Consider the following 57,671-nt stretch of genomic DNA (forward strand, 5'->3'; position numbering starts at 1 on the left):
TCACTTGAGTAACAAGTTCTAATATTTTTTGTTCCACCAAATTTTCTTTGTGAAAAGTTGTCATTGCTATCTCTATTAAATGGCACACCTATGGAATCTAACCATAAAATAGAATTTTTTGCTTCTTTACAGATATATTCAATATTATCTTTTATAGAGAGTTTATAAGAGCCTTGATAAGTGTCTTCAATATGTTTTGAAATGCTATCATTATTCTCATATAAGACTGCGTTTATACCACCTTGCGCTTGAACTGTTTGTGAGTATGTTGGATGAGTTTTTGAAATAATTAATACGTTAGAATTTGATTCTTTAGCATTAATAGCTGCCGTTAAACCTGCTCCACCTGCTCCTATAACTAAAACATCTATCATGTTAATCCCAAAATTCTTTTAGAGGTTCTTCTTTTTCTTTTATACTGTCTGAATCAAAATTAAAATCAATTTCTTCTATTTTATCTTTATTTTTAATTCGAATTTTATCTTCTTTTATTTGAGATGAATAGTCTTTTTTTTCAATAGGAAATTCTTGTTTATTTTTTAATTTTAGATAATCAGCAATGATTCTTTCATATTCATTGAAATCAAGTATAATTACACCTGGTTTACCATCTCTAAGTATAATTGCTTTTTCTATCTCTTTTTTATTTAATTTGTCAAAAATATATTTACTTTTTCTTACTAATTCAGTTGAAGAATACATTTCATTTGATGTATATTGTAGTAGTGACATTAAATTCCTTTACATATTATAATATGTATTATAACACATTATTAAATTCTTTTTATTTAAAAAAATAAAAGATGATTAACAAATCATTATAAATTGTATTATGCAAATTTTATACCATATAATGGCTGTTTATAAGAAATTTTCTAAATATTTAATAATAAGTATTTTTTTATGATTAACATTAATATTTGTAATATAATTAAAATTAGTAATAAAATATAATTTATGATTTAAAATTTAAATTAAATTCTATAAAATAAAAAATCATATTTAAGTATAAAGAATAATAAGTTTTTATATGAGATGTTTAATTATCTAAGAAAATTGATTTCTTTAGATAATTATTTAGAAAAGATTTGTTCAGCCCACTCTGTTATAGGACCTCTAAGAACTTTTTGTAATTTTATTGCAAAAATATTTACAAGATTATCTTCGTTTTTTGTTGATTTTAAAAGAGTTGTTAAAGCATTTGTATATTTATTTACATAAAAGTTGTCAATTTGCTTATTTGAACCAAGAATTACAACTTTACAACTACTATCTATTCTTGATAAAACCATTTGCATAGTTTTATTTGACATATTTTGAGCTTCATCAATGATAATAAATGAGTTAGAAAGAGTTCTTCCTCTCATTTCCCCTACCCACATTGTTTCTATGCCATAATTACTTATCATTTGTTCAATTCTAGCAGTTACTTCACTATCATCTAATTCAGAAATTGTAATATCTGGATTCTTTTTATTTCTTTTTCTTTTGTGTTCAGTTCTAATTATATAATCTAAACTATCCATTAATGGATGATTGTATATTTTAAACTTTTCTTCTAAACCTGGAAGATAACCTACATCTTCACCTTTATCTAGAGATTCAATAGAGTTTCTTATATAAATAATCTTTTGAAAGAATTTTTGACGCACAAGTTTTAATGCCCCACTTAGAGCTAAAAGAGTTTTCCCTGAACCTGCTTTTGCTTCAACAACTAAAACGTTAAAATAATGATTTAATATCGCATCACTAAAGAATAATTGCTCTTTATTTAATGGAGTAATAACTTGATCTCTAATCTCTACTTCATCAAGTAATTTAATTTTTCTATTTTGTATATTTGCTAATAAAACTTGATCAGATGATTTAACTTTAAAACAGTAAGAAAAATTATATGGCTTGTAATCTATATCAAATTTATTTATTTCTTGATTATCAATATATGCTAAATCTTCAAAGTTTATTTCTATTTCTTTGATAAAATTAAAATCAAATACATCTTTATCTTTACCAACTAATGCATCAGTTTTTATATCAAGAGATATAGCTCTTGTTCTTGCCATTATATCAAGAGATAAAAATTCTACTTGATTCTTATAATAGTTATTTGCAAAAGTTGCAATTTCTAATATTTTTCTATCATTTATGATATTCAGTGATACATTTTTTATATTAACTTCATACTCTTCTTTAGAAATTATATCAATAATTGTATTTTTATCATTTTCTATTTTTATTCTAATAATTTTATATGTATCTTTTTTTATAGAATTAACAATAGTGGAATTTTCAAGTATTCTTGCAAATTCTCTAGCCTGAAAGTTTATCTCATCAAATCCACTTTTTTTTGTATCAATTTCATCTAAAACAGTTTCTGCAAGGATTATTAAATTTTTACCATCTTGAGACAATTTATAAATATTTGTTGCATCTTCAAGTAAAATATTTGTGTCAAGAATATAGTATTTATCAAAACTCATTATATTTCCTTTTTAGGTTTCATTATTACATAAGAGATATATGCAAATAAAAGTATGATAATTGATGTAAATAAAAGTGAAAAAGATTTAGTGATTACATATCCAACAATTAAAATTGCCAACATTGTTGGCATTTCATTATACATCCTAAAAAATTTACCAGTTTTTTTACATATATCTTTTTCTAACTCTTTTCTATATTTTTCTAATGAAAAAGAGTAGATAATTAATAGAATTAATGAAATTAATTTTGCATACATCCAAGGATTAATATTTATATCTAATAAAATTGGATTAAGAATAATCATTGTGATTCCACTTGCAATTGTAGCCCACATTGCTGGAGCACCTATATACTTATAAATTTTATATTCTTGTATTTTTACAACTTCAATAAACTCTTTTTTATCTATATTCTCAACATGATAAACAAAAAGTCTAGGAAGATAAAATAGCATTGCCATCCATGACATAACTGCAACAACATGAAAAGTTAAAATCCAAGTATAATATTCCATTTTAATCCTTATTCTTTATTTTTATAAGCCAATCATTTAATGTTTTTTCAAAACCTATATTTGAATTATCATAAAGTGATAAATTTTCTTTTAAATATTCTTGTTCAACATATCCACCAAAATCATGGGGGTATAAATAGCCTATATGCTGTGAATCTAAATGTTTAGGTATATCAAGTATCTTACCATCTTTTATCAATTGTAGGGCTTTATTTACAGCTTTATAAGCACTATTTGATTTTGGACTTGATGCAAGATATATTGCACATTGAGAAAGAATAATTCTTGATTCCGGATATCCAATTTTATTACAAGCTATCATAGTATTAACTGCAAGATTTAAAGCATTTGGATTTGCATTTCCAATATCTTCACTTGCAAAAATTACTAATCTTCTTGTTATAAAATCTACACTTTCTCCACCATTTATTAATCTACTCATATAATAAAGTGCTGCATCAATATTTGAACCTCTTAAAGATTTTATCATAGCACTTGCTAAATCATAGTGAGTATCTGATGAAGATACTCCATCTCCTATTACATTTTCTCTTAATTCTTTTAATAAATTTATATCTATATTTTTTGATATTTTATATGAAAAATTCAATAACGTAAGCATTGCTCTTGCATCACCAGAACTAGAGATAATTAGATATTCTTTAGCTTCATTTGTTAGAGTTATATCAACATCTTTTAATGCAATTTGAAGAATTTTTATCATTTCTTCTTTTGTGAAAGCTTTAAATTCATATAAGAAAGATCGAGAACGAATAGCAGAAGTTAAAGTAAAAAAAGGATTTTCTGTACTTGCTCCAATAATTAATGCATCATAATTTTCCATAATAGGAAGAAGAACTTCTTGCTGGTTTTTTGAAAGACGATGAACTTCATCAATGAATATTAACGGCTTGATTAAACTATTTTTATATTTATCAAATACTTTTCTTAAATCTTCTATTTTTATGCTTGTTGCATTAAAATAAAAGTAGTCAGTATTAATTTCTCTTGCAATAATTTTTGCTAAAGTTGTTTTACCAGTTCCAGGTTTACCATAAAAAAATAGATGAGGAATATCTTTTTGTTTGATTAATTTATAAAGTGCTTTTTCTTTACCAATTATATGAGATTGACCAACAAAAGTATCTAAACTTGTTGGTCTTAATTTATTAGATAGATCTATCATCTTCGTTCATAAAGATTCTAAGATTTTTGTATTCTTCTTTTGATAAAAATCTAGTTTTTCCTGTAGGTAGATTATTTAAAGAAATTCCACCATATTCTAATCTTTTTAAATCTAAAACATCAAGTCCAAAGTGAGCAAAAAATCTTCTTAATTCTCTATTTTTACCTTCATTTATTACAACTTTTATTTTTGAAAATTTCTCGCCATTTGTTTGTATATCATATGCTAAAAAAGGTGCAAAAGTCATAGCTGTAATCTTACTATTTTTATGTGCACCTATTCTTGCATCTTCAATTGTAATACCATTTTGCATTGCTTCTTCAACAGATTTAGTAATTACACCATTTACTTTGATTTTATATACTCTTTCTAAGTCAGAATGCATTAATGAATTAACTACATCAACATTATCTGATAGTAATAGCAATCCTTCACTTGAATAATCAAGTCTTCCAACACATAAAAAATGTTTGTATTTTTTTTCAAGTGAATCATAAATTGTACGTCTTCCTTGAGGATCGTTTTTTGATACAATTTCACCTTTTGGTTTATTATAAACTATTACTGTATAAATTTTATTTTTATCTTCTTTAATATTCTTTTTACCAATTTGTACATCGTCTTTTGATGATACTTTTGTTGCAAGATTAGTTACAACTTTTCCATTGATTTTTACTCTTCCCTCTTCTATTAATTTATCTGCTTCTCTTCTTGAGTAGTTACTATTATGAGATAAGAATTTGTTTAATCTTATTAGTTCTTCTTTTATTTCTTCTTTTTTATTTTTAGAAGATGTATTATTTGGTTTCATTTATTTTATTCCAGCTTCAATTAAATCGTGAATATGTAATACTCCAACCAACTTATCATTTGCATCTGTTACTATTAATAGTTGAATTTTATAGTTTTCAATAATTTGTAAAGCATCACTTGCTAATAATTCTTTATTTTTTAAAGTTTTAGGATGAATTGTAGCTATATCTTCTACTTTACAGTCCATAGAAAAATTATCATTCATTAATGCTCTTCTTAAATCTCCATCACTCAAAAGTGCAAATACTTTATTATCTTTATCTGTTATTATTACGCTTCCAAGTCTTCCTTCACTCATTACTAAAATGGCATCTTTAAGTTTAGTTTCACGTGAAACTACGGGTAAATCGTGCTTTCTTAATAAATCATCAACTTTTACAAAAAGTTTTTTTCCTAAACTTCCACCTGGATGAAATGAAGCAAAATCTTCTTTTTTGAAATCTCTTTTTTTCATTAGACAAACAGCAAGTGCATCACCCATTGCCATAGTTAAAGTTGTAGATGATGTAGGAGCAGTATCAAGAGGGCAAGCCTCTTTATCAACTGCTATATTTATAAAAACATCAGCATATTTAGCTAAAGTTGAGTTTTCACTTTTTGCCATTGCTATCAATGGTATATTTAATCTTTTTAAGTGAGGTAAAATTTGAACAAGCTCTTCACTTTCACCACTATATGAAATTCCAAGAACAATATCTTCTTTACCAATCATCCCTAAATCTCCATGCATAGCTTCTGTAGGATGTAAGAAGAAAGAACTTGTACCTGTACTTGCTAATGTTGCTGCAATTTTTGCACCTACAAGTCCTGATTTTCCAACACCTGAAACGATAAGCTTTCCTTTAGAATTAATGATTAAATCAATTGCTTTTTCAATATCAAAAGAGATTTTTTGCGCAGCTTTTTCTAATTCATTTGCTTCTGTTAATAAAACATCTTTAACAATTTGTTTAAAATCCATAATTAATAGTTCCTTATTGTACAAATATAGTTGGGATTATCATAGGATATTTTTTGTATTTTCTAGTACAGTGCTTTCTTACAACTTTTCTTAGTTCATCTTCTAAAATTTTATTATTTTTAAGAATACCAGGTTTTACATTTTCTAAGAAGATATTTAATAAATCTTCAATTTCTTTTGAAAAGAATTTATCTTGTTTATCTGAAACTAATCCAAATGAAGAAACTTTTGGTTTTTGTGCCAGTGTTCGATCACTTTCGTTAATTTGTGCAACAATCATAACGACACCCTCTTTTGCCATTGTTTGTCTATCTAAAATTACATCATCAGAAATTTTGTGATTTAGTTGATTATCAATATAAACTTTTCCAGATTTTACTGTTCTTACTTTTTTAAGATATTTAGGTGTAACTTCAATTTGTTCACCATCACTCATAATATAAACATTTCTTTCTAAAACACCACAATCAATTCCAGTTTGACCATGTTTTAAAGCATGATTATATTCACCATGAACTGGCAAGAAGAATTTAGGTTTTACAAGTCTAAGCATTAATTTTTGCTCTTCTTGTGCTGCATGTCCTGACACATGAATATCTGGATAATCTTGATATGCAACTTTTGCACCTGCTTTTAAAAGATGATTAATTATTCCAGAAACACTTCCTTCATTACCTGGAATTGCTTTTGCAGAAAGGATTATTTGATCATCAGGTTTAATTTTAATATGTCTATGTTCATGAATTGCCATTCTGTATAATGCTGACATTGATTCACCTTGACTTCCTGTTGTTACAATTAAAACTTCTTTATCATTATACTTGTTTACTTCATGTGCTTCAATAAATTGATCTTTTGGGAATTTAATATACCCTAAATTCATTGCAATTTCTAAATTCTTTTCCATAGATCTTCCAATAACACAGATTTTTCTATTATAAAAAAGAGCTTTTTCTATAGCTTGTGAAACTCTATGAATATTTGATGAAAAAGTAGACATAATTACTCTACCTTTTGCATTTTGGAATATTCTATCAAATGTAGGACCAACAGTTTTTTCAGTTCGTGTAAAACCTGGAGAATGAGAATTTGTTGAATCAGATGTTAAAAGTAAAACACCCTCTTCCCCATAATGCGCAATTCTATGTAAATCTGTTGGAAAACCATCTATTGGAGTATGGTCAATTTTAAAATCACCAGTATGAATCATTGTTCCAGCTGCTGTTTTAACAGCAATACATGATGAATCAATAATAGAGTGAGTTACATGCATCCATTCAACTTCAAAATCATTTCCAATTTTTATAGGTGTTCTTTTTTGAATAGCTCTAAATAAAGATCGATACTCTCTCATTTTATGTTCATCAAATTTAGAACCTATCATTTCTAAAGGTAATGATGTACCATAAATTGGGAATTGCATCTCTTTGAATAAATATGGCATTGCACCAATATGATCTTCATGTCCATGAGTGATAATTACAGCAACAATTTTATCTTTGATTTCTCTAATATAAGTAAAATCAGGAATTAAAATATCAACACCATGCATATCTCCATCAGGGAAACTCATACCAACATCAACGATTATCGCTTCATTCTCAGTTTCAATAACCATCATGTTACCACCAATTTCACCTAATCCTCCAAGAGGAGTAACTCTAAGTTTAGCAGCTGTGTTTAAGTTAAGTTTATAGTGTGGATTAAGTCTATCTCTATGAATTTTTTCATTTATGATATGTGCTTTTTTAAGATCACTTACCCATCCTTCACCTCTAGTTTGTTGTGTAGTTTGTGTATCTCTTGCAACTTTTGGTTTAGGTTTTCTTTTCTTGTAAGGAGGTTTTTTGCCTTCTACTTGATCAATAGTTTTTGTAACTTCTTCTTGATTAGTCTCATTTTGAGTACTAACAACAGTTTGTTCTTCTTTGTTAATTTCTTCCATTTTTTACCTTTGTATACATTTGGCTATACAAAGATGAACTTACTTCATGAGGTCTTACATTATCATTAATATTTAGTTCCTTATAAATATCAGAAATCGTCTCTTTAGTAAGAAGTGATGTTAAGTTTTTAGAAAGCTTTTTTCTAGGCTGTATAAAACAGGCTTTTAAAAACTTATTAAACTCTTTATCAAAACTTTTAGACATATCTTTTTTAATATAAAGAATTGAAGACATTACTTTTGGTGGAGGATCAAATGATTCAGGGGGAACATCAAAAAGTATTTTTGCATCAACTGAAAGTAATTCAGTAATAATACCTAATGATGAGTATTCTTTATCATTTGCCTTTGCTGTAAATTTTTCAGCAACCTCTCTTTGAATCATAACTATAATATGTTCACAAGCAACGTCTTCTAACGCTCTTAATATAATGTTTGTTGCAATATAGTATGGTAAGTTTGCTATTAAATCATATTTACCATCATGAAGGCTTTTTTGCTTATCCCAAGCCTCTAAAACATCAGTGTGGATCAGTTTTAGTTTACCTTCTTCTATCTCTATTACAAATTTAGACTTTAAAATACCAATTAAATCAGTATCAACTTCATAAGCAGTTAAATCTTTGTACTTGACTAAATTTTTGGTCAAATCACCTAATCCAGGCCCAATTTCAACCACGTAATTATTATTCATGGGCATCGATTGGATGATTTTATCCAAAATAGTCGTATCTTTTAAAAAGTTTTGTCCGTATTGTTTTTTTGCTTTTACTTTTTCCATAATTGGAAAGAGTATATCTGCTTTTAACTTATAATTAGATAAGATAATTTTTAGTTATTACGAAGGATTTTATTTGAGTAGTTTTGCAAAAAGAATAATACCATGTTTAGATGTTGACAATGGAAGAGTTGTAAAAGGCGTAAATTTTGTGGGTTTAAGAGATGCTGGCGATCCTGTAGAAGTTGCAAAAAGATACAACGCAGAAGGTGCAGATGAAATAACATTTTTAGATATTACTGCAAGTCATCAAAATAGAGGAACTATTGTTGATATAGTAAAACAAGTTGCAAAAGAAGTTTTTATTCCTTTAACTGTTGGTGGAGGAATTAGAAAACTTGAAGATATTTATGCACTTTTAAATGTTGGTTGTGACAAAGTTTCAATTAACTCTTCAGCAGTTTCAAATCCAGATTTAATAAATGAAAGTTCAAAAAGATTTGGAAGTCAATGTATTGTTGTTGCAATTGATGTAAAAAGAGTTGCTGATGGTTCATACCATGTTTTTGTAAAAGGAGGACGTGAAGATACAGGTCTTGATGCACTTGCTTGGGCAAAAGAAGTTTATGATAGAGGTGCTGGTGAAATACTTCTTACTTCTATGGACACTGATGGTGCAAAAACTGGATTTGAGTTAAATATTACAGAACAAATTTCAAAATTAGTTGATATTCCAGTAATTGCAAGTGGTGGAGCTGGAACTATGGAACATATAAAAGAGGCATTTGAACATGGTGCTAGTGCTGCACTTGCTGCTTCGATTTTTCACTTTAAAGAAATAGATATTATGGATTTAAAAAGATATTTAAGAGCAAATAATATACCAGTAAGGATATAAGATGAAGAAAAGGATATTTTTAGCATTGATTTTACCCATTTTGGGATTTTCTTATGAATTAAATTTTAATAAAAGTTTTGCAAAAATTGTTAACCCTGATTTATTAAGTACAAATATAAATATCAATGTAGAAAAAAAAGATGAAACTAAAGTAAATACTGAAATAGATAAGTTTAATGATTTTATTAAAAATAATAAAGATGTTAATATTAAAAATGGAAGTTATACTTTAAGCCCAAAATATAAATATTACGATAATAAACAAGAATTTATTGGATATGTAGGAAGTTTAAGATATACAGCAGAATCAAAAGATGCAAAAGAACTAAATAAATTTATGAATGAATTGATTTTGATTAAAGATAAAATAAAAACTGATGATGTAAAACTTAATATATCAAATGTTTCTTGGCAAATAAGTGATGATTTACAAAATAAAAGTTATGATGATTTACGATTTGAAGCAATTAATTGGATTGAAAATTATGCAAAAACTTTATCTTCAAAATTAAATAAAAAATGTGAAGTAAAGCAGATAAATATAAATGAATTTAATAATGGAAATATTGTATATGCTAGAAGTGAAATAGCATTATCAAGTATGTCAAAATCAGTTGCAGATGTAGCTCCAATTAGTAGTGAACAAAATATTACAGTAAATCCAAATTTTATTTTGGAGTGCAGATGATTGTATGTGCGGGAAGAAATGAAACTTTTCCATTTGCTCATCAAATTGGTGTTGGTCTAATAGAATCATCAATAAATCTTACAAGAATATGTTTATTTGATAAGCCAGAATATCTGCTTTTTGTTGGAAGTGCAGGAAGTTATGGAAATCACAAAATTTTTGATATAGTTGAATCAAAAAGAGCTTCAAACATCGAACTTGGATTTTTAACTGGAAGTGCATATACACCTTTAGATAATGTTTTAGAATCTGAAAATAAATTTGCAAGAAATGATACTATTGTAAATTCATCAAATTATATATCAACAAATGAAAAATTATGTAAAGAGTTTTTGGAATATGGTGTTGGAATTGAAAATATGGAGTTTTTTTCAGTTCTTAGTGTTGCAAAAGAGTTTGAAATTCCAGTTGCTGGAATATTTGTAATAACAAATTATACAAATGAAAATGCCCATGAAGATTTTATAAAAAATCACAAAGAGGCAATGGAAAAATTAACAAATTATTTAATAGAAAAAAATATAATAAAATAGAAAATTGGAATAAATTATAATGGCAAAAGAAGAATTACCATCTATATATGATTACACATTAGATGAATTAAAAGAAAAATTAAAACCATCATTTAGAGCAAAGCAAGTCTATAATTGGCTTTATAAAAAATATGCAAGTTCGTATGATGATATGAAAAACTTACCAAATGAATTAAAAGAAGATTTAAAAGCAAACTATCCAATAGATATTATGCAAATTGTAAAAAAAGAGCAAAGCAGGGATGGAAGTATAAAATATCTTTTTAAATTAAGAGATAACCATACAGTTGAGGCTGTACTTCTTTTAATGAAAGATAAAAAGATAGATGAAGATGGACAAATTGTAAGAAGTGAAAAATATACAGTTTGTATTTCTTCTCAAGTTGGTTGTAAAGTTGGCTGTAGTTTTTGTTTAACTGCAAAAGGTGGATTTGTAAGAAATCTTACAGTTGGAGAGTATATCGCTCAAATTGTAAATATAAAAAGAGATAATCAAATAGCTGAAAATAAAGCTTTAAATATTGTTTACATGGGAATGGGCGAACCTCTTGATAACTTTGACAATTTCACAAAAGCTGTTGAGATTTTCTCTGAACTTGATGGTTTAGCAATAAGTAGAAGAAGACAAACAGTTTCAACTTCAGGAATTGCAAGTAAAATCAAAAAACTTGGCGAAAAAGATTTAGGTATGCAATTAGCTATTTCTCTTCATGCAGTTGATGATGAGTTAAGAAGTGAATTAATACCTATGAATAAAGCTTATAATATTGCATCTATTATCGAAGCTGTTAAAGGCTTTCCTGTTGACACAAGAAAAAAAGTTATGTTTGAATATCTTGTAATAAAAGATAAAAATGATTCAATAGATGCTGCTAGAAAATTGGTTACTTTATTAAATGGAATTCAAGCAAAAGTAAATTTAATTTACTTTAATCCATACCCTGGAACTTCATATCAGCGACCTGTTGAAGAAGATATGTTAAGATTCAAAGATTTTTTAAACCAAAAAGGTGTAATCTGTACAATCAGAGAATCAAAAGGACTTGATATATCTGCTGCTTGTGGGCAATTAAAAGAAAAGGAAGCAAATGGGAATTCTTGAAATTTCTTTATTGATGTTTATAGCAATAGTGGTGATTGTAACGGGTGTAGGATTTTATATACAAAATAAAAAAGAGGAGAAATAATTTAAATGGCAGTAACAAGATTTGCTCCAAGTCCAACTGGATATTTACATATTGGGGGATTAAGAACTTCATTATATAGTTATTTATGGGCTAGAAAAACTGGTGGAGAATTTAGATTAAGAATCGAAGATACAGATTTAGCAAGAAATAGTGAAGATGCAATGAAAGCAATTATAAACGCTTTTGAATGGGTTGGACTTAATTATGATGGTGAAGTTTTTTATCAATCAAAAAGAACAGATATTTATAAACAATATATTGATAAATTATTAGAAAATGGAAATGCTTATAAATGTTATATGAGTAAAGATGAACTGGATAGCTTAAGAGCAGCTCAAGAAGCAGCAAAACAAACACCAAGATATGATGGAACTTGGAGACCTGAAGAGGGAAAAGTTTTACCACAAATTCCAGCAGGTGTTGAACCAGTTATAAGAATAAAAGCTCCAACAACTGGAACAATTGAGTTTGATGATGGTGTAAAAGGACGTATAAAATTTGATGCTAATCAAGTTGATGATTATGTAATTGCAAGATCAAATGGAATGCCAACTTATAACTTTGTCGTTGCTATTGATGATGCGTTAATGGGGATGACAGATGTTATTAGAGGTGATGACCATTTATCAAATACACCAAAACAAATTGTTGTTTATAATGCTTTAGGATTTAAAGTTCCAAAATTCTATCATGTACCAATGATTAATAATCCATCTGGTAAAAAACTATCTAAAAGAGATGGTGCAATGGATGTTATGGATTATAAAAATCAAGGATATTTACCGGAAGCATTATTAAACTTTTTAGTAAGACTTGGTTGGTCAAATGGTGACCAAGAAATATTCTCTATGGAAGAGATGTTAGAATTATTTGACCCATCAAATATCAATAAATCAGCATCATCTTATAATGCTGAAAAACTTTTATGGTTAAATAGTGAGTATATAAAAGCTGTATCAAATGATAGATTAATTGAAGAGTTAAAATTTTTTGATTTAGATTTATCTGAGCATCCAAAAAGAACTGAATTATTAGATTTATCTAAACAAAGAGCACAAACTTTAGTTGATTTAAAAAAATCAATTACTGATATTATTGATATTCCAACTTCATATGAAGAAGCAGGAATTAAAAAATTTGTTAAAGAAGATACAAAAGAATTTTTAGAAAAATATCTTTTATTATTAGAAAAAAATAAAGAAAATCTTTATAGTGCTGAAAAAGTAGAAGAGTTTACAAAACCATTTATAAATGATAATGGATTAAAATTTCCACAATTATTTCAACCAATTAGGATTGCATTAACAGGTGGAACACAAGCACCTTCTGTTTATGACATAATCTCAATACTCGGTTTTGACGAAGTTTTGAGAAGATTAAACGAGGCTTTAAAAAGAAATTTTCAAAACTCTTGATTATTTGAAAATAATCAGGCATAATGTTCAAACTTTTATAAAGGATAGAATAGATGAACATTTACGTAGGTAATTTATCATACAGAATGAATGATAAAGATTTAGAAGAAATCTTCTCAAAATTTGGTGCAGTAAAAAGTGCAAAAGTTATTATGGATAAAGAAACAGGAAAATCAAAAGGATTTGGTTTTGTTGAAATGGTAGAATCAGCAGCTGGTAGCCAAGCTATTGAATCTTTAAATGGTAATGATTGCGAAGGTAGAACTTTAAGAGTTAACGAAGCAAAACCAAGAGAAGAAAGACCAAGAAGACAATTTTAATTAAGTTTTTGTAGTGCTTATCTAGCACTACTAGCTTAAAACTAAAATTACTTTTACAAAAAATTATAATTTATAATAACAATTGTAAAAGTTTTTAATATCCCTATTTCTCAATTTAATAAAAAATTTTATAATACAGTTCAAATAAGGAATTTGTATGAAAATTTTATTGCTAGAAGATGATTTAATTTTAAATGAAATTATAGAAGAATACCTGATTTCACAAAATAACGAAGTTATAAGTACCTTTGATGGAAATGAAGCAGAAGATTATTTGTACTCACAAACTTTTGATTTATTACTCTTAGATGTAAATGTTCCTGAATTAAATGGCTTTGAATTATTACGCAATTTACGAGCCCAAAATATAAAAACTCCTGCAATATTTATTACATCGTTAAATATGGCAGATGATATGCAAAAGGGTTTTGATAGTGGTTGTGATGACTACATCAAAAAACCTTTTGAGCTTAAAGAACTTGATATAAGAATTAATAATATAAAAAGACTTTTTAATATTACTCCTACAAATATAATAATTCTTGAAAAAGATTTATTATTAGATACTCAAAATCTCTACATTTTAAAAGAAGATAAAAAAATTCATATTGCAAAAAAAGAGAGCGAAGTTTTACAATATTTAATAAATAATTCAAGAAAAACAGTAAGTATTGAGGAACTTAGTCTAAATCTTTGGGCATATGAAGAGAATCCAAACGCATCAACAGTTAGAACCTATATAAAAAATTTACGTAAAATTTTAGGAGAAGAACAAATCTTAAATATACGAGGAGTTGGATATAGATTTAACAAAAAGTGAAAAAATCACACTATTTAGATTTCTATTTTTGTATTTAGGCTCGTCGTTAATTTTGATGTTAATAACTATATTTTTTTATTATCAAAATGAAAAGACTTTATTTATTGATTTGATAAAATCAAATATGCAAAATATTACTTCAAAAATTTCAAATGAAGTAATTGTTTCTCATATGATGGGCACAAAGTTTGATAAAGATAAATACTTAAATTCAAAAGAGTACAAAATATCTTTTTATAATAAGAATAAAGAGCTAATTTATGGCAATTTTGATGAAAAAGTAGATTTTAGTCAGAAATATATCTTTGATGAAAAATCATTAATTTTAGTAGATAATTCAACAGTAGGACATTTAGGTATTGAATATATTGTTTTAAAAGATATTAGTTTAGAAGTGAAGATTTATGAGTTGAAAATATCTATAATTTTAATTTTTTTAGCTTTTTATTCTTTAGTTACAATAATTGGTTTTTATCTTGCTAAGTTATTTTTAAAACCAATAAAAGATGAAAGAATAAAGTTAAATAATTTTATAAAAGATACAACCCATGAACTAAATACTCCAATAAGTGCAATTATGATGTCAACAGAAGGGGAGAATTTATCTTTAAAACAAATAGAAAGAATAAAACTAAGTGCTAAAAGAATAAGTGAAATATATAAAGATTTAACTTATATATTTTTAGAGAATAAAGAGATAAAAAAAGATAAAAAAGAGTTAGATTTATCTTTACTTATTAAAGAACAAATTGATAATTTTGAACCTTTATTTTTAAAAAAGAAGATAGAAGTTTTAACACAATTAGAATCGACTTCTTATAAGATTGATAAAGATGATTTTATTAGATTGTTTAACAATCTTTTTTCAAATGCAATAAAATATAATAAAATCAATGGGAAAATAGAAATATCATTAAAAAATAGAGTTTTAAGTATTAAAGATAGTGGAATAGGAATAAAAAAAAATAAATTAAAAGATATTTACAAAAGATATTATAGAGCAACAACACAAAGTGGTGGTTTTGGTTTAGGATTAAATATAGTAAATATGATATGTAAAAGTTATAATATTAATATTGAAGTTGAATCTATAGAAAATGAAGGAACAATTTTTAAGTTATATTTTTAACTCCACACAAACTGCACAAAGTATTTGATAAAATTTTTTCATAAATATTTCAAGGAGAAATTATGAAAAACCTTTTCAAAATAATTCTAACTTTAGTTCTTGCATTAAACTTTTTAAATGCAGAACCAATAAATCAAAATGGTGAAAAAGATGGTTACAATGTTACATTAATGAGTGAAAAATCACTTGTTGTTGGAGATAATGAATTTGTAATCAAGTTAGCTAAAGATGAAAAAAATGTAACAACAGCAAAAGTAAAAATAAAATTCTTTATGCCTGAAATGCCAGGAATGCCATATATGGAACATGAAGAAAAAGCTGAATTAGTTGATGGCGTTTATAAAACAAAAGTTAATTTCTCAATGGCTGGAACATGGCAATATCAACTTAAATTCAAAACAGATGATGATGTTGTTCATACAATTAGAGGAAGCGTAAATATCTAATGTTAAAAATAGTTTTAGCTTCATCATTAACTTTATCACTTTTAAGTGCAATATCAATTGATGAATTAGTTAATTCTACATTTGAAAATAGTTATGATTTAAAAAGTGTAGAAAAATCTATTGAAGTTGCAAATCAACAAATATCAATAGCAAAAAAGTGGCAAAATCCAGTATTATCTATGGGAATAAATGATGTATGGATAAATGATTTTAGTTCACGAAATAAAGAGGCGATGCAAGCCTCTTTTATAGGAATTTCACAAGTAATCCCAACTGGAAATAAACTTGATATAAAAGAAAAAATTGCTTTTAAAGAGAAAAATATAAAGCTTTATGATTTTGAAGATAAGAAGTTAGAACTTACATCAAAAATAAATGAGTTGGTTTATAATATCTTATTATCAGAGGAAAAATATAAACTTTTAGAAGAGTATGAAAAAAACTTGGAAAAATTAGAGAGTTTATATGGTTCTTTATATAAATATCAAAAAGCAACTCAAAATGAGATAATAAATTCTCAAATCTCAACAGTTGAATTAAAAATACAAAAACAAAATCTAAAGAATTTAATAGATAATTCGTACTTAAAATTAGAACAAATAACATATACAAAAATAGACAAAATTGATGAAAAAATAGATATAAAAAAAGTTGATTTATTGATTGAAAATTCTTCTCATCCAAAATTTAAAAGTTTAGAAGAGAGTTCATCAAAACAACAAAGTATAGCTGAATTAGAAAGAGCAAAAAAGATTCCAGATGTTCAAGTAAGTTTGGCATATTTTCAAAGGGATGATAAATTTAATGATTATGTAAATATGGCTGTTTCTATCCCTCTTCCAATTTATGATACAGAAAATGTTACAAGAGTTCAAGCAAAAATGAGTGCAAATGAGACTAATGATAAATTGGAACAACTAAAACATAACTTTGAGATTCAATCAAAAATATTAAAGAATAATCTAAATAATGCTTATGAAAATTATAATTTAATAGGTCAAAAGATAATTCCATTAAAAGAAAAAATACAAAAAAATATTGAAACATATAATAGTTTTGATGATGTTAAACCACAAGAAAGTATTAAAAATCTAAATGATTTAATCACTTATCAAATGAAAGCAATTGATGAGCAACAAAAATATTATGAAGCCTATTCAGGATTAATTTACTATGCAAATAAAGGTATCAAATGATTAAAAAACTACTTATAATCACCCTATTTTTAACAGTTGGATTAAATGCAGAGATTATAGATGCAAAACAACTGTTTAATAAAAAAATAGTAAAAGTAAAAAAAGAAGAAGTTATTGAGAATAAAAGTTTTTATGGAGTAACAAAGATTGATGAATCATCTATTGTTGATATTGTAAGTAGATTTGATGGTTATATAACAAATTTAAATGCAAATAAGATTTATATGAATATCAAAAAAGGTGAAGCTTTATATTCTATTTATTCTGATGATATTTTATCTATTCAAAATGAACTTCAAATTGCAAAAGATATAAATAAAAATATCTATTCTTCAACATTTTTAAAACTTGAAAATTTTGATATATCAAAAGAAAATCAACAAAAAATCAAAGATGGAAAATTAAATAATAGTGGTCTAGTGGTTACTTCAAATTTTAATGGTATTTTACTTCAAAAAAATATCAATAATAAAAGTGCAGTTAAAAAAGGAACTACCCTACTTCAATTAGGAAATCTAGATAAAATGTGGTTTATTGCTTCAATTTATCAAGATGATTTATCTTTTGTTAAAAAAGATAAAGAAGCTATGATTCATATTGATGGATTAAACAAAATGATTAGCTCAAAAGTTGATTTTATCTACCCTATTTTTGATGAAAAAAGTAAAACAGTAAATGTTAGATTTATTATTGATAATGAAAATAGTGAATTAATACCAAGTATGTTTGGTAAGGTCGATATAAATATCAAAAAAGAGACACTTTTAACTCTTCCAAAAACAGCTGTGTTAAAAAAAGCAAATAGTTTTTATGTATTTAAACCAACTTCAAATGATGAGTTTGAAGCTGTAAAAATAAACGCAAAAAGAGTTGCTTCAAATAAATATCAAATAGTAAGTGGGCTTGGAGAAAATGATGAAGTTATTAATAATGCCCTATTCTTATTGGATTCAGATGCAGTTACAAATAATTTATATGAATCAGACAATGAAGATTGGTAAAAAATCATGGTAGAAAATATAATTTCATATAGTGTAAGAAATAAATTTTTAATTTTATTTTTTATTTTTATATTAACACTTGGTTCTTTTTGGGCTGTAAAAAATACAAGTTTAGATGCTTTACCTGATTTATCACCTCCTCAAGTAATAGTTCAAGTTGAATGGAGTGGACAAAGTCCAAAAACAATTGAAGAACAAATTTCATATCCATTAATTTCAAGTTTGATGAGTTTACCAAATATTCAAACTGTTCGTGCAATGAGTTCATTTTCAAATGCAATGATATATATTATTTTTAAAGATGGAACAGATTTATATGATTCAAGAAGTAGAATATTAGAACAACTTTCAACTCTTCAAGGAACATTTCCTGAGGGTTCATCTGTTCAAATAGGTCCAGATGCAACAGGAGTTGGTTGGGCTTATGAATATGCGTTAAAATCTAAAACAAAAAGTTTAGAAGAACTTAGAACATTACAAGATTATTATTATAAATTCGCCCTACTTGGAGTTGATGGAGTTAGTGAAATTGCATCAATTGGTGGTTATATAAAAAACTATGAAATAACTCTAAATCAAGACAAATTAGTTCAATATGATTTGAGTATTGATGAAATTAAAAAAGTATTAGTAGCAAATAATAGCGATACTGGTGGAAGAATAATTTTAGAAAATGGATATGAACATATTATAACTGCTCGTGGTTACTTAAAATCTATTGTGGATATTGAAAATATAACAATCAAAACTTTAAATAATACACCACTAAAAATAAAAGATATAGCAACAGTAAATATCACTTCATCAAATAGAAGAGGAATGGCTGATTTAGATGGTGAAGGTGAAACAGTTGGGGGAATAGTTGTAGTTAGATTTGGTGAAAATCCATATAAAGTAATAAATGCAGTTAAAGAAAAACTAAAAACTCTAAATATTCCAGATGTAGAGGTTGTTGAAGTTTACGATAGAAGTTCATTGATTGATAAAGCAATAGATACATTAAAAAGAACATTAGTAGAAGAATCTATTATTGTTATGATAATAGCTGGATTATTTTTATTTCATTTTAGAAGTGCATTAATTATTATCATAACTCTTCCAATTACTGTATTAATTAGTTTTTTACTAATGAAAGCATTTAATATAGGTTCAAATATTATGAGTTTAGGTGGAATTGCTATTGCAATTGGAGCAATGGTTGATGCAACGATTGTAATGGTTGAAAATGCACATAAGCATCTTCAAGGAAAAGAAAATATTACAAAAGAAGAAAGAGTAAGTATTATAATTGAATCAGCAAAACAAGTTGGTCGTCCAATATTTTTTGCATTAATACTTGTTGTAGCCTCTTTTTTACCAATCTTTGCTTTAAGTGGTCAAGAAGGAAGGCTATTTTCTCCTTTAGCATTTACAAAATCATTTGCAATGATGACAGGTGCAATTTTATCAATAACATTAGTACCTATTTTGATGATATTTTTGATAAAAGGGAAAATATTAAAAGAGGAAGAAAATATATTAAATAGATTTTTTATAAAACTTTATTCACCGCTTTTACATCTTTCTCTAAAATTGAAATATCTAATAGTAGCAATATTTATAGGAACTTTAGTTTTTGCTGTAACAGTTTATGAAAAGCAAAAATGGGAATTTATGCCTATGATGAATGAACAAACTTTTATGTATATGCCTGTAACTCCTTATGGAATTGGGATTGATTTAGCAAAAGAGTTAGCACAAAAAACAAATATGGTAATCAAATCATTTCCTGAAGTTGAAAGTTCATTTGCAAAAGTAGGGCGTGCTCAAACTGCAACAGATCCAGCACCACTTGCGATGATAGAAACTATAATTACTTTTAAACCACAAAATGAGTGGAGAGAAGGTATGACATATAAAAAATTAATGGAGGAGATGGATAAAAATCTTCAAGTTAATGGACTTATAAATTCATGGACATATCCAATTCGTGGACGTATAGATATGCTTTTAACAGGAATTAGAACGCCATTAGGTATAAAACTATATGGAAATAATCACGAATTACTTGAAACTACAGCATCAAAGATAGAACAAGCTTTAAAAAAATATGAAGGGACTTTATCTGTTTCAGCAGATAAAATGAATTCAGGATATTATTTGAATATTGAAATTAATGATGAAATGATTTCAAGATATGGAATAAGCAAAAAAGATGTGTTAGAAGTAGTTTCATTAGGAGTAGGGGGAAGTCAAATCTCTACATATTTAGATAAATTAGAACGATATCCTATAAGTCTAAGATTTGAAACAACTCAAAGAGAAGATATAAAAGCTTTAGAAAATTTACAAATAAAAACAAAATTAGGTTATCAGCCACTAAGACTTTTTGCAGATTTAAAATATGAAGAAGGACCATCAGTTATAAAATCAGAAAAAGCATTAAATGTTAATTTTATTTATATAACACCAAAAGATGGCTTTTCAGCAAAACAATATAAAGATGAAGCAAATAAAATTTTAAAAGAGATGAAGTTACCAGATGGTTACTATTTTGAATGGGCAGGACAAAGTGAATATTTAGAATCAGCGATGAAAAAATTATCATATATCATACCAATTACATTTATGATTATATTTATTTTAATCTATTTAGCTTTGAAAAATTTAACTTATACTTTTGTAATATTTTTCACACTTCCTTTTGCGTTGACTGGTGGAATATTTTATTTAGAATATCTAAATTTTAATATCTCAATTGCAGTTATCGTAGGATTTTTAGCATTATTAGGAGTTGCTGCCGAAACTTCTATTGTGATGTTAGTATATTTAGATGAAGCTATGAAAGAATTTTATAAAAATAAAGAAGAGTTTACAAATAAAAATATTGTTGAAACTATTTATAAAGGGGCAGTTTTAAGACTTCGTCCAAAACTTATGACTCTATTTAGTATTTTAGGAGGTTTAATTCCAATTATGTATATAAATGGCGTAGGAAGTGAAGTTATGCAAAGAATTGCAGCACCAATGATTGGAGGAATGGTAAGTTCAACATTTTTGACACTTATAATAATTCCATCAATTTTTTATATTATAACTTTAAGAAAAAATAATGTTTCTACACATTAACTAAACAATAATTATATAGAATTTATAGACAAAAAAATAAGGAGATTAATATGAATTTCGTAACAAAAATGACAAGTGCATTACTTTTAACAATTGGATTAGTAAATGCAAGTGAGTATGATTTAGATAAAGCTCATACAAATGTTGGTTTTACAGTAAAACATATGATGATTACAAATGTAAACGGTAATTTCAAAACATATGATGCAAATATAGATTTTGATGCAAAATCAAAAACATTTAAAGCATTTAAAGCAACTGTTGACACGACATCAATTGATACAGGAATTGAAAAAAGAGATAATCATTTAAGAAGTGAAGATTTCTTTTCATCAGAAAAATTTCCTAAAATGACTTTTGAAATGACATCTTACAAAGCTGATGGTGATGAAGGTGAAATGAAAGGTAATTTAACAATTAGAGGAATTTCAAAACCAGTTACATTTAAAGTTGAAGATTTAGGAACTATTTCAGATAAAGGTAAAAGTAAAGTTGGATTTTCTATCGAAGGAAAAATTAATAGAATGGATTATGATTTAAAATGGAACAAAGCTTTAGAACTAGGTGGAGTTGCAGTAGCAGAAGATGTTAAAATAAAAGTTGATGTTGAAGCTGTTGAAAAGTAATTTAGTTTATAGTATGCTAATAAAATTTTAATAAAAAGGGAAGAAATGAATTTAAAAAGTAAATTCGCTGGAATATTTTTAGGATTATTCCTTGCATCTACATCTGCATTTGCTGCAAATGGTTCTTGTGGAGCTGGAAAATGTGGTGGAGATATGAAAAAAGAGATGGAAATGAAAAAAAGTTCATCTTGTGGAACAGGAAAATGTGGTGCAAATATGAATGAAGCTAAAACACCTTCTTGCGGAGCTGGAAAATGTGGTGGAGCTATGAAAAATGATATGTCAAAAATGCCAGATGAAATGAAAGACACAAAAGCTTCTTGCGGTTCAGGGAAATGCGGATCAAAATAAGTTTTTAACTATAGGTAGTTTTTACCTATAGTGTTTTGTTACAAACTCTTTTTAGCAAAGAATTTGTGTAAAAATATGCAAAAATAGCAGCGCTATAAATCATAACTAAAACTCCAAACCAAAGATAAATAAAATCTAATTCAAAAACTTTTACAATTAAATAAGCAATTATCAATTTAGCAACGATTTGTCTATATAAAGCAATATATAAAATCATTTTTGGTTTCTTTATAGCTTGAAGAGTTGATACGCAAATAAATAAAACAACATAAGCATAAAATATCCAAATTTCAACTAACAAATAATGTATTCCAAAATCAATAACTGTAGGATTTGAATCAAATAAAGAGATTAAGAATTTCCCAAAAATTGTAAGGGTTATGATTCCGATAGTTGAAAAAATAAAACCGTATTTTATTGCTATTTTTAGAGTTTCTATCACCCTATCATATTTTTTTGCACCAAAGTTATTTGATACAATTGTTAATACAGCTGTGCTAAGCCCAAGAGTTGGTAGAAGCATAAGTTGTTCAACTCTAAAAGCAATACCATATCCTGCTACAGCCATAAGACCATATTGAGCTACAAAGTATGTAAGAATAACAGAACCTATAGACATAATTAGCATATTTAAACTAGCTGGAATCCCTTGAGAGAAAAATAGTTTATAAACTCTTAAATCTGGTAAAAAATATGAAGGCTTTTCAAAGTGAATAACTTTTGTTTGTAAGACTTTATAAAACATATAAAACATATTTATTACTTGAATTAAAACAGTAGCAATTGCAATTCCTGAAAGACCCATCGCTGGAATAAATAAAAAACCAAACATAAATAATGGATTTAAAACTAAATTTGCAAAAAAACCAAATATGAGAGTATTTCTATATGTTTTTGTATCTCCTAAAGCAACCAATATTGAATTTAGTGAGAAATTAAACATAAAAAATATTGTTCCAAATAATATAGGATTTATATAGGTTATTGCATCTTGCAAATACTCATCTTTTGCACCAAGTAATATAAACATATCAGAAGCAAAAATATATCCAAGAATAGTTAGGATTATTCCAATAAAAGGAATAAATAGTAAACCTTTGTGTGCATGAATAGATGCTAATTTATTTCTTCTTTTTCCAAAAGAGTTTCCTAAAATAGCTGTAATTGCTGAACTAAAACCATAACCCAAACCAATGATAAGAAAAAATACCATAAATGATATAGTTAAAGCTGAAACAGCTTGAGTTGAGATAAATCCTGCGTAATATGTATCTACAACATTATATAAAGTATTAAAAAGCATTCCTGTACTTGCTGGAATTGCTAATTGTTTTATTAAAGTTGGAATATCTTTTGAGAGTAATTCTTTATTTTTATTCACTATGATTTTGCTTTTCTTGTAATTTGTTAAATGCTAATTGAAGTTTTTCTATTCTTTCTTCAACTTTTTTTACAGATGATTCTAAAGTATAGCCTTCATCAAGTAATTCTTTTATTAAAAGTATTTTTTTTATATTTATATAATCAAATTTTCTTGTACTTCCATCTTTTTGTCCAGAAGATTGAATTATGCCTTTATCTTCCCAATATCTTAATTTTCTCTGAGGGATTCCAGTAACCTCTGATACATCACCAATGGTTACTAAAAGTTTTGAAACTAATTTTGGATCAAATAACTTTTCAAACATATAACTCCTTTATTTGTTAAGCATTGTACATATTTTGTAATTAATCTACAATTAAGGATGATTATTTGATAATTACGGGCAATAATTGTAACTAATCTACAAAATAAGTAGAGAATATAACAATAATAATATTTTAGTTAGTTGAGGTTAATTTATATATAAAGGGAATGAAAATGAAAGAAATTGATGTAAAAGATTCAGCTTTAGTGCTTATTGAGTATCAAAATGAATGGTTAGATGAAAATTCTAAACTTTATAAATTGATGAAAGATAAAAAACAATTTTTAGATTCGATTAACAATTCAAAAAAAGTCTTAGAATATGCAAGAAAAATAGGAATGAAAGTAATTCATGTACCATTTATAGTAAGTAATGATTATAAAGAGTTTGGAAATAATGCAAAATATGGATTAAGAGCAGTTATTCCAAATGTAAAAACTTGGCAAGGGAAAAATAAAGATTTTCATAGTGATTTTATCCCAAAAGAAGATGAATTTATTGTAAGTGGTAGAATTGGAGCAAGTGCATTTTCCAGCTCAAATTTAGATGTAATTCTAAGAAATAATGATATAAAAACTCTATTCTTTATAGGTTATGCAACAAATGTTTGTGTTGAATCATCTTTTAGAGAAGCTCATGATAAAGGATATAATGCAATAGTTATAGATGATGCAACAAGTAGTTTTACACAAGAAGAAAAAGAGTACTTCTTAAAATATATAGTTCACCATTTTGGTGCAACAATATCTACAAAAGAGTTCTTGACTTTGAAAGAATAGAAAAATAAAAAAGAATTAGAAGCTTATTTATTAAGCTTCTATTCTTATCATAGATGGTTTACTTAAAACTACACCAGAATTTTCTAGTTCTTTTATAGCTTTTAATATATCTCTTTCAATACAAGTATGAGTTGTAAGTAGAAGATTTGCATTTTGCGATTTTAAAGGTTTTTGCATCATAGCTTCAATTGAAATAGAATTATCTCCTAAAATTGTTGCAACTTTTGCTAAAGTTCCTGATTTATCAGATACTTCAAGTCTTAGATAATATTTTGTTCTGATATTCTCTTTTGGCATTAAAGAGATTTGTTCTCCTGGTTGGTTTTCAAAACCAAGCATTGGTGAACCTTTTCCTTTTCTGGCAATATCAATAATATTGGCAACAACAGCTGAAGCAGTTGCATCACCACCGGCTCCTGCTCCATAGAACATAGTTTCACCTACTTTATCTCCAACAACAGAGATACCATTCATAACACCATCAACTTTTGCTATCATTTTATCTTCTGATATTAGTACAGGGTGAACTCTTAGTTCTATTTCATTTCCAACTTTTTTTGCAATACCAAGAAGTTTTATAGAATATTCAAACTCTTTTGCAAATTCAATATCTGCATTTGAAATATTTTCGATACCTTCAATTAAAATATCTTCAGGTTTTACATCTATTCCATATGCTATAGATCCAAGAATTAAAAGTTTATGTGCAGCATCAAATCCTCCAACATCAAAAGTTGGATCAGCTTCTGCATAACCTAATTCTTGAGCTTCTTTTAATATTTCATTATAACTAACACCGTCATTAATCATTCTTGTTAACATATAGTTACAAGTTCCATTCATAATACCTTGGATAGATTTAATATGATTTGCACTTAAACCATCTCTTAAAGCATTAATAATTGGAATTCCTCCTGCAACGGCTGCTTCAAATTCAAATGGAATATCACCAGCTAACTCTTGTAATTCATATCTATGATATGCCAATAAAGCTTTATTAGCAGTAACTACAGCTTTACCTTTTAATAAAGCTTTTTTTACGATTTCATAAGGTTTTTCTATTCCACCCATTAATTCAACAACAATGTCAATTGAATCATCTTCTAATATTTCATCTACATTAGTTGTTAACTTTATACTAACATCTCTTTTTTTTCCTAAGTTTGAAACTACTCCAATGGTTGGTACAATTTCTTTACCAGCACGCGCGGTGATAATATTTTTATTATCTATTAATATATTTGCAACGCTAGTTCCAACTGTACCAACTCCAATAATTCCAACTTTTAACATCTATAATTCCTATTTTTCTAATGATTTTAAATATTTCTTTATATTTTTTGCAGCTTGTCTAATTCTTTTTTCATTTTCAATTAAAGCAATTCTTACATATTGGTCACCATAGTGTCCAAATCCAATTCCTGGACTTACTGCAACTTGAGCCTCTGTTAATAATTGTTTTGAGAACTCCATACTTCCTAAATGAGCAGCACATTCTGGAATTTTTGCCCAGATAAACATTGAAGCATCTGGTTTGTTCATTTTCCACCCAGCATCAGCAAATGTTTCAATCATTAAGTCTCTTCTTTTTCTATATTTCTCAACGTGTTCAGCAACACAATCTTGTGGACCATCAAGTGCTACAGTTGCTGCAATTTGAATTGGTGTAAACATTCCATAATCAAGCCAAGATTTAATTCTTTTTAATGCACCAATTAGTTTTTCATTTCCAACGATACAACCAACTCTCCATCCAGCCATATTATACGATTTACTAAAAGTGAAACACTCAACAGCAACATCTAAAGCACCTTCTGCTTGGAAAATTGAAGGAGTTTTATATCCATCAAAAGTAATATCTGCATATGCAATATCAGAGATAATATAAAATCTTTCTCTTTTTGCCATTGCTACTAATTTTGTATAAAATTCAGGTGTTACTGTAGCACAAGTTGGATTATGTGGAAAATTTACAACTACAAATTTTACTTTTGGAATTGACTCATCAATTGTTTTTTGTAATCTTTCAAAAAATAAATCTTCATCAACTTTAAAAGCATCATCAAATGCTAATTCAAATTTATGCACAGCTGCACCATTTAACATAAATGCATAAGAGTGAATAGGATAAGTTGGATCTGGAACAACAGCCACATCACCAACATTTACAATTGCTTGTACAAGATGAACATATCCTTCTTTCGAACCCATTGTTGCACAAATATGTTTGTTAGGGTCTAAGAAATCAACATCAAATTTTCTTTTGTACCAGTTTGAAATAGCTAATCTTAATTTGAAAATACCAGCACTTACACTATAACCATGGTTTTTAGGTTTTGCAGAAGCTTCTATTAGTTTATCTGTAATATGTTGTGGTGCAGGACCATCAGGATTTCCCATAGAAAAATCTATTACATCTTCACCAGCACGTCTAGCTTCCATTTTAATATTATTAACTTCAGCAAACACATAGTTTGGTAATCTTTTCATTCTTTCAAATTCAATTTCTGGAAACATTTTAATTACTCCTTAGTAATATTTAGCCCACGTTTTAAATTAGTAAGGCTATAAAAATCATCAATTTTGATATATTTTGTGTTATTAGGCACATCAAGTTTTAAACTTTTATGCAAACTATCTTTTTCAACAACTTCAATAATATTAAAGTCATTATCGTAGAAGATTACACTTGGATACCAATTATTACCAACATTTGAATCAATTGTAATGCTTGAAGCATTTTGCACTTGAATTATATACGGTTTAAGTGGTTTTTTTAATGACAATTGGTTTGTATTCGTTAAATCTTCTGCTTTATAAATTGTAGAGTTACTTGAATCAATTGAATAACTCCATTTATAATTTCCCTCTCTTCTAATATCTACAATTTGGCAATTTATGCTCTGTAATTCTTGAGATAATCTGAGAGGGCTTATGGCGGCTGCAGTTTTTAGTTTAATTGTCCATTTAAGTTGATTATTTATTACAACTTCACCCTGTGTAATAAAGTTTTGATAGCCTATTACTTTTAAAATATCATTAATATTTTTCATTGATTTTTTTGGATTAGAATTAAAATTAAATGTAACTTCAATATCTTGAGTTGAGCCTAAATTTAATTTTAATATTCCATTATTTGATAACTCTTGTGTTACCCGAGTATAATCAACTTGACCATTTTTATAAAAATTACTTGTATTTCTAAATATATGATTTATTAAATTTCTATGAGTATTATAATCAGCATTACCAATCATATTTAGTACAGTTTCATTTAAACCAGCATATGAAGCTACATATAAAGTAATAATTAAAATTAATTTTTTCATCAAGGTATTCTTCTTTTTTTTATCTTTTTAGATTATAAATTAAAATCCCAGCAGCAACAGAAACGTTTAAAGAATCAAATTCATGTTCCATAGCAATAGAAACTTTTAAGTCTAGTTTTTTAGCAACTTTTGGAGAAATTCCTTCCCCTTCACTTCCTAAAAAAAGCGCAACTTTATCAGTTTTTTCTATTTTTCCATATTTTTTTAAATCTACTCCATCCATTGTTGCACCAATTAATGTAAAGCCACAATCGATTAACTCACTAGCTAAATCAGCTGATCTTGGATGAACTAAAAATGGTAAATCAAGTAAAGCCCCAGAACTAGTTCGTAAAACTCCTGAATCATTTACAGTTTTTATGTTTGAAGCAATTAACCCTTCAATTCCTAAAGAATATGCAGTTCTTGCAATTGCTCCAATGTTTCCAACATCTGTAACACCATCTAATACTAAAATAAAATTCATTTTTTTGAATTCTTTAATATCTGTATAACCAACTGGTGTAAGTTTTAAAAAGAAACCTTGATGGTTTCCACCTTTTGCTAATGCTTGAGCTTTTTGATTATCCAATTTATGAATTTTTTTATCAAGTTTTGCAAACCTTGTAAAAAGTTTTTTATCAATTTCTTTTGAAAGAAAAACTTCTTCTATTAGATGCGGGTGATTGTCAAGTACATAAAGTACGATTTGTTTTCCATATATTATCATGACGGCATATTATCCAAAATTTGTTGATAAACCTCTTTGATTGATTGCCCAGTTATTTTAGCAATAAGTTTTGCTTTAACTTTTGGAGCTAAATCTAAAGGTAGTATGTCATTTAGTTCAAGATTTAAACCAATTTTTTCTTTTGGTTCAATTACTACAACCCATTCACCTTTTATATTTATATTTTTAAACTCTTTAAAAATATTTGAAGCTGAATCTTTATAAGTGGTTTGGTGAAGTTTTGTTATCTCTTTTGCTAAAAATATTGTCCTATTTGGTTCTTTTTCATTTAATTCTTCAAGAAGTTTTAAAAGCCTATGAGGTGATTCGTAAAGGATTGATAATTTATCATCATTTAAAATTTCATCAAGTTTTGAAGCACGACTAGCTCCTTTATGGTCTAAAAATCCATAAAAAGAAAAAGTTGTATGTGTAAATCCACTCATTGCATAGGCAGTTAAAATTGCATTTGCACCAGGAAGTACATCATAAGGAATTTGATTTTTTATACAAAAATCTACAAGTGTAGCACCAGGGTCACTAACACAAGGCATTCCAGCATCACTTACGTAAACAACATTTTTAGTAAAAGTCTCTTTATCTAAAGTTTTTAAAATTTGATTTTCATTATGAGAGTGAAAAGATTTATATTCTTTATTTGAAAAGTCTAGGTTATATTTTTCACCTAAAAGACTTAGCAGTTTTTTTGTTACTCTTGTATCTTCACAAAAAATTAGTTCAGACTCCTCAAGGACTTTTAAAGACCTGTTTGAGATATCTTCCAAATTTCCTATTGGAGTCGGAACTAAGCACAACATAGTATTGTACTATTTAGCCATGTTATATTTAGCTTTGAATTTCTCAACTCTACCAGCAGCATCAACAAGTTTTTGCTCACCAGTGAAGAATGGGTGACAAGATGAACAAATATCGATTCTTAAAGACTCAACATTTGATTTTGTTTCAAAAGTGTTACCACAAGCACAAGAAATTGTACAAACTTTGTAATCTGGATGAATATCTTTTTTCATTCCATATTCCTTAATTTAATTAATGTAAGATAAAAGGTCAAGTCTTTGCAAGCCCTTTATCAAACTCTTTAGAAGCGGGATTATAACGAAAAATACTTAATAATATCTGAATTTAAGTTTTCTATTATATTTGAAGTCTTATCTAAGAATTGAGATTTATTAAAAGTATTTTGTCTTTTTGCAAGTTTTGCTGTATTTAATGAAATTTTTTCTTCAAGTTCTATTTTTGATAATTTACCATCCAAATATTCTAATGTTTCAATTATACCAATAGATGACATACAATTAGGTGCTCTTGTATATTTTTTTTCTAAATAAATAATTTCATCAATTAGTCCTGATTTCATCATAATATTTGTTCGTAAAGTTATTCTTTTTTTTAACTCTTCCTTATCCCATAATATTTCAAATATTTTTAAATTTTTAGCAAGTGGAACTTTAGGATTTTTTTCAAAATATTTGGTTGGTGTAAATCCTGTTTCTTTATAAATAGCATAAGCTTTTTCAATCCTATATCTATCATTTTTTACAATTTTTTGCATATATTCTTTATCTATTGAATATAAAAGTTCATATGCTTCATATTGAGATATATCAAGTTTAATTTTTGTTTCTACACCTAAAGACAAACCATCTATCAAAGCTTTTAGATAAAAACCTGTTCCTCCAACGATGATTAAATTTTTATCATTTTCTAAAGCATAATTTTTTGCAGTTTTATAAAGTTCCATAAATTTTATAACATCAAAATCAACGTTTGGATAAACTTCATCAATCCCAAAATGAACAATATTTCCTCTTTCTTCAAGTGTTGGTTTTGCTGAAACAATGTCTATTTCTTTATAAACACAAAGTGAATCTAATGATAGAATTATAGAGTTCGTTTTTGAAGCAATTTCTAAAGATAGGGCAGTTTTTCCTGAGGCTGTTGAGCCTATAATTGCAATTTCTTTCATTGTATAGTTTTTGATTGACTACAATCTTCTAATTTTTTATTAAGTTCATTTATCTCTTTTTCTTTTTGAATAAGTGTTCTTAATAATTCTGAAACATCTTTAGTACTTGAATCAGAAACATCATTTTCAGCTTTTGTAGCACAAGCAGTAAAATTAAATAAAAACAATAAACTTAAAATTAATAACAAATATTTTTTCATAAAACTCTTTTGTGTGTAAAATATAGTAGATTATAACTAGAAAAAGTTTAATTTTTATTTTTTTAATCATATCTTCGATAAAATCCCAAACATGAATAAACTAATAAAAAAACTTAATGATTTCAATGAACTTGTAATGTTCAAACACTCAATTTTTTCATTGCCTTTTATTTTTATTGCAATGGTTGTATCAGCAAATGGTTGGTTTGGTTTTAAACTTTTAGTTTTAGGTATTTTAGCAGCCTTAACAGCAAGAAATTTTGCAATGGGATTTAATAGATTTTTAGATAGAGATATAGATGCTTTAAATCCAAGAACTATAAATAGACCAAATGTAGATGGTAGAATTAGCCCTACTTCTATGTTTATATTTGTTTCTTTAAATGCCTTAGGATTCGTAGTGGTTGCTTATTTTGTAAATGATTTAGCTTTATATTTATCAGTACCAATTTTAATAATAATTGGTTCATACTCATACTTTAAAAGATTTTCATATTTTGCTCATATTATTTTAGGAATATCTTTAGGTCTTGCTCCAATTGCTGGTGTTGTTGCAGTTAGTGAAACTATCCCTCTTTGGTCAATTGTTTTAAGTATTGGAGTTATGTTTTGGGTTGCTGGATTTGATTTACTCTATTCCTTACAAGATATAGAAGTTGATAAAAAACTAAAACTTCATTCTATTCCATCAAAGTTTGGTGTTGAAAAAACAATGCTCATTTCAAAAGTTTTTCATATCTTAACAGTTGTTTTTTGGCTTTTATTTGTAATCTTTTCTGATAGCTCTTATTTTGCTTATCTTGCAGTAATCTTAAGTGCAATTATGCTTAGTTATGAACACTATTTAGTAAATAAAGATTTTAGAAAGATTGACAAAGCATTTTTTACTGTAAATGGTTACTTAGGAATAATATTTTTTATACTTATAGTAATGGATAATATTTTCTTTTAAGTAAGATTACAAAAATTTAAGTATTGCTATGATAATATTCCAGTCCAATTTTGCATTGCGTCTATAGTTCAACTGGATAGAATGACCGGTTTCGACCCGGTAGGTTGAGGGTTCGAATCCTTCTAGGCGTACCACTTATTATTAAAGCCTGATATAAAAATTTGAGAATAGAAGTTTTTATATCAGGCTTTTTTTGTCTTAAATTAGTAAATTTAGTTATTTATTAACTAATCTAATTATTTTATTATTTAATTTTTATTAATAACCAAAATATAGGTAAAATAGGCATATATTTAAGTTTATCTTTAGTATATCTTGTGTTAGAATATCTTTCAAGTTAGAAAATCTCTAATTCAAGGATAATTTTTTGCCATATTTTGTCTCTTCTATAATTGCGATAGTTTCTGCAATGATTATTTTATTTACAAGATATGAAGCTGATGATAGTGCAATTACAGGTGAACTTGAAAAAATGAAATCAATGTTTATTACAATTGATGGATTTGTAAATACTTATATCCAATCTGGTGGAGATTTATCTAGTATAAATTTTGAAGAACTGTATAACAACGGTATTTTACTTGGAAATATAGAAAAAGGTACAGGTAAAGAAGTTGAGGGTACAAATTATACTTCTACTTTAACTTTTCCTAAAAGTGGAGTTAAATGGCAGTTAATTCCGGTTAGAGACATTAATTCTAATGATGCTAATGCTGATTTTGGTGATTCAGCAGGTAGTGCATATAAACTTTTGGTTGATATGCATAATAATTCTACTTTAATGAGTAAAGCAATATTTTCAGAGAGTTTTTCAGGTAGAGAATTTTGTGAAAAGATGCTTTTAGGGACTTTACAAAGAAATGCAAAAACTTATGTTCCAATTGAAAATAAAGAGACTTTTTCTTTTGATGGAACAGATAGTGATGGGTATTTTGTTTGTATAGTTTTTAAGTGATTTTTGGTGCAACTAAAATAATAGTTGTTGTATAATATGGGTGGTTGGTAGGTAAACTTAAATTTAAAAAAAGGGGAAGAATATGCCACAGTTGATAGCGATGATTATCGTAGTAGTTGGAGCAATGATTTATATGTTCCAAACATTTGGGGGAACTGGAGATAAAATCGAAGGTATTGCACAAAAAACGAGTGTTATTACAGAGATTAATAATATTAAGAATGGTTTAAAATTAGCTGCAAGAAGTGGAAGTATTGCAACGGCTGATAATGCTACTAATGATGAATATAATAAACTTGCAGGTATAGCTAAGTTAAAATACTTTGCTGAGCAAATTAATGAACAAATATCTAAAGATAAAGATGGTGTTTCAAGAACAACAACTGATTTTAATACTTATGCTGCTATTTCTTTTGGTGGAAATAGTGATAATGCAACTTCTGCAACTGCTGATATGATAATTCGTTTGGTAGCAAACACAAAAGGACAAATTCCTGGAATATTTGTAGATTTATCAAGAGGTGGATTAAAAGATGGAGCAGGTTTCCTTGAATCTCAAATTGCTAATGATTTAAAATCTGTAGCGACGATAGATAGAAAAGCAAATGTAGCGACTGCTACTGATACACCAGCTGCAGGTGCATTAAGAACAACAGGTACAGATGTTGAAAAAAGAATTCCTGTTGAAACAACAGGTGCAGATACATTGTTAAATGATGGTATGTTTACAATTTATTTCCAAGATTTTGGTTCAAATGAAGTTGTAATTGATAATAATTAATACATTTAGGCATTTGCCTAAATGTTATTAAGACAAAAAATAAGTACTAAGTTTTAGCATTTATTTTTTGTTTTTATTCTTAAAAAAGGTTTTTTCTAATGTTTGGAAATATATGGCTATCATCGGCACTCATTGTTACAGCTATATTCTCAGCAAGTGCTATGTATAAATCTTATAGTGATATTCAAGAAGCCAAACAAATCCAAGAACATTATGAAATAATTTCTGAAATCAAAACTCTAATAGCCAAGCAATATAATAAAAATCCACAAGATATAACAAGAGATGAAATAATCGCCAATTTACCAAAAGGTGAAAATTGGGAAAAAGTTTTACTTTTGGATAGAGATAAATCTAGTAATTTATCAAATAAAGAGTTAGTAAATAATGATGGAGATATTGTTATAAATGAGAGCGAAAAACTAAAACTACTTGCCTTAAAAGCGAAATTAAAAGATATTATAGATGTAAATTCTATTTCTGCAACAAATAATAAATATACTTTTGAAGTAGGGCAACAAAATAAAAATAGTGTTATAAAAGATATTGATATTGAAGATAGTATTACTAAAGCAATTGATGCATTAGCAAAAGATATTTTATATTCAACTACAACAAATAAAGAAACTGTAGTAAATGATGTCGTTGATGAATTTATTCCTAATGATAAACTCTATTTTTTAGAAGATTCAACAGAAGTTGAGAAAAAAAATTATTTTAAATCAAAAATAAAAGAGAGACTTTATAAAAACGAAAACTCACTAGAAACAAGACTTTATAAAGAATTGAAAGATGTGTTATGAAAAAGATTGTAATTATATTTTTTATTTTTATTAATATCTCTTATTCATTGGATTTAGATAATTTTGAAGAGAGACAAAAAGCCTTACAAGATGTAAAAACAATTATTTTATATGAAGAATCAATTGCAAAAGCTTATGAAGAGTATATTTTGACAAATTATGCAATTGCTGATTTAACTCAAATTAAAAGTTTGATTGGTGATATTACAACAACAATTTCAGGTATTACTACTACACTTAATTTAGATGGAACTTTGATGAAAGTTTCTTATGGTTTAAATAATGATTTAAAAGCAGATAGTTCAATAAAAGCACTATATGAAAGTAATACTTATAGAAAAAGAACTTATGTTAGAAATGATGAAGTAAATTTTATTCTTGAAGATGAATTTGCAAAACATTTATATGATTTGATAAAACAAAATGGCGGAGCGATTGAAGATTGTCCAATGACAGCATTTACAACAGCCGTAAATTGTAAAGAGAATAATCATATTTATATTCAACTGACAAAAAAACTTGATGGTTTAGAAGTTGTTCCAGATACTTATTTGATAGCATATCATGTTGATAATTTTAAAACTGGACCAATAATTATTACAAACGATACTTCAAAACATATCACAGAAAGTGCTTTTGATTCTATACCAAAAGGTGCTTTGTTATATGACACTGATGGTGTAAAATATGTAAAAACTTTAGATGGAATAGAGATTTTAAAATGATTAGACAATTTATACTTTTGATTACAATTTTAATATCATCTTTTTCTCAAGATACATTAACAGCGCAAAAACAAAATACTTTATATATTCAAGATTTGATTCAAATAGAAGAGAATATCGCAAAAAATTTTGAAAAATATATTTTAAGTGAATATAAAATTCCAACAATAACAGATTTAATAGATGATAACTATTTAGGAAGTAATTTTTCTGTACTAAATAGAATGGGTGAAAATATTGATTTTAAAGATAGTTCAAAATTACAACTAAAATATGCAATTACAAAAGATGAATACAGAAAAACAAAAGATGAAAATCTAGGAATTGAAAATTTTTTAGTTCAACTTTATAATAGAGATTTATATAGAGATTACACAACTGTTTTTAGTGATGATACTGATGTAAATAATATGTACGTTGAGTTTGAGCTAAAGTCCGATGAAGCAAAAAATATATTTGATTTATTAAAAAATGGAAACAGTATTGCAAAAACTTGTGTTGCTTCACTAAAAAGCACTTATTGCAACAATAATGATAGAACAATTAGATGGTATAACGCTAGTTCAAATTGGATTGAATATGATAAAAAAGATTTTAATAAAGGAAATATAACAGTTAGCAGTGAAAGTATTCTAACTTCAGAAACAACAAAACTTTCTAGTTTAAAAGTTGGTAGTTATATTTTTATAAAAGATAAAACAAAAAATGTAAAAATGATAGATGATTCTTCTGGAAATTTACAAATTCTAAAGGTGGATTAAATCAAAACTCTAATTTTTATAATTATATTTTTTAATTTTGTTTTTGCGTCAAGTGAAAATATATCATTGATGAATAATGTAAAATCTCTTATTCAAAAAGAGGAATATATATCATTAGCATTAAATAAATATATTTTACAAACAGGAAAAATTCCTAAAAAAAGTGATGATACAATAGATTGGGATAAATTAGAAGTTGAAGACTATTTAGGAACAAATTTTAATAAAACAAATCCTATTACTTTAAAAGATATTGTAATAACTTTTGATGATAAAAATAGTGCATTTATTAAAGGTGCTATCGAAAAAGAGACAGATTATAAGGAAGAGTATAACTATTTATATAATTTTTATACAAATAAGGTATTTAGAGTAAATACAATTTCACCCAAAAGTATTTTGCCGGCAGATTTAGAAAAAGGTACTCAAGTTTTATATAATAATATTCAAAAAGAGATAGCTTCCGTTATAACAAAAAATAAGAATTCTATAGTTTTACCTTCTCAAAATTGTAATACAGGAGAATATTTTTATGAATTAAAAAATGAAAAGTTAACATATAAATATTGTAAGGCGATTGGTAATTCTATTGAAATATATCAAAAAACACCAGTCTATTTAGATAATTTAGATGATTTATCTTATATAAAAGTTGGAATAGGTGAAAAGGCTTATGTAAAAGATGGAAATTCTTGGTATGAGTATTATTATGAAGGAAATAATACATGGATACCATCAGGAACAGGAAGAACAACTTCACAAGTAAATGATGAGATTACTATGCAAGAAAGAATATTATCTTATATCCCTGATTCAAAAGATTTAGTTATAAGAAATAATGGTGGGTGTATGCTTGCTAATGGAGATATATTTTGTTGGGGGAACAATAAATACAAAAAATCAGGTATAGAAACTTATGGGCAAATAGATTACAAATTAACTCCTAATTATGTAAATACTCCTGTGATGTTAAAAGTTGACATTGAAAATATTAAAGTTGAAGATGAAACTTTAAATTTAATATCTAAAAGATGGTATAACAATCCATATAGAGTAAAATTTGAAAAAATGGCGATGAATGATAAAAATGTTTGTGGTATTTCTCCTATATTTGATTATTATGAATCAGGGATTAGATATAAAATAGGTGGAGATTTATATTGTAATGGATACCTACATTCTGATTATTTTTATGTTGAGAATATAGGACAAACTCAAACTTCTATTTTAAGAAAAAATAAAATAATATCAAATGGAAAAGATGGTGGTATTTATAGTTCATCAGTAATTTATCTAAAAGATATTGTAATGATAGATGGAACTTTTATTTTATTATCTGATACAGGAAAAATTTATAGTTTTGGATCAAATCTAAAAGGATCGTTAGGAATAAATAATACTGATGAAAATTTTTCAACATATATTCCCCAAACACTTGAAAGTGAAGTAACTTTTAAAAAGATTTATGCATTAAGAGATATAAAAGGTTTTGGAGCTTTAGATGAAAATAATAATTTTTGGATTTGGGGAGAAAGAGCTAATGGAAAAATATACTATAAGCCTACTATATTATCTAATTCAAAAAAATTCAACGAAGATGGGATATTTGTAAATAGTAAAGAGTTTATACTAAAAGGGGTTGATAATAAATTTTATAGAACTTATGATGATATAAGTATTAAAGATTTGGGAATAGATGGTGGAACATTGAGTGCTTCTGTTTATGATTATGGAACAAAACAGTTACTAGTTTATGTGGATAAAAATATGCAATTACAAGGTTCAAATGAATTATTAACTTGTATGGATAAAGATTTTAATAGTTGTTCAACAGCAGATAAAACTATATTTTCAACAGCATTAACTGAATTAAATAGTTTAACAAATACTATAAATAATAGCTTATATGCAAACTTTTCAAATGTTTCAATTTTTGAGGGTAAAATTAATAAAACAGTTGTTGATTATGGAACAGATTATACAGAAGATTTTGAAAATAGTTCAACAACAGGTTGGAATGTAAACTATATACATGATGGAGAGAGTGTTACAGGGAAGTTTTTAGGAAGATTAGGAAATGGTAGAATTGATACTACAAGTGGTAGTCAAACAGTATATAAAACTTTTAGTTTAGGAAGTTCTTGGGCAAATAAAAATATAAAAATAGCATTTGATATGTATGAAATAGGTTATTGGGATGGAAACAATGGAAATGGATTGGAAGATGCTTTTTATGTTTATATAAATAATGTTTTAGTTAGTAAAGATACTTATACAAGAGATGATTCAAAAGATACAAAAGTAGGAACAGATTTAGGAATTCTACCAAATTCAGGCAACAATTATATTCAAAAACATCAATATTCATACAGTATTACTCTTGATTCAACAGGAAGTTTTAAATTAGGTTTTGGAGCAGCCTTGGGTGGATGGCATAATGTAGCAGGTAAAAATGCAGATTATACAGTAGAATCTTTTGGTATAAATAATATAGATATCTCAAAACAGATTGATAATGTAACTTTTTCAAGTAATGTATATTTAGAAACTTTTGAAGATGAAAATCATGACTATTGGGTTGTTCCCCCAGGTCCAGTACCTTATACGGCTTCAACAAGTGAATTTTATAAATATCCTATTTATGTAGATAGTGGAACAGCAACTAAATTTTTAGGAAGATTTAATAAAAAATCTTCAAGTGGAACAATTTATCATGGTAATAGTGATGGAAGTGAAGAAGTTTATAAAGTATTTAGCTTTGGAGCAGAAAATGCAAATAAACAAGTTACTATAAGTTATGATTTTTATAGAATTGGAACTTGGAGACATGATATATGGTATACAATAGATAAATTTTATACTTTTATAAATGGAAATAGAACGGAAACATATTCAACACCAATTTTAGATTATTATAGCTTTCGAAAATTTACATTTACTAGAACAGAGTATTTAGATGCATATGGAAATATAAGACTTGGGTTTGGGGCTTATATAAAAGATAATGATATTACTCAAACATCTTGGGGAATTGATAATGTAAAATTCACTTTAACAGGAAATACAAATACCTCAGGTGGAAGTTCAAGTACTTCTACAAAAGAGGTAAGTGTACCAACTATTTGTACAATGACAGGAATAGGTAGTTCTTCTCAAATGTATTGCTGGGGTAATGTAGGGCGTAGTATCCCTATTTTAAGTACATCTTTATATGATGTTGATAAAATATCTACTATTAATAAATTATTTGTTACGCAAGAAAGTGATGTTCATACACAAATGGCTTTTGATAATTTTAATAATAGTGGAAATCTGTTTTTAAAATATCCAACTTACATCGGGGGCTTTGATTATGCATTTTATTTTAAATAAGGAAACATATTTTGAAAAATTATAAAAATTTATTATTTTTAGGCACACTCTTTTTTCTACTTGGTGGTTGTAGTTCAAAAAGTTATCATGATGAAATGATAGATAAAACTAAACAATCTTTTGATAAGAAAGATTATAATGAACTAAAAGAGTCATATTCAGCTTCTTTGGTAGATGAAAAAAATAAATCAAAAGAGTTTATTTCCATTTTAGAAGATAAATCTTTAGGTGATATACTAAAAGAGATGGAAGTAATAGATGGTAATTTTTATTATTTAAAAAGTAGTGATGTATTAATTCCAAAAAGTAGAATAAAAATTCATAATATAACAGAGTTAAATCAGTATTTAAATGCAGTTTTAGATAAAGAACTTTTCATCAAAAAGAATGGTTCAATTTATTTAGTAAAACTATTAAGTACAAGTGAAACAAAAAAACAATCAATAGAACACATTCCATTTAAACTTGATGGTCAAATCTCAGTAGAAGAGCTAATTAAACTAATAACTGCTGAATCAGGTTATGAAGTGACTATTGGAAATTATATAGATAATAGAGATGATTTTCAAAATAGTATAGTAAGTATTAGTTCAAAAAACTTGAAAGATGCTTTAAACTCTTTAGGACATGCAAAAGATGTATTTGTTGATATAGATTATGATAAAGAAGTTATAAATATAACTAGATATAAAGATTCTGTAATAGAGTTAAATATCCCTCTTTTAGATATAAAATCATCAAGTCAAACTTCAAATCAAGAAACAACAGGTGAGAGTAAAGTAGAAAATAATGCACAAATTGTTTTATATGATGAACTAGACAAAATGTTAAAAAATATAATTTCAAATGATAAAATATCAACTTATCATATAGATAAAGCAAGTGGTTTGGTATTTTTAAAATCAACAAAATCAATAGAAAATACAGTAAGAGCAGTAGCAAAAGCTTATGAATCAACATTTTCAAAAGAAGCTGTTATAGAGTTTGAAAGAATAGAGTTACTATTAAATAAAAATAGAGAATATGGAATAGGAAGTATAACTGATGATAGACAAACAAATGCAGGAGCAGGAGTTGTTAGAGAAATAGGAACAGGTGGAGCAATTAATTTTACAAGTGATAATCTAACAAGACTTTTAAAAATCACTGCAACTGCAAATAATGAAATAGGAAAAATATTAAATTACAGTAAAAATATGTTGGTATTAAAAAATAATATCCCAACAGTACAATCAATTACAGATAATACAGATTATGTTGAAAAAATAGAAACAACAATCGATTCTGACACAAATACAAGAACTTCTGATGTTACAGTTAATACTTTAAAAGAAGGTACTTCAATAACTGCAATGGCAAAGATATCAAGAGATAAGATATTTTTAAATATTACTCCTACAATAAAAAAACTTATTGAATTTGGAGAAGTTAGTGTTGATGGAACAATGATAAAATTACCACAATACAACGACCAAAGTTATAATATTTCAAGAGAGATAAGATTAGGTGAAACATCAATTGTTGGATCAATTATTGTTCATGATGACACAAAAAATTATCAAGGAATTTTGCCAGTTGAAGGTTTTGCAATAGGTGGAAGTGATTCAAAATCTTATGTAAGACGTGAAATAGTTTATGTAGTTACTCTTAAAAATATAAAAGGCTTTTAATAATGAGTATGTTTGCTGATCCATATGAACAATTTTTACTTGATTATCTTGTAACAAAACTTGAAAATGGTTCTAATACAAGAAGAGCATTATTGTTGTATAGTGAACAAATTACAAGAGAAACAAACTTCAAAAAAAGATTAATGGCTGCTATAAAAGATATGGAATTAGGAAAACATAAACTAGAAGCAATTTTGCATAAACATAAGTTTTTAAATAGTTTCCAATTTAGTTTAGTTGTTAATAGTACAAATACAATTGATGGATTAAAACTGGTATTATCTTTTAAAAAGGCAAATTCAAATTTGATAATGAAGATGATTAACCCAATTTTTGTTCCTTTATCTATCATTATTGGAACTTTCTATGGTTTGATTTTATATCTTGATATTCTACAAAAAGATTTACTTCAATTAAGAAAATTAAATCCTGATGTTGAGCAATTTTTAGGAATACCAAAATATTTTACATATGATGTTGCTTATATAGGATTAGGTATTTCCATATTTGTTACTGCATTTATATTTTTTGGATATTTATACACTGAAAAATATAAGCCAGCTTGGTTATATAAAGTATTTAAAACACAAGCATTTTCAGATGGAAGATTTATGTTTAGAATTTTAAATGGAATGCTTAGTGCTGGTATTTCTTTTCATAAAACTTCATTGATTTTATCAAAAGATTATTTCAAAGATGGATTTAGACCATTTTTCAAAGATTTAGCTGAAATGATAAATAAAAATAAGAAATTGTTTATTATGTTTGAAAGATATAATTTTCCTGCAATTATCACAGCAGATATAAAACTATCAGAACTTAGTAAAACAAGTTTTTCAGAAGTGACAAAAGCTTTATATCAAACTTGCGACACAATGTATGAAAAAAATATCAATTATATGGTTTTGCAATGGAAATTTCTATTTTGGATGATTGCAATGTTAGTTACAGTAATAATAGGTTCTGATGTTATAAATTTAGTAATTAGTACCTTTACATTTAAAACTTTATATCAATAAAAGACAGAAGATATGATAAAAAAAATAGTAACTACTTTAAAAAATGTACCAAACTTTAGTTTTATGAAAAAAGATAAAAAGAAAAAAGCTAATAAAAAAGATTTTCTAAACGAGATAAATTTTAAAAGTTTTTTTGAAAAACAAAAAAAATCAATTTATGATTTTATAGGTAAAAGTGACGACCCAGATACTCACTTATCAAATGTAATTGAAGATATGATAAAAGATAAATTTCACCTAAAAGGTGGATATGGAGATTTAATTGCAAATGAAGAAAAATATGAACAATTTGTAAGAACTTTGGGTTATGAGTATTATGCAACTTATAATGAGTTATCAAAATATTATCAAGATACTTCTTTTCAATTAGATGAAAAAAAACTTGAATTTTGTACAACAATGTATATTATTACATTGGAAGATAAAAAGAATAAAAATAAAGTTTTAGGTATTAGAGATGTTGTAAATCTTGATTTTGAAATTTTAAGTAAGTTTTATTTTACAAAAATCGTAGTTTTAGGTGAGGGCGTTTTATCTTCAGTATTTGGAGAAGATAGAGAGATTATTTTTAGTTCAAATAGTGATACTGAAAATGACGAAGAGATAAATAAATATTTTGACAAAATGATGGGGCAAGCTATTTTACTTGGAGCTTCTGATATTCACATACAAAAAACAAGTAGATATGCATCTTTATGGTTTAGAATAGATGGTATAAAAGTTGATATGGGAACAATGCCAATTACTATTGCAAAAACAGTAAAAAGAAGATTGGTAACCATGGCAGATCAAGAAGATTCTGATTATGAATCAATTAATGGTGTTATAAATTATGAATATGGTAAAAAAAATATCAAATTTAGACTTGGGCTTATAAACTCAAAATTAAATTTTTCTTTAGTTATGAGGATGATTGGTGGACGTGGAGTTGTTTCTCATAATCTAAGAGGATTAAATTATCCACAAGAAACAGTTGATATTTTATCAAACTTAACAAAATATGCAAATGGAATGATATTAATCACAGGACAAGTTGGTTCAGGAAAAACTCACTTGATGTATGCACTTTTACAACAATTAGCAAAACAACAACAATATGTTATAACTATTGAAGATCCAGTTGAGTATGTGGATGAATCATTTTTCCAAATTGATTTATCTGAGTTTGCAAGTGCAAGTGAAGAGTTCAAATATGGTTATCCAGAAGCCGTAGTTGATATTTTAAGACAAGATTCAAATATTATACTTATTGGAGAAACAAGAGAACCTCAAACGGCATCTCAACTTGTTAATGCTTCTAACTTAGGTCAGTTGGTATTCTCAACTATGCATACTAACTCTGCTCCTGCAACAGTTTCAAGGATGACAAGTTCTCTTGGAATTAATGAAGGGGATATTATAGATAACTTAAGAGGAATAGTGTCTCAAAGATTAGTTAGAAAACTTTGTAGTTATTGTAAAGAACCAGATGGTGAAGGTGGTTATAAAAAAGTTGGTTGTGATGAGTGTAATAATACTGGATTTAAAGATAGGGTACCAATTGCTGAGGTTATTAGATTTAAACTTGGACATGGTGGAGATTTTGATAATCCAGCAGAATATATGACAGTAGAAAAAGCTGCAATGGCTCAATATAATGAGGGACTAATAACAAAAGAGGATGCAGTAGCTATCATCAGAGGAGAAGAAGTATGGTACGATTAGTAATTACTGATTTTGCAACAAAAGAAGATAGTGAATTTTTTTATATAAATGATGAATTTGATATTTCTCAAAATATGTTCACATATCAATCTTTTAAGAAATATAGTGTTTATTTATCTAAATATACTAATGATGAAATATACTCTTTAAATCTATTATCAAGAAAATATTTAGGGAAAAATCAATTTCTAATCCATATTGCTGATGGAGAATATGTAATTTTATTTAATCATAAAACAGTTTATTCTGCAAAAATAAACCAAAATTTTATTACAGATGATATGATTAAATCGATTTTGATTACAAAACATATTGCAATGCTTTCAAGTGGTGGAGCAATAGAAAATATCTATTATGTAATTAATTCAAAATATAAATGTGCAATAGAAAATATTTTGAAACAAAATACAAAAAATGAAAAACAAGAAGTTGTTGCAAAATCATTGGGAGAGATGGAAGAGCTAGTAAAACCTTTAAAAGAGTTAGATACTACAAAATCACATATAACAAAATTGGTTTATATGTCTTTATTGTTAGGTGCTAGCTTTTGGATAATATTTTTTGGATTAAAAACAATAACAGATAAAGTATTTTATATTGAGCCTTTAGAAAATTTAAATCGAGAGTTGAAAATAGAAACACAGTTAGCAAAAAGGCAACAAATATTATTGAATGATAATCAAAAAAAATATAAAGATTTAACTGATTGTATAAGTAAAAATGAGGTAGTTAAATGATTAGTCTTAGTAATAAACTTATATTAAATATTAGTAAAATAGTTATATCAACATTAGTTATATACTCAGCTTTATACATAACTTTTAGAGCAATGAATTATTATAAAAGCTATTATGAAAAAGAAAAACTAACAAACGAACTTCAAGTTAAAAGAGAAGAAACAAACTCTTTGAAAACAAAAGTAAATGAAGCAAAAAAAAGAATTCAAAATTTAGAAAAGAGTTATATAACAAAAGAGGAATTAGAACCAAAAGTAAAAGAGATATTTAAGAGAATGTCTTTAGTTGATTATCAATTAAATTATATAGATGCCAAAAAAATGTGTATTGATAGATATATAATAGTAGCAAGAATACATACTGAAAGTGAAAATGGATTAAAAGCAGCGGAGGGAATTTTATCATATTTAGGAGAGATTAAAAAAAGTGATAAAGATGACTCTTTATATTTTGTAAATTATATTTCAAAAGCGAAGGAAATAAAATGAGATTTAATTTAAAATCATTTTTCCTTTTATTCCTTTTTATAAGTGTATTAAATGCAGATAATAATGTAGATACTTTGACTTTAACAAAAATTAAAAAACTTGTGCAAAAAGAAGAAGAAATTGCAATTGCCTATAAAAAATATATTTTAGAAAAAGGTGAAAATCCAACTAATATATCTAGTTTATTAATAGATAATTATTTACCAAAGGGATTTAGTACAATAAATCCATTTGGTAAAATAATTAGTTTAATAGAAGATAATAAAATAGAAAGTTCATTGCCAGAGGATATGAATTTAAAATCAAATTTATATGATTATTACTATTCAAATAAGTATAGAACCTATACAAAAGCTCCATTAAAAATAAAAAAAGATGATAAAGATAATAATGATGAAGTTGGAATCTTATTATCATCTAAAGAGAAATTTATTTATTCAAATAAATCAAAAATTACTACAACTAAAGAAGATGCAAAAGATAAATATTTTTTAGATTCAAAAGGTGTTTTACATTGGTATGATGCTTCAGGAAAATATAAATTTTCATTTGATAATGAATTACTTCTTGATGAAAGTGTGACTTTATTAAATGATGATGGAACAGTTAATACAGAGTATAAAAATTTGGTAAGTGATGTCTCTTTTGCTGGAATGACAGTATTACATAAAAATGCAACTTCAAATACAGCAGATGAATATATTATGATAGGTTCATCAAATGCAGTAAAAGTTAAACAGATAACAAGAGATATAGGAAAAACAATAATTCAATTTACAAGACGTGCAGGTGGAATGATAATAAATGGAGATATCTATACGTGGGGAAATAATGCAAATAAAATTACAGGTATAGATATAGAAAAATTTACACAAGGTAATGGATTAGCAGGTTCCTATAAAAATTTCCCTGTAATTACAGGACTTGTAAGAGCAAAAGTAAAGACATATAATACAAGTTTAGATAATCAGAATTATTTTTCTTCACCACTAAGACCTAAATTTATAGATTTTTTTAGCACAGTTTATCATGGAACTTGTGGTATTTCTACAAAAGGTGAATTGTATTGTGGTGGAGTGACTGCAGATAGCACAACTTCAATGTACACACAACTAGACACAAATAATCAAAGTAATCCCAAAGAGATGTTTTATAGAAGTAAATATTTTGATGGAACAGCTGATAAAAAAGCAACAAAAATATTTGCAAATAATCAAATTTGGTTGATTTTAGCTAATACTGATGTTGATGCAAATGGAAATTATCAAAATGGAAGAATTTATCGATGGGGTTATGATTTTGCAGGTTTTGCAGGTGATGGAGGAAAATCATATAATAATAAAAATAATCCTACAGAAATAAGTGTAACAGAAAATAATACAAAAGTATTATTTAAAGATATAACTTATTTATTGACAATTGGATATAGAAAAATGGCTGCATTATCTAATAATGGAAATGTATATCTTTGGGGATTAGATAATTATTATAATTACAGTTGTAAGCAAAAAATAAATAATACGACAGTAAATCTATGTAGTCCTTTAAAAGTTGATTCAGATATTGTATTTGCTTCTATTCAAGGAGGCTTAAATGCTTTTGTTGCAAAAGGTGAAGATGAAAAGTATTATAAAATAAGTCAAGCATGGGGAAAAGAGGTAAAAGTTGAATCAGTTGAAGAACTAATAAAAACAAATTATGATAGTCAATACGATAAAGATAATGATAGTGAACTTATATCAGTTGATTTTACTTCTAACGGAATAGTATGGATAAATAGTAAGAATAAATTAAAGGGAGACTATTATACAAGTGAAAATGAATCAAATCCTATATTTAAGGATTCAATATCAAAAATTCAATGGAAAAAAATAAAAGTAATTGAAGATGATAATGGAATGTGTGGAATAGATATATATAATCAAATGTATTGTTGGGGAATACAATCTTTTTATCGTTCTGGCTATGCAGATGGTAATACTTTTATGATACCTGTATTTAATACAAATTTGTATGATTTAGATAGAGATTTTTTAGTAGCAGAAGGTGGAGATAATTATCTTACAAACATGACATCAGATGAATGGACAACAAATGATTCAAAAAAACCATTTTTTATAAAATATCCTACATATATAGGTGGATTTAATTATGAGTTTATATTTAAATAAAAATTTAAAAGGGAAAATATGAAGAGAATAAGTATAATTTTATTGGGGTTATTTACAGCATTTAGTCTTTATGCAGAAGAACAAAATATGCAAAATATTGATAAGTTGGATGTTTTAGATCAACAATCTAAAGAGTTTTTTAAAGCAATTACAGGACTTGAAAAAGATTATTTAGAAGAACAGGTTAATACAATCAAAAATAAAGAAAATATGCCAAATCAAAATCCAGTAAATCAACCTCAAACTATTATAAAAGAGGAACCAAAATTATCCCAAGAAGATTATGAAAAAAATGTATTTACTCATCAAAATGAAATGGCAAGACTAACAACAGATTTTACAAGAACTAAAAAATTAAAAGATTTGAGAATTAAAAGTATGTACTCTTTTAATGGAAAAGATTATGTTGTTTTAGAGTTGAGTGACGAAGCAAATTCAAATAAACAAAACAATCAAAAATCAGAATTAAGTGCAAATATAGAAGGAAGATATGTAGAAGGTGATAATATTTTAGGGCATAAAATAATCGATATTAATACAAGAACAAAAAGTGTAGAGTTGTATAAAAAACTTGATGAAGAGTATGGATACACTATTTATTTAAGTAATTATGGTATATCAGTAAGTGATTTAAAGAAAACAGAAAAAAAAGAAGAAAATAAAACTACTGAGAATAATAAAAATAAAAAAATAGAAAATGAACAAGAAAAACCTACTATAAAAAAAGCTTTTGAAAATGTGCAAACAGAGACTAAATTAACAAAAGAAGAACTTTCAAATTGTTTATACACAGTAAAAAAATATAACTTAAATGTAAGAAATGAAAATGATTTAAATGCTAAAATCTTAAGAGTTTTAAAAATAAATGATCAATTTACGATTAATAAAAAAGATAAAGATTGGGTACAAATAAATACAATTTATAAAAAAATCTCAGGTGATGTGATGGATGTATCAAAAGAGAGTAACTGGGTGCAAGTAAGTGATGGAACTGTAAGTGCTACAAGTAATTGTAAATAGGAAATAAAATTGGAAAATCTATACGATTATAAATCAGAAATTTCAAAAAACATTGAAAAAATATCAAATGAAGTTTTTATATTAAAAGCAAAATATAACAAGTTTTTTAATATAGAAGAGATATTTTCTAGTGAAAATGGTGGAAAAACTAGATTAAATAGACAAATATTCAATGAAAATCATGAAAATATTCAAACATCTATTTTGGAAATAAGTTTATGTATAGATGAAATTATTGGCATTTTAAAAGAAGAAATGAAAAAGTTATTGGCAAAATATCATCAATTCGATAAAGTTGAGTTAGTAAATTTTATTTTTGATGATAAAAATTTTTTAGAAATATTAGCTTTGGATTTAGAAACTTTTGGAATAAAAGGTGAAAATAAGAAAAAATGTCTAAATGAGATAAAAGAGCTGATAAATTTAAAAAATAAAATATTCAATCTAAAATATTTTATTGATATGTTTGATACAAATATATTTGATAAATATATCAATAGATTAGGTGTTGAAGATTTAATTAATAGTACTATTATTTTTGAAATTATTGATTCTTATGCTTTACAATTTGAAGAAGTAAAAAAATTTGCAGAACAAATAACTACGTTAGGGATGTTGAATGAAAAAGTAATAAATCTAAATAGTTTTAATAATTTACTTGAACTACATAAAAGACGAGTTGATAATTATGTTTATGCAGGAATAAAATATAAGATTTTTGTTGAGTATAGTTGTGAAACAAATTTAAATAAATCAATTTATCTTAATAAAGCTTATTTGGAAAATATATTATCAGCTTTAATTGAACAATCTTCTATGGATGTTGTAAAAAAAGAGTTAAAAAAAGGAAAGATACAAAAACAAATAGATGTAAATATAACTTTAAATAAAAATACTTTCCAAATAGTAGTAAAAAATAATGGTTTTGAAGTAAGAAATATTTATAATTTGTTTCTATCAGATGTTGATAATAAATATATTTTAGAAGCTAAAAATCTTTCAAATCTAATAAATGCAAAATTTGATATTACAGTAATTGACAACGAAGGTATGCAATATACTGTAACTCAAGTTTTAAAAAATACAGTACGATAACAAAAGGATTATCCCTTTTAGTTATCTTTGAAATTTCCAATAATCTCTTTTGCTTTTTGTAAAGCTTTGTCACTGCTGTCTTTGTCAAAAGTTAAAGCAACAGCCATTCTTCTTCCTACATGACTTTGTGGTTTTCCAAATACTCTAATAATAGAATCTTTTGTAAATGAAGAATCGAAAATATCAATTTGAGGATTGAAGCTATCACCACTTGCTTTATAAGCAGCACTTGCTCCACAACCATAATTTATAAAATCAACTGGTAAACCTAAAACTGCTCTTACATGAAGTGCAAATTCGCTAGCACTTTGAGTAATCATAGTAACCATTCCAGTATCATGTGGTCTTGGACTTACTTCAGAAAAATAAACATCATCACCTTTTACAAATAGTTCAACTCCAAAAATTCCTCTTCCCCCAAGACCATCAGTAATTGTTTTTGCAATTTCTTGTGATTTTTTAACTGCAATTTCACTCATATTCATTGGTTGCCATGAGAAGATATAATCTCCATCTTTTTGAATATGTCCAATTGGTTCACAAAATACTGTATCTTTACCATTTCTAACTGTTAACATTGTAATTTCATAATCAAAAGTGATAAACTCTTCAACGATTAATTCACTAGCATCACCTCTTGCTTCTTTTGCCATTTCCCATGACTTTTCTAAATCATTTTCACTTCTTGCAACACTTTGACCATGACCTGAAGAACTCATAACAGGTTTAATAACACAAGGAAATCCAATAACATTTGCAGCTTCTTTTAAAGCTTCAAAAGTTGTTACAAATTTATATTTACTTGTTGGAAGTTTTAGTTGCTCTGCTGCAAATTCTCTGATGTTTTTTCTATTCATAGTTTTATTAACTGCATCAGCATTTGGAATTACATGAAATCCCTCTTTTTCAGCATCAAATAAAGCTTGAATATTTATAGCTTCAACCTCTGGCAAGATATAAGTTGGTTTTTCTCTTCTTATAATATCAAGAAGTTGATTTTTATCTTTCATATTGATTGTATATGATTTGTTTGCCACAAGTTGAGCTGGAGCATTGTTGTAACTATCAATAGCAATTGTTTCTATTCCTAATCTTTGAGCTTCAATAACAACTTCTTTTCCAAGTTCTCCACTTCCAAGAAGCATAATTTTTATAGAGTCAGATTTTAATGGTGCTGGAAATTTCATTTTTGTCCTTAATTTAGATTATGATTGATAAAATTGTTTATCAAAGTTTTGTAAATTGTTAACGAGGATTATATCCTTTAATATTTTTAAATACTCTTGTGCAATACCAGAATAATTTAACATTGTTTGTGAAAGTAATAGCCCATCTGGACGTTTTTTATTTTTTCTTTGTTCAAATCTTTTTTCTTGAAAGGCTTTATATGCAAAATTTCTATTTAGATTTAGCATATAAGCACTTACAGACTCTTGTAAACTTTCAAAAACTCTTACAAAATGAGAAGCTCCTAATTTTCTTTGTTTAGGAATCATTCCAAATCTAGGGTCGTAAGTCCAATGTCCAAAAATATTATTTGCTTCTTTTATAAATCTACTTTTACCCCAACCACTCTCTATTACAGCTTGTGATAAAGCAAGAGAAGGTGGAATCACATCTACTTTTTTTAGATACTCTTGTAGAGTGAAAATATTTTTTATTTTATATTTTTGTTTAATTTCAAGAAGTTTTGAGAAAGTTGAAGAATCAAAATCAATGTGTAAAATATTTGATGTTAAAACGTTTTTTATAAATTCTCTATCTTGTAAAATAATCTCATTTTCTTTCTTGACCAATTGATATAAATGTTCGAAGAAATACTCTTTTGCTTTATTGACATCGTCAATTTCATAATACTCTTTTGGTAAACCTTTCGCTAAACAATGACTTTGCATAGAAGCAACTAAACAAAATGTTAGTAAAAGTTTCTTTGAGTTATTGATTAAAAATTTTAATAAATACATAGGCCTCTTGTTAAATATTAGTTGTGAAAACTTTTTTTACAGCACCTTTAAAATAAATAGTACCATCTTTAATTGAAAGAGTTAATTGTTCATTGCTTTTTGGATAAACAAAAGCAGTATCATTTACTAATTTAAGAGTGTTTGCTCTCAAAAAACATGCAGCCATTCCTGTTCCACATGCTAAAGTTTCTCCTTCAACACCACGTTCATAGGTTCTAACTTTTATAATTCCATCTTCAATTTTTGCAAAATTTACATTTGCATTATGTTTATATCTCATTTTTGCGCATAAATTGTGTTCATATAAATTTAAATCATCAACAATAGTTACTAAATGAGGAACTCCCGTATCAACTAAATACCAAGTAAAACCTTCTTCAATAAATTCTTCATTGATAACTTTTGGAGCAGTAAGTTGTGTTTCAACTATCTCATTTTCAATAGTTGATTTTATTAAACCAGCTCCTGTTAAAAATTTTGTTTCATTAGAATTGATTAATCCATTTGTAAAAGCATAATGTGCACAAGCTCTTGTTGCATTTCCACACATAGCTGCATCACTTCCATCACTATTATAAAATAGCCATTTAAAATCTGCTTCATTAGTTGGAACTAATACAACAAATCCATCTGCACCAATTCCTTCTGTTCGATTACATAATCTAATCGCATCAGTTGAATAATCTTTTTCAACAAATGAGTGACAAATGATAAAATCATTTCCACTCGCACTATATTTTGTATATGTCATATAATTTCTCCGATGATTCGTTCTACTTCATCTTGTAAATGTTTTAAATCTTTTGAATTATCAATTACCATATCAGCAAGTCTTTTTTTCTCTTCAATATCCATTTGATTTGAGATTTTTAGTTTTGCTTCATTTTCATCTATATTATCTCGTTTCATAAGTCTTTGGATTTGTAGCTCTTTTGGAGTGTAAATAACTAAAGATTTAGAAATTGGATAATGCATTTTTTCAAAAAATAGCGGAATATCTACAAAATATGGTTTATTTTGCTCTTCAAAAATTTTTGATTCTTTGATTATCTCTTTTTTAATCAAAGGATGAAGTAGAGCTTCAAGTTTTAATTTGTTTTTTTCATTTGAAAAAATGATTTTTCCAAGTTCTTTTCTTAAAACTTTTCCATTTTCTACATACTGTTTTCCAAACATCTCAATAATCTTATCAGAGTTCTCATCTAAGAGTTTATGAGCTATTTTATCAGCATCAATAGTTAGAAAACCATGAAGCTTAAATAGGTTGCAAACAGTACTTTTACCAGTTGAAATTCCGCCTGTTAAAGCGATAGCGTTTTTAAATAAATCATTACTCATAGTATTAATTATACTATAAAAATGATTTATTTATATTAAATAGGAGAATTTTTATCTTTTAGCAATACCAGTTAAAGCTCTAAACTCATGTGCTGGAAATACAAATGAAGCATTGTGAATCTCTGCTGAATAGTAATCTAAATCATCAAGTAAATCTGCTCTTTGAAGATTTAAATCAGCAGTTGGATGATATTTTTTTGAAGCAATTATTGAAGTATTGTGTCCAAATCTAAATGGCATAGCAATCCAGAATTTTGATCCAACTAATTTCAAATCATCAAACAGTTGTTCTTCATCTTTTGAAAATGCTTTTGAAGCAAAAGCAATTAAACCATCATCTTTTAAAATTCTTTCAATATTTGCTAGCAATAATTCATCAATTTTTACATCTGTTAAAATTATTACATCAATGTTTTTTTCATTTTTTGATGTTAAAAAAGAGGCATCGCCAAATTCAATATTTGAAGTTTTACTATGTTTAGCAGCTTGTGCTTTCATATCTTCATTAGTTGTTCCAATAATTAGAACATTTGAAGCTTCTTTATGAGTACATAATGGTATATGTACCATCATTTCATTAAATGCATTATTATCTTTCATTATATATAGTCCTTAATATTTATAAACATTTTGCTATAATACCAAAAATTTTTTAAAGTAATCGTAGATTAGAAAATAGAATAAGAAAAAAGGTGAATAATGGCAACAGTTAGTTACAAAGATGCTGGAGTTGATATTGATGCTGGAAATCAGTTTGTAGAAAATATCAAACCTTATGTAAAATCAACAATGATTCCAGGAGTTCTTGGTGGAATAGGTTCTTTTGCAGGTGCATTTGAATTACCAAGTGGATATAAAAAACCCGTATTACTTTCAGGAACTGATGGGGTTGGAACAAAGTTAAAACTTGCAATTGACTCAAAAAAATTTGATACAGTAGGTATTGACTTAGTTGCTATGTGTACAAATGATTTATTATGTAACTTTGGAGAACCATTATTTTTCCTAGATTATTATGCAACTGCAAAACTTGAAGTTGAAGAAGCAACACAAGTTGTAAAAGGAATTGCAGAAGGTTGTATTAGAAGTGAGTGTGCATTAGTTGGTGGTGAAACTGCTGAAATGCCAGGAATGTATAAAGAAGGTGATTTCGATTTAGCTGGTTTTTGTGTTGGAATTGCTGAAAAAGATGAATTAAATAGAATTGATAAAATCGCAGTTGGAGATACTTTAATTGCTTTACCATCTTCTGGTGTTCATTCAAATGGATTCTCACTTGTTAGAAAACTTCTTTTAGAAAAATTAGGAATGTCTTTAAATGATGATTTCCAAGGTAAACTACTAAAAGATGTTTTATTAGAACCAACAAGAATTTATGTGAAAGAGTTCAAAGCTAATAAAGATAAAATCAATGCTTTAGCTCATATTACTGGTGGTGGAATTACTGAAAACTTACCAAGAGTTTTACCAGATAATTTTAAAGCTGTAGTTGATAGAAGTAAAATCAAAGTTTTACCAATCTTTGAATTTATGGGACAACATGTAGAACTAGAAGAGATGTATAGAACATTTAATATGGGTGTAGGAATGGTTTTAGTTGTAAACCCAGCAAATGTTGATGCAATTTTAGCTAACACTGATGGATATGTTATTGGACATATTGCTGAGGGTGCAAAAGGTGTAGAGTTTATCTAATTAAGTAAATTTAGATAAATAAAAAAGGTGAGTATAAAAACTCACCCTTTTTTTATTTTTGTATAATATTTCAGAATTTCAACTACTTTTGAAGCATAACCCCACTCATTGTCATACCAAAGTAGAAGTTTTATCATATTATTTTTTACTTCTAAATATCTAAAATCAACAATAGTTGTAAATTTTTCTTTTTTAAAATCACTTGAAACTAAAGGTTCAATATTGTTTAAAACTATTGGAAATTTTTGAGCTTTTTCATAATTTTTAAATAGTTCAATTATTTCATCTTTAGTTGAGGTTTGTTTTGTAAATAAAGTTACATTTATTGCTCCAACTGTATCTGTTGGAACTCTCAGAGAGTTAGATGAGATGAGGTCTTGATTGAATTTTTCTAAAACATAAGAACAAGCTGTTATTGTTGTTGTTTTATTAGGAATAATATTTTGAGTAGAAGAACGACCAAACTCAAAATTACACTCAACATCTCTTGTCGCACTTCCAACAAAACTTCCATCAAGAACTCTTTGATGATTAAGCAGTGGATGAATTGTTACAATATCTCCACAGATAATTTCTTTTGTTTCATCAATCAGTTTAAGTGCTGGAAGTAGGGCTGTTGCATTACATGAACTTGTTGATATGATTTTATGAATTGATGGATTAAGTTTTTTTTCATTTGCACCTAAAATCACATTTATATCAGCTTGTTTATTTGGATGAGTTAAAAATACAGCACTTACTGGAAGTTGATTTAGAAGATTAATATCTTCTTTTTTACCACTTGAATCAATAATAATATCAATATTTGTTAAATCACTTTTATCTAAAGAGTTAAAGTGTGTGATTTTTATTTTAGATTGTGAATTTTGAATATAATTATTTTCAACTATTTCAAATTTATTATCAAGTTTTCCATATGTTGAATCGTAGTTTATTGAATAAACTATATTTTCAATATATGGATTTATATCATTTATTATAACTATTTCAAAATCTTTATAATCTAGTAACTGTTTTAAAACAGCTTTACCAATTCTTCCTGCACCATTTAAAAGTACTTTTATTGCCATAATTTCTTAACCTATACAAATTTTATAATTGGTAGTATAGTTTAATTTTATTTATATAATTATTTCTTTTGCATATCTATAAATAAAATATGGCTTTTTGAAAGAGGTTTAATATTTAATTTATCAATATCTACAATTTCCATTGCATCACCATTTTCTAAAGTAACACCATTTATATTTGAACTTCCTTCAATTTGTACAAAATAGACTTGTCTATCTTTTTTTATATCAAAATCAAACTCTTTATCAAATTCACTTACATAAATATTTATATCTTGATAGATTTTAATTTTACTATCACCTTTTTGTGATGATACGATATTTAATAACTTATTAGTTCTTTCATCTTCTTTAAATCTATGTGAACCATAAAGTCTAGGTAATCCAGCTTTGGGAGGAATAATCCAAATTTGTAAAAGTCTTAAATCTTGGCTTTCATGAAGATTGTGTTCACTATGATAAATACCATCTCCTGCACTTAGATATTGAACTTCACCTCTTTTTAAAGTTTCACTATTTCCCATAGAATCTTTGTGAGTTATCTCACCATTTATAACATAAGAAATAATTTCCATATTAGAATGAGGATGCGTGTCAAATCCACTTTTTGGATGAACTATATCATCATTTAAAACTCTTAAAACTCCAAAGTTTATATTGTTCGGATTTCTATATTCTGCAAAACTAAAATGAAAACGGCTTTCTAACCAACCAAGATTTGATGTTCCCATCTTTTCTTTTGGTAATTTTCTTAACATAATTTACTCCTTAATTAGAGTTTCAAATTGTTCTAAGATTCTTTCTAAACTATCTTCTTGACATTTTCTTTCATAAGTTGTAATTATTTCTCTTGGCATTACAATAGCACCAAGTCTTGTAAATTGACTTCTTAAATCATTTAATAAATCTTGTCCATTACTTCCAGAATGAGTTGCAAGTTGAATCTTTTTCATACTGAATAGCGCCCTAAAATTATCTCCGATTCTTGAAATCCAAGCAATCATATTTACTAAAACAGGTGGTACTCCATAGTTATATTCTGGTGAAACAAAAACATAAGCAGTTGCTTTTTCCATTTGTTTTGCTAAATCAAGTGCAACTTTTGGAATACCATCATTTTGTTCTTTAAAAGTATCATACATTGGTAGATTTAAATCAACTAAGTTTATTATTTTTGAATTTATATTTTTATTTTCAAATTTATCTTTTATCATATTCGCAAGATTCATATTTTCATTTAAACTTGCTACAAAAATTAATACCATCTTAAATCCTTTAAATTTTCTTTATTTTCATCAAAAATGAAACTTTCCATTGAAATGTTTGAATATTGCATTTCACTATTTACTGATTTACCTTTTTTATTATTTGCATTTCCAAAAGCTATAAAAAGGGGTAAAAAATGCTCATTTGAAGGATGGTTTTTACGAAAATTTATGTCAGAAGTAATATTTAATAATCCATCTTCATTGCCATTTTCTATAATATTTTTAATTTTATCACTAAATTCTTTCGCATAGTTTTTAGAAGTTAAATTATAACTCATATCTCCAAGATTATGTGTAACTCCACCACTACAAATAATCATCGCTTCATCTTTAAAAGCTTTTAGTTTTTCACCTAAATTTATTAACTGTGATGGTGAATAAGAATAAGGAATACTTAATTGAAGTACAGGAATATTTAGTTTTTCATATAATAAAGCTAAAACATTCCAAACTCCATGGTCATAACTAATTCTACTCTCATCAATTGAAATATCAATATTCTCTTTTTTTAAAGTGTTGATGAGATTATTAGTTAAATTTTTATCACTATTTATTTCATAAACTACTTTATATAATTCATCTTCAAATCCATAAAAATCATACATAATTTTATTTGCTTCAGGACTTATAATTCTTAAATCATTTGTAACATAGTGAGCTGAAATGATTATTATATATTTTGGTACTTTTAAATTCTTTCCTAATTTCTGAAAATTCTTTTTTGATTTTGAGTCACTTAAAATTATATTTGGTGCTCCGTGTGAAATAAATAGTGTAGGATACATAATTTTATAATTTTAGCTAAATTATTTAGCTAAAATTCCCTCTAATTGAATATCAAGTTTTACAATTTCATCAACTGCAACACCACCAGCTTCTAATACAGTATTGTATTTTAAACCATAATCCATTCTATTAATTTTACCACTTAATCCTAAACCAACTCTTGTATTCCCCCATGGATCTTTTACTGTTCCATTATTTTCTAAATCTAATGTAACATCTTTTGTAACACCTCTCATAGTTAATTTACCATAAGCTTTATCACCATC

General features: G+C 26.6%; 60 protein-coding genes and 1 tRNA gene (2 of these 61 cut by a window edge). 32 read left to right on the forward strand and 29 right to left on the reverse strand.

From position 1 onward, the window contains the following. The 9 genes from ADFLV_RS00655 to rsmA all read right to left on the reverse strand — a co-directional run. A protein-coding gene (locus ADFLV_RS00655; protein ID WP_129011691.1) for an FAD-binding protein crosses the window boundary here: on the reverse strand, positions 1-374 show its 5' end (the start). It extends 1,228 nt beyond the left edge of the window; only the first 374 of its 1,602 coding nucleotides appear in the window; the start codon lies at positions 372-374; its stop codon lies off the left edge, out of view. A 1-nt stretch (position 375) separates the two neighbouring features. Beyond that, complete coding sequence (locus tag ADFLV_RS00660; RefSeq protein ID WP_129011692.1) at positions 376-732, reverse strand: hypothetical protein; 357 nt, start codon at positions 730-732, stop codon at positions 376-378. 341 nt (positions 733-1,073) lie between these two features. After that, positions 1,074-2,480 (reverse strand): PhoH family protein, encoded by a 1,407-nt coding sequence (locus tag ADFLV_RS00665; protein WP_014472855.1) that lies wholly within the window; start codon positions 2,478-2,480, stop codon positions 1,074-1,076. Further along, complete coding sequence (gene hemJ / locus ADFLV_RS00670; protein WP_129011693.1) at positions 2,480-2,998, reverse strand: protoporphyrinogen oxidase HemJ; 519 nt, start codon at positions 2,996-2,998, stop codon at positions 2,480-2,482. The genes ADFLV_RS00665 and hemJ overlap by 1 nt, the downstream gene beginning before the upstream one ends. A 1-nt stretch (position 2,999) precedes the next feature. Continuing rightward, entirely contained in the window at positions 3,000-4,184 is a 1,185-nt protein-coding gene (locus ADFLV_RS00675; protein WP_129011694.1) for a replication-associated recombination protein A, read from the reverse strand. Beyond that, entirely contained in the window at positions 4,168-4,995 is an 828-nt protein-coding gene (locus ADFLV_RS00680; RefSeq protein WP_129011695.1) for a pseudouridine synthase, read from the reverse strand. Before ADFLV_RS00680 ends, ADFLV_RS00675 begins: the two co-directional genes overlap by 17 nt. After that, positions 4,996-5,958, reverse strand: coding sequence for a KpsF/GutQ family sugar-phosphate isomerase (locus ADFLV_RS00685; protein ID WP_014472859.1), 963 nt, complete (start codon positions 5,956-5,958; stop codon positions 4,996-4,998). A gap of 13 nt (positions 5,959-5,971) precedes the next feature. Next, positions 5,972-7,903 (reverse strand): ribonuclease J, encoded by a 1,932-nt coding sequence (locus tag ADFLV_RS00690; RefSeq protein ID WP_014472860.1) that lies wholly within the window; start codon positions 7,901-7,903, stop codon positions 5,972-5,974. Next, positions 7,890-8,684, reverse strand: a complete 795-nt coding sequence (gene rsmA / locus ADFLV_RS00695; protein ID WP_014472861.1) for a 16S rRNA (adenine(1518)-N(6)/adenine(1519)-N(6))-dimethyltransferase RsmA — start codon at positions 8,682-8,684, stop codon at positions 7,890-7,892. The genes ADFLV_RS00690 and rsmA overlap by 14 nt, the downstream gene beginning before the upstream one ends. 73 nt (positions 8,685-8,757) lie before the next feature. On the opposite strand from rsmA, the gene hisF reads away from it, so the two are divergent. The 14 genes from hisF (at position 8,758) to ADFLV_RS00765 (ending at position 22,339) form a co-directional block, all read left to right on the forward strand. Next, on the forward strand, positions 8,758-9,519 hold the full coding sequence (gene hisF / locus ADFLV_RS00700; RefSeq protein ID WP_014472862.1) for an imidazole glycerol phosphate synthase subunit HisF: 762 nt from the start codon (positions 8,758-8,760) through the stop codon (positions 9,517-9,519). 1 nt (position 9,520) lies between these two features. Next, complete coding sequence (locus tag ADFLV_RS00705; protein WP_129011696.1) at positions 9,521-10,207, forward strand: SIMPL domain-containing protein; 687 nt, start codon at positions 9,521-9,523, stop codon at positions 10,205-10,207. Then, on the forward strand, positions 10,204-10,740 hold the full coding sequence (locus ADFLV_RS00710) for a phosphorylase family protein (RefSeq protein ID WP_129011697.1): 537 nt from the start codon (positions 10,204-10,206) through the stop codon (positions 10,738-10,740). Before ADFLV_RS00705 ends, ADFLV_RS00710 begins: the two co-directional genes overlap by 4 nt. 19 nt (positions 10,741-10,759) lie before the next feature. Next, positions 10,760-11,842, forward strand: coding sequence for a dual-specificity RNA methyltransferase RlmN (gene rlmN, locus ADFLV_RS00715; RefSeq protein WP_014472865.1), 1,083 nt, complete (start codon positions 10,760-10,762; stop codon positions 11,840-11,842). 90 nt (positions 11,843-11,932) lie between these two features. Next, positions 11,933-13,342 (forward strand): glutamate--tRNA ligase, encoded by a 1,410-nt coding sequence (gene gltX, locus ADFLV_RS00720; RefSeq protein ID WP_129011698.1) that lies wholly within the window; start codon positions 11,933-11,935, stop codon positions 13,340-13,342. A gap of 53 nt (positions 13,343-13,395) precedes the next feature. Next, on the forward strand, positions 13,396-13,662 hold the full coding sequence (gene rbp, locus ADFLV_RS00725; protein ID WP_014472867.1) for an RNA-binding regulator: 267 nt from the start codon (positions 13,396-13,398) through the stop codon (positions 13,660-13,662). A 157-nt stretch (positions 13,663-13,819) separates the two neighbouring features. Beyond that, on the forward strand, positions 13,820-14,482 hold the full coding sequence (locus ADFLV_RS00730; protein WP_129011699.1) for a response regulator transcription factor: 663 nt from the start codon (positions 13,820-13,822) through the stop codon (positions 14,480-14,482). Continuing rightward, on the forward strand, positions 14,457-15,611 hold the full coding sequence (locus ADFLV_RS00735) for a sensor histidine kinase (RefSeq protein ID WP_129011700.1): 1,155 nt from the start codon (positions 14,457-14,459) through the stop codon (positions 15,609-15,611). Before ADFLV_RS00730 ends, ADFLV_RS00735 begins: the two co-directional genes overlap by 26 nt. A 62-nt stretch (positions 15,612-15,673) precedes the next feature. Next, on the forward strand, positions 15,674-16,057 hold the full coding sequence (locus ADFLV_RS00740) for a FixH family protein (protein ID WP_129011701.1): 384 nt from the start codon (positions 15,674-15,676) through the stop codon (positions 16,055-16,057). After that, on the forward strand, positions 16,057-17,253 hold the full coding sequence (locus tag ADFLV_RS00745; RefSeq protein ID WP_129011702.1) for a TolC family protein: 1,197 nt from the start codon (positions 16,057-16,059) through the stop codon (positions 17,251-17,253). Before ADFLV_RS00740 ends, ADFLV_RS00745 begins: the two co-directional genes overlap by 1 nt. Beyond that, on the forward strand, positions 17,250-18,254 hold the full coding sequence (locus ADFLV_RS00750) for an efflux RND transporter periplasmic adaptor subunit (protein WP_129011703.1): 1,005 nt from the start codon (positions 17,250-17,252) through the stop codon (positions 18,252-18,254). The genes ADFLV_RS00745 and ADFLV_RS00750 overlap by 4 nt, the downstream gene beginning before the upstream one ends. A 6-nt stretch (positions 18,255-18,260) precedes the next feature. After that, positions 18,261-21,362, forward strand: a complete 3,102-nt coding sequence (locus tag ADFLV_RS00755) for an efflux RND transporter permease subunit (RefSeq protein WP_129011704.1) — start codon at positions 18,261-18,263, stop codon at positions 21,360-21,362. Between the two features lie 50 nt (positions 21,363-21,412). Further along, positions 21,413-21,988, forward strand: coding sequence for a YceI family protein (locus ADFLV_RS00760; protein WP_014472874.1), 576 nt, complete (start codon positions 21,413-21,415; stop codon positions 21,986-21,988). A 45-nt stretch (positions 21,989-22,033) separates the two neighbouring features. Beyond that, positions 22,034-22,339 (forward strand): HvfA family oxazolone/thioamide-modified RiPP metallophore, encoded by a 306-nt coding sequence (locus ADFLV_RS00765; RefSeq protein WP_129011705.1) that lies wholly within the window; start codon positions 22,034-22,036, stop codon positions 22,337-22,339. A gap of 25 nt (positions 22,340-22,364) precedes the next feature. On the opposite strand, the gene ADFLV_RS00770 is transcribed toward ADFLV_RS00765, so the two are convergent. Together ADFLV_RS00770 and ADFLV_RS00775 are read right to left on the reverse strand one after the other, a co-directional pair. Then, positions 22,365-23,720, reverse strand: a complete 1,356-nt coding sequence (locus tag ADFLV_RS00770; RefSeq protein ID WP_129011706.1) for an MATE family efflux transporter — start codon at positions 23,718-23,720, stop codon at positions 22,365-22,367. Beyond that, on the reverse strand, positions 23,713-24,027 hold the full coding sequence (locus tag ADFLV_RS00775; protein ID WP_129011707.1) for a MerR family transcriptional regulator: 315 nt from the start codon (positions 24,025-24,027) through the stop codon (positions 23,713-23,715). The genes ADFLV_RS00770 and ADFLV_RS00775 overlap by 8 nt, the downstream gene beginning before the upstream one ends. Before the next feature lie 173 nt (positions 24,028-24,200). On the opposite strand from ADFLV_RS00775, the gene ADFLV_RS00780 reads away from it, so the two are divergent. Then, on the forward strand, positions 24,201-24,806 hold the full coding sequence (locus ADFLV_RS00780; protein WP_228712399.1) for a cysteine hydrolase family protein: 606 nt from the start codon (positions 24,201-24,203) through the stop codon (positions 24,804-24,806). A gap of 30 nt (positions 24,807-24,836) precedes the next feature. Here the strand turns inward: ADFLV_RS00780 and ADFLV_RS00785 are convergent, their stop codons facing one another. The 8 genes from ADFLV_RS00785 to ADFLV_RS00820 all read right to left on the reverse strand — a co-directional run bounded on the left by ADFLV_RS00785 (position 24,837) and on the right by ADFLV_RS00820 (position 31,031). After that, positions 24,837-26,099, reverse strand: a complete 1,263-nt coding sequence (locus ADFLV_RS00785) for a homoserine dehydrogenase (RefSeq protein WP_014472879.1) — start codon at positions 26,097-26,099, stop codon at positions 24,837-24,839. A gap of 9 nt (positions 26,100-26,108) precedes the next feature. Beyond that, complete coding sequence (locus ADFLV_RS00790; RefSeq protein ID WP_014472880.1) at positions 26,109-27,323, reverse strand: LL-diaminopimelate aminotransferase; 1,215 nt, start codon at positions 27,321-27,323, stop codon at positions 26,109-26,111. Positions 27,324-27,328: 5 nt separating this feature from the next. Next, positions 27,329-28,135, reverse strand: a complete 807-nt coding sequence (locus ADFLV_RS00795; protein WP_014472881.1) for a hypothetical protein — start codon at positions 28,133-28,135, stop codon at positions 27,329-27,331. Positions 28,136-28,154: 19 nt separating this feature from the next. After that, positions 28,155-28,844 (reverse strand): 23S rRNA (guanosine(2251)-2'-O)-methyltransferase RlmB, encoded by a 690-nt coding sequence (gene rlmB / locus ADFLV_RS00800; protein ID WP_014472882.1) that lies wholly within the window; start codon positions 28,842-28,844, stop codon positions 28,155-28,157. Continuing rightward, the gene (gene rsmI / locus ADFLV_RS00805; RefSeq protein WP_014472883.1) at positions 28,841-29,662 is read right to left on the reverse strand and encodes a 16S rRNA (cytidine(1402)-2'-O)-methyltransferase; all 822 of its coding nucleotides are present in this window, start codon (positions 29,660-29,662) and stop codon (positions 28,841-28,843) included. Before rsmI ends, rlmB begins: the two co-directional genes overlap by 4 nt. Before the next feature lie 9 nt (positions 29,663-29,671). After that, positions 29,672-29,875: a 50S ribosomal protein L31 gene (gene rpmE, locus ADFLV_RS00810; protein ID WP_014472884.1), complete on the reverse strand. Its 204-nt coding sequence runs from the start codon at positions 29,873-29,875 to the stop codon at positions 29,672-29,674. Between the two features lie 80 nt (positions 29,876-29,955). Continuing rightward, complete coding sequence (miaA, locus tag ADFLV_RS00815) at positions 29,956-30,831, reverse strand: tRNA (adenosine(37)-N6)-dimethylallyltransferase MiaA (protein ID WP_129011709.1); 876 nt, start codon at positions 30,829-30,831, stop codon at positions 29,956-29,958. After that, positions 30,828-31,031, reverse strand: coding sequence for a hypothetical protein (locus ADFLV_RS00820; protein ID WP_129011711.1), 204 nt, complete (start codon positions 31,029-31,031; stop codon positions 30,828-30,830). The genes miaA and ADFLV_RS00820 overlap by 4 nt, the downstream gene beginning before the upstream one ends. 91 nt (positions 31,032-31,122) lie before the next feature. On the opposite strand from ADFLV_RS00820, the gene mqnP reads away from it, so the two are divergent. The 16 genes from mqnP to ADFLV_RS00900 all read left to right on the forward strand — a co-directional run bounded on the left by mqnP (position 31,123) and on the right by ADFLV_RS00900 (position 49,284). Beyond that, positions 31,123-31,983 (forward strand): menaquinone biosynthesis prenyltransferase MqnP, encoded by an 861-nt coding sequence (mqnP, locus tag ADFLV_RS00825; RefSeq protein WP_014472887.1) that lies wholly within the window; start codon positions 31,123-31,125, stop codon positions 31,981-31,983. Between the two features lie 57 nt (positions 31,984-32,040). Next, positions 32,041-32,117 (forward strand) — tRNA-Arg (locus ADFLV_RS00830). A gap of 233 nt (positions 32,118-32,350) precedes the next feature. Further along, positions 32,351-32,938, forward strand: a complete 588-nt coding sequence (locus ADFLV_RS00835) for a hypothetical protein (RefSeq protein ID WP_129011712.1) — start codon at positions 32,351-32,353, stop codon at positions 32,936-32,938. Between the two features lie 82 nt (positions 32,939-33,020). Next, entirely contained in the window at positions 33,021-33,719 is a 699-nt protein-coding gene (locus ADFLV_RS00840) for a hypothetical protein (RefSeq protein ID WP_129011713.1), read from the forward strand. Positions 33,720-33,817: 98 nt separating this feature from the next. Continuing rightward, positions 33,818-34,522 carry a hypothetical protein gene (locus ADFLV_RS00845; RefSeq protein ID WP_129011715.1) on the forward strand — a complete coding sequence of 235 codons (705 nt, stop codon included), beginning with the start codon at positions 33,818-33,820 and terminating at the stop codon, positions 34,520-34,522. Then, positions 34,519-35,247 (forward strand): hypothetical protein, encoded by a 729-nt coding sequence (locus ADFLV_RS00850; protein ID WP_129011717.1) that lies wholly within the window; start codon positions 34,519-34,521, stop codon positions 35,245-35,247. The genes ADFLV_RS00845 and ADFLV_RS00850 overlap by 4 nt, the downstream gene beginning before the upstream one ends. Beyond that, positions 35,244-36,008, forward strand: coding sequence for a hypothetical protein (locus ADFLV_RS00855; RefSeq protein WP_129011718.1), 765 nt, complete (start codon positions 35,244-35,246; stop codon positions 36,006-36,008). Before ADFLV_RS00850 ends, ADFLV_RS00855 begins: the two co-directional genes overlap by 4 nt. Positions 36,009-36,077: 69 nt before the next feature. Then, positions 36,078-39,380 (forward strand): hypothetical protein, encoded by a 3,303-nt coding sequence (locus ADFLV_RS00860; protein ID WP_129011719.1) that lies wholly within the window; start codon positions 36,078-36,080, stop codon positions 39,378-39,380. Between the two features lie 11 nt (positions 39,381-39,391). After that, on the forward strand, positions 39,392-41,050 hold the full coding sequence (locus ADFLV_RS00865; protein ID WP_129011720.1) for a hypothetical protein: 1,659 nt from the start codon (positions 39,392-39,394) through the stop codon (positions 41,048-41,050). A gap of 2 nt (positions 41,051-41,052) precedes the next feature. Next, on the forward strand, positions 41,053-42,069 hold the full coding sequence (locus tag ADFLV_RS00870) for a hypothetical protein (protein ID WP_014472895.1): 1,017 nt from the start codon (positions 41,053-41,055) through the stop codon (positions 42,067-42,069). Positions 42,070-42,081: 12 nt separating this feature from the next. Beyond that, positions 42,082-43,773 (forward strand): GspE/PulE family protein, encoded by a 1,692-nt coding sequence (locus ADFLV_RS00875; RefSeq protein ID WP_014472896.1) that lies wholly within the window; start codon positions 42,082-42,084, stop codon positions 43,771-43,773. Further along, positions 43,761-44,510 carry a hypothetical protein gene (locus tag ADFLV_RS00880; protein ID WP_129011721.1) on the forward strand — a complete coding sequence of 250 codons (750 nt, stop codon included), beginning with the start codon at positions 43,761-43,763 and terminating at the stop codon, positions 44,508-44,510. The genes ADFLV_RS00875 and ADFLV_RS00880 overlap by 13 nt, the downstream gene beginning before the upstream one ends. Then, complete coding sequence (locus ADFLV_RS00885; protein ID WP_041654611.1) at positions 44,507-44,998, forward strand: hypothetical protein; 492 nt, start codon at positions 44,507-44,509, stop codon at positions 44,996-44,998. The genes ADFLV_RS00880 and ADFLV_RS00885 overlap by 4 nt, the downstream gene beginning before the upstream one ends. Continuing rightward, positions 44,995-47,169, forward strand: a complete 2,175-nt coding sequence (locus tag ADFLV_RS00890; RefSeq protein WP_129011722.1) for an RCC1 domain-containing protein — start codon at positions 44,995-44,997, stop codon at positions 47,167-47,169. Before ADFLV_RS00885 ends, ADFLV_RS00890 begins: the two co-directional genes overlap by 4 nt. 18 nt (positions 47,170-47,187) lie before the next feature. Then, positions 47,188-48,189 carry an SH3 domain-containing protein gene (locus tag ADFLV_RS00895; protein ID WP_129011724.1) on the forward strand — a complete coding sequence of 334 codons (1,002 nt, stop codon included), beginning with the start codon at positions 47,188-47,190 and terminating at the stop codon, positions 48,187-48,189. Between the two features lie 9 nt (positions 48,190-48,198). Further along, entirely contained in the window at positions 48,199-49,284 is a 1,086-nt protein-coding gene (locus ADFLV_RS00900; protein ID WP_014472901.1) for a hypothetical protein, read from the forward strand. Between the two features lie 17 nt (positions 49,285-49,301). On the opposite strand, the gene purT is transcribed toward ADFLV_RS00900, so the two are convergent. Genes purT through ADFLV_RS00925 form a run of 5 tightly spaced genes read right to left on the reverse strand, consistent with a single transcriptional unit; the run spans position 49,302 to position 53,186 of the window. Then, complete coding sequence (gene purT, locus ADFLV_RS00905) at positions 49,302-50,471, reverse strand: formate-dependent phosphoribosylglycinamide formyltransferase (protein WP_129011725.1); 1,170 nt, start codon at positions 50,469-50,471, stop codon at positions 49,302-49,304. Between the two features lie 18 nt (positions 50,472-50,489). Then, complete coding sequence (locus ADFLV_RS00910) at positions 50,490-51,248, reverse strand: glucosaminidase domain-containing protein (protein WP_129011726.1); 759 nt, start codon at positions 51,246-51,248, stop codon at positions 50,490-50,492. Between the two features lie 10 nt (positions 51,249-51,258). After that, positions 51,259-51,999, reverse strand: coding sequence for a diaminopimelate epimerase (dapF, locus tag ADFLV_RS00915; RefSeq protein WP_129011727.1), 741 nt, complete (start codon positions 51,997-51,999; stop codon positions 51,259-51,261). Next, positions 51,996-52,586: a dephospho-CoA kinase gene (gene coaE / locus ADFLV_RS00920; protein ID WP_129011728.1), complete on the reverse strand. Its 591-nt coding sequence runs from the start codon at positions 52,584-52,586 to the stop codon at positions 51,996-51,998. Before coaE ends, dapF begins: the two co-directional genes overlap by 4 nt. Before the next feature lie 51 nt (positions 52,587-52,637). Beyond that, positions 52,638-53,186 carry a spermine/spermidine synthase domain-containing protein gene (locus ADFLV_RS00925; RefSeq protein ID WP_129011729.1) on the reverse strand — a complete coding sequence of 183 codons (549 nt, stop codon included), beginning with the start codon at positions 53,184-53,186 and terminating at the stop codon, positions 52,638-52,640. Positions 53,187-53,285: 99 nt separating this feature from the next. Here ADFLV_RS00925 and purM point away from each other — a divergent pair, with 99 nt between their 5' ends. After that, on the forward strand, positions 53,286-54,281 hold the full coding sequence (gene purM, locus ADFLV_RS00930) for a phosphoribosylformylglycinamidine cyclo-ligase (RefSeq protein ID WP_129011730.1): 996 nt from the start codon (positions 53,286-53,288) through the stop codon (positions 54,279-54,281). 41 nt (positions 54,282-54,322) lie between these two features. Here the strand turns inward: purM and ADFLV_RS00935 are convergent, their stop codons facing one another. The 5 genes in view from ADFLV_RS00935 to ADFLV_RS00955 are tightly spaced (at most 59 nt apart) and all read right to left on the reverse strand, a layout consistent with a single transcriptional unit that may run on beyond the window. After that, the gene (locus tag ADFLV_RS00935; RefSeq protein WP_129011731.1) at positions 54,323-55,351 is read right to left on the reverse strand and encodes a glyceraldehyde 3-phosphate dehydrogenase NAD-binding domain-containing protein; all 1,029 of its coding nucleotides are present in this window, start codon (positions 55,349-55,351) and stop codon (positions 54,323-54,325) included. Between the two features lie 59 nt (positions 55,352-55,410). Next, on the reverse strand, positions 55,411-56,109 hold the full coding sequence (locus tag ADFLV_RS00940) for a pirin family protein (RefSeq protein WP_129011732.1): 699 nt from the start codon (positions 56,107-56,109) through the stop codon (positions 55,411-55,413). Between the two features lie 3 nt (positions 56,110-56,112). Beyond that, complete coding sequence (locus ADFLV_RS00945) at positions 56,113-56,616, reverse strand: NADPH-dependent FMN reductase (RefSeq protein ID WP_129011733.1); 504 nt, start codon at positions 56,614-56,616, stop codon at positions 56,113-56,115. Beyond that, positions 56,607-57,404, reverse strand: coding sequence for a DODA-type extradiol aromatic ring-opening family dioxygenase (locus tag ADFLV_RS00950; protein WP_129011734.1), 798 nt, complete (start codon positions 57,402-57,404; stop codon positions 56,607-56,609). Before ADFLV_RS00950 ends, ADFLV_RS00945 begins: the two co-directional genes overlap by 10 nt. A gap of 21 nt (positions 57,405-57,425) precedes the next feature. Next, on the reverse strand, positions 57,426-57,671 hold the 3' end of the coding sequence (locus ADFLV_RS00955; protein ID WP_014472912.1) for a YceI family protein. Its footprint extends 321 nt past the window's final position; only the last 246 of its 567 coding nucleotides appear in the window; its start codon lies beyond the right edge, outside the window — the gene reads right to left on this strand; it ends in the stop codon at positions 57,426-57,428.

Source organism: Arcobacter defluvii, from assembly GCF_013201725.1.
In the GTDB taxonomy this organism is placed as follows: domain Bacteria; phylum Campylobacterota; class Campylobacteria; order Campylobacterales; family Arcobacteraceae; genus Aliarcobacter; species Aliarcobacter defluvii.

Coding starts and splice junctions, on each gene's coding strand:
- ADFLV_RS00925 (WP_129011729.1), bottom strand. CDS start 53,186: ATGAAAGATAATAATGCATTTAATGAAATGATGGTACATATACCATTA.
- ADFLV_RS00850 (WP_129011717.1), top strand. CDS start 34,519: ATGAAAAAGATTGTAATTATATTTTTTATTTTTATTAATATCTCTTAT.
- ADFLV_RS00740 (WP_129011701.1), top strand. CDS start 15,674: ATGAAAAACCTTTTCAAAATAATTCTAACTTTAGTTCTTGCATTAAAC.
- ADFLV_RS00895 (WP_129011724.1), top strand. CDS start 47,188: ATGAAGAGAATAAGTATAATTTTATTGGGGTTATTTACAGCATTTAGT.
- miaA (WP_129011709.1), bottom strand. CDS start 30,831: ATGAAAGAAATTGCAATTATAGGCTCAACAGCCTCAGGAAAAACTGCC.
- purM (WP_129011730.1), top strand. CDS start 53,286: ATGGCAACAGTTAGTTACAAAGATGCTGGAGTTGATATTGATGCTGGA.
- ADFLV_RS00750 (WP_129011703.1), top strand. CDS start 17,250: ATGATTAAAAAACTACTTATAATCACCCTATTTTTAACAGTTGGATTA.
- ADFLV_RS00840 (WP_129011713.1), top strand. CDS start 33,021: ATGCCACAGTTGATAGCGATGATTATCGTAGTAGTTGGAGCAATGATT.
- ADFLV_RS00760 (WP_014472874.1), top strand. CDS start 21,413: ATGAATTTCGTAACAAAAATGACAAGTGCATTACTTTTAACAATTGGA.
- ADFLV_RS00755 (WP_129011704.1), top strand. CDS start 18,261: ATGGTAGAAAATATAATTTCATATAGTGTAAGAAATAAATTTTTAATT.
- rsmA (WP_014472861.1), bottom strand. CDS start 8,684: ATGGAAAAAGTAAAAGCAAAAAAACAATACGGACAAAACTTTTTAAAA.
- rbp (WP_014472867.1), top strand. CDS start 13,396: ATGAACATTTACGTAGGTAATTTATCATACAGAATGAATGATAAAGAT.
- ADFLV_RS00910 (WP_129011726.1), bottom strand. CDS start 51,248: ATGTATTTATTAAAATTTTTAATCAATAACTCAAAGAAACTTTTACTA.
- rlmN (WP_014472865.1), top strand. CDS start 10,760: ATGGCAAAAGAAGAATTACCATCTATATATGATTACACATTAGATGAA.
- ADFLV_RS00745 (WP_129011702.1), top strand. CDS start 16,057: ATGTTAAAAATAGTTTTAGCTTCATCATTAACTTTATCACTTTTAAGT.
- rsmI (WP_014472883.1), bottom strand. CDS start 29,662: ATGTTGTGCTTAGTTCCGACTCCAATAGGAAATTTGGAAGATATCTCA.
- ADFLV_RS00790 (WP_014472880.1), bottom strand. CDS start 27,323: ATGTTTCCAGAAATTGAATTTGAAAGAATGAAAAGATTACCAAACTAT.
- ADFLV_RS00660 (WP_129011692.1), bottom strand. CDS start 732: ATGTCACTACTACAATATACATCAAATGAAATGTATTCTTCAACTGAA.
- ADFLV_RS00855 (WP_129011718.1), top strand. CDS start 35,244: ATGATTAGACAATTTATACTTTTGATTACAATTTTAATATCATCTTTT.
- ADFLV_RS00885 (WP_041654611.1), top strand. CDS start 44,507: ATGATTAGTCTTAGTAATAAACTTATATTAAATATTAGTAAAATAGTT.
- ADFLV_RS00705 (WP_129011696.1), top strand. CDS start 9,521: ATGAAGAAAAGGATATTTTTAGCATTGATTTTACCCATTTTGGGATTT.
- coaE (WP_129011728.1), bottom strand. CDS start 52,586: ATGAGTAATGATTTATTTAAAAACGCTATCGCTTTAACAGGCGGAATT.
- ADFLV_RS00795 (WP_014472881.1), bottom strand. CDS start 28,135: ATGAAAAAATTAATTTTAATTATTACTTTATATGTAGCTTCATATGCT.
- ADFLV_RS00685 (WP_014472859.1), bottom strand. CDS start 5,958: ATGGATTTTAAACAAATTGTTAAAGATGTTTTATTAACAGAAGCAAAT.
- ADFLV_RS00780 (WP_228712399.1), top strand. CDS start 24,201: ATGAAAGAAATTGATGTAAAAGATTCAGCTTTAGTGCTTATTGAGTAT.
- ADFLV_RS00940 (WP_129011732.1), bottom strand. CDS start 56,109: ATGTTAAGAAAATTACCAAAAGAAAAGATGGGAACATCAAATCTTGGT.
- ADFLV_RS00945 (WP_129011733.1), bottom strand. CDS start 56,616: ATGGTATTAATTTTTGTAGCAAGTTTAAATGAAAATATGAATCTTGCG.
- ADFLV_RS00860 (WP_129011719.1), top strand. CDS start 36,078: ATGAATAATGTAAAATCTCTTATTCAAAAAGAGGAATATATATCATTA.
- ADFLV_RS00665 (WP_014472855.1), bottom strand. CDS start 2,480: ATGAGTTTTGATAAATACTATATTCTTGACACAAATATTTTACTTGAA.
- rpmE (WP_014472884.1), bottom strand. CDS start 29,875: ATGAAAAAAGATATTCATCCAGATTACAAAGTTTGTACAATTTCTTGT.
- hemJ (WP_129011693.1), bottom strand. CDS start 2,998: ATGGAATATTATACTTGGATTTTAACTTTTCATGTTGTTGCAGTTATG.
- ADFLV_RS00710 (WP_129011697.1), top strand. CDS start 10,204: ATGATTGTATGTGCGGGAAGAAATGAAACTTTTCCATTTGCTCATCAA.
- ADFLV_RS00730 (WP_129011699.1), top strand. CDS start 13,820: ATGAAAATTTTATTGCTAGAAGATGATTTAATTTTAAATGAAATTATA.
- gltX (WP_129011698.1), top strand. CDS start 11,933: ATGGCAGTAACAAGATTTGCTCCAAGTCCAACTGGATATTTACATATT.
- ADFLV_RS00785 (WP_014472879.1), bottom strand. CDS start 26,099: ATGTTAAAAGTTGGAATTATTGGAGTTGGTACAGTTGGAACTAGCGTT.
- rlmB (WP_014472882.1), bottom strand. CDS start 28,844: ATGATAATATATGGAAAACAAATCGTACTTTATGTACTTGACAATCAC.
- ADFLV_RS00675 (WP_129011694.1), bottom strand. CDS start 4,184: ATGATAGATCTATCTAATAAATTAAGACCAACAAGTTTAGATACTTTT.
- mqnP (WP_014472887.1), top strand. CDS start 31,123: ATGAATAAACTAATAAAAAAACTTAATGATTTCAATGAACTTGTAATG.
- ADFLV_RS00765 (WP_129011705.1), top strand. CDS start 22,034: ATGAATTTAAAAAGTAAATTCGCTGGAATATTTTTAGGATTATTCCTT.
- ADFLV_RS00950 (WP_129011734.1), bottom strand. CDS start 57,404: ATGTATCCTACACTATTTATTTCACACGGAGCACCAAATATAATTTTA.
- ADFLV_RS00875 (WP_014472896.1), top strand. CDS start 42,082: ATGATAAAAAAAATAGTAACTACTTTAAAAAATGTACCAAACTTTAGT.
- ADFLV_RS00820 (WP_129011711.1), bottom strand. CDS start 31,031: ATGAAAAAATATTTGTTATTAATTTTAAGTTTATTGTTTTTATTTAAT.
- ADFLV_RS00690 (WP_014472860.1), bottom strand. CDS start 7,903: ATGGAAGAAATTAACAAAGAAGAACAAACTGTTGTTAGTACTCAAAAT.
- ADFLV_RS00870 (WP_014472895.1), top strand. CDS start 41,053: ATGAGTATGTTTGCTGATCCATATGAACAATTTTTACTTGATTATCTT.
- ADFLV_RS00890 (WP_129011722.1), top strand. CDS start 44,995: ATGAGATTTAATTTAAAATCATTTTTCCTTTTATTCCTTTTTATAAGT.
- dapF (WP_129011727.1), bottom strand. CDS start 51,999: ATGACATATACAAAATATAGTGCGAGTGGAAATGATTTTATCATTTGT.
- ADFLV_RS00680 (WP_129011695.1), bottom strand. CDS start 4,995: ATGAAACCAAATAATACATCTTCTAAAAATAAAAAAGAAGAAATAAAA.
- ADFLV_RS00845 (WP_129011715.1), top strand. CDS start 33,818: ATGTTTGGAAATATATGGCTATCATCGGCACTCATTGTTACAGCTATA.
- ADFLV_RS00880 (WP_129011721.1), top strand. CDS start 43,761: ATGGTACGATTAGTAATTACTGATTTTGCAACAAAAGAAGATAGTGAA.
- purT (WP_129011725.1), bottom strand. CDS start 50,471: ATGAAATTTCCAGCACCATTAAAATCTGACTCTATAAAAATTATGCTT.
- ADFLV_RS00775 (WP_129011707.1), bottom strand. CDS start 24,027: ATGTTTGAAAAGTTATTTGATCCAAAATTAGTTTCAAAACTTTTAGTA.
- ADFLV_RS00935 (WP_129011731.1), bottom strand. CDS start 55,351: ATGGCAATAAAAGTACTTTTAAATGGTGCAGGAAGAATTGGTAAAGCT.